The organism is Aeribacillus sp. FSL K6-3256, assembly GCF_037965805.1.
In the GTDB taxonomy this organism is placed as follows: Bacteria; Bacillota; Bacilli; order Bacillales; family Aeribacillaceae; genus Aeribacillus; species Aeribacillus composti.
On record NZ_CP150188.1, the window covers coordinates 2,522,759 to 2,580,006 of the forward strand.

Sequence of the window (57,248 nt, forward strand, 5' to 3'; positions counted from 1 at the left end):
ACAGCATCCATATCAATTTCTTTTTCAACCTTTTGAAAATAGCCGATGGATAATGTCGGCGGATTCCATCCGTAAAAACGAATCGTCGGAGCGATTTTTCCTTCACTGTGCCAGTCCAATAAAGCTTCATCAAGAGCCATATTGTAAAAAGGGGATGAAAAGCCAGAATCAATATAATTCCATATTTCTTTTCCCATATCGCAACCCTCTTTATTTTATATTTGCTTTTTTAGTCTATCAAATGAAGAGGATATTGTTAAATAAAACGCCCGAAAAGAAATGACATTTCCATTCTTGTTTTATATAATAAATGTTGTCCAACATTCGTATGTATGTTCACATGAACTTCAAACAAATAAATTCAAACAAATAAAAAGGAGTCGAACAAGCGTGGAATGGTCATTGCTCATTCTTGCAGCTATTATCATTTATTTTTTGGCCACATTTTTATATCAAAAAAAGATTATGAAAGGATTAACGGAGGAAGAATTTAAAGCCGGCTATCGGAAAGCGCAGCTCATCGATGTGCGGGAGCCGAATGAATTTGAAGGTGGCCACATTTTAGGAGCAAGAAATATTCCCCTTTCCCAATTGAGACAGCGCTATAAAGAAATCCGCCCAGACAAACCGGTTTATTTATATTGCCAGTCAAGTGCAAGAAGCGGGCGAGCCGCACAAATGCTGAAGAAAAAAGGCTATCAGGAGCTCTATTATTTAAAGGGCGGCTTTAAAAAGTGGACTGGAAAAATTAAAAAAGGGAAATAAAATCAAGTATAAAAGATAAGGATTCGCAAAACGCGAATCCTTACTTTTTTTCATATTTTAATATCGGATTTCTTGCTGCGAGTGTTTCATCGAGCCTTTTGACGACTGTTGTATGAGGAGCTTCTTGAACGATTTCCGGTTCTTCCTCCGCTTCTTTAGCAATTTGAATCATCGCTTCGATAAAGGCATCCAATGTTTCCTTCGATTCCGTTTCAGTCGGTTCAATCATCATGCATTCTTCAACATTGAGCGGAAAATAAATTGTCGGCGGATGATACCCGAAATCGAGAAGCCTTTTTGCAATATCAAGCGCACGGACACCGAGCTTCTTTTGCCGTTTCGCAGATAAGACAAATTCGTGTTTACAAATGCGGTCATACGGCATTTCGTAATAAGGCGCTAATTTTTTCAGCATATAATTCGCATTTAATACCGCATTTTCAGAAACCGCCTTTAAACCGTCCGGACCCATGGAGCGGATATATGTGTATGCCCGCACATTGATTCCAAAATTTCCATAAAATGATTTTACTCGTCCGATCGATTGCGGCCTGTCTTCGTCGAAACGAAATCCATTTTCATCCTTGACGAGCACAGGCTTCGGCAAAAAAGGAATTAACTCTTTTTTCACACCGACAGGTCCTGAACCGGGACCCCCTCCCCCGTGGGGGCCTGTAAACGTTTTATGAAGATTTAAATGAACGACATCAAAGCCCATATCCCCTGGTCTCGCTTTGCCTAAAATTGCATTTAAATTCGCTCCGTCATAATACAATTTTCCTCCAACTGAATGAACAATCTCCGCCATCTCTACAATATGCTCTTCAAACAAACCGAGCGTATTTGGGTTTGTTAACATAAGAGCAGCTGTATTTTCTCCTACCACTCTCTTTAAGTCGTCTAAGTCGACAAGTCCGTTTTGATCAGATCGCACCGTGACAGTTTCAAAACCGGCAACGGTCGCTGAAGCAGGATTTGTTCCATGGGCTGAATCAGGTACAATCACTTGTGTTCGATGTTTTTCTCCATTTGCCTCATGGTAGGCGCGAATCATCATGAGCCCCGTCCACTCTCCGTGCGCCCCTGCAGACGGCTGCAATGTAACAGCATCCATACCTGTAATTTCTTTTAAATGTTCTGATAAATCATACATTAATTCCATTGCTCCTTGAACCGTCGCTTCATCCTGTAATGGATGAATATAAGAAAAGCCAGTTAATCTTGCCACATTTTCATTTATTTTCGGATTATATTTCATTGTACAGGAACCAAGCGGATAAAAACCGGAATCCACACCGTGGTTCCGCTTCGACAAAGCAGTATAATGGCGCATAATGTCAAGTTCTGATACTTCCGGCAGCTCGGCATCTTCTGTCCGCAAATAGTCACTAGGAATCAGCTGATCAATATTTTCCTCCGGTACGTCTAAATCAGGCAGGCTGTATCCGATCCGTCCCGGTTTTGATATTTCAAAAATTAACGGTTGATCCTTCATTGCCATCCCTCCAACTCGTTCACAAATAAATCGATTTCTTCTTTCGAACGAAGCTCTGTTACCGCTACAAGCATATGTTTTTCAAGTTCCGGATACGTTCTGCCAAGGTCGTAGCCGCCGATGATTCCCTTTTCGAGCAGCTTTTTATTGGTCAAAGAAACTGGTTTGGACAGCTTCACGACAAACTCATTAAATATTGGACCTTGAAACGGAATGGAAAAACCTTTCTTCTCAAACATCTTTTTCGCATAGTTTGCTTTTTGGATATTTTGATAAGCCATTTCTTTTACACCTGTTTTTCCAAGAGCAGTCATGGCAACAGAAGAGGCAAGAGCATTTAACGCTTGGTTGGAGCAAATGTTTGATGTAGCTTTATCCCTTCTGATATGCTGCTCCCTTGCCTGCAGAGTGAGAACAAAGCCTCGTTTCCCCTCTTCATCTACTGTTTGACCGACGAGTCGCCCAGGAATTTTTCTCATCAGCTCTTTTTTTACGGCGAAATATCCACAAGTTGGACCGCCAAAAGACATTGGAATTCCAAACGGTTGAACATCGCCTACTACGATATCCGCACCAAATGAACCGGGCGGTGAAAGCACACCTAAAGCAAGAGGATTGCTTGAAACGATCAATAAGCTTTTCTCGGAATGGGAGATCTCTTCGATTTGGTGAAGCGGTTCAAGTTGGCCGAAAAAATTTGGATGCTGTACAATGACTGATGCTACTTCGGCGTTCATCATTTCTTTTAATGCCTCTACATCGGTCACTCCGTTTCGGTAAGGGATTTCCACTACCTCAACGTTTTGTCCTTTTGCATAAGTTTTTAGCACATCTCTCGTTTCAGGATGCACCGTTTGCGAAACGAGCACCTTTTTCTTTTTTGTTTGATCTGCAGCTAATAATGCAGCTTCTGCTAAAGCTGTCCCTCCGTCGTACATCGACGAGTTGGCGACATCCATTCCTGTCAATTCACAAATCATTGTTTGAAATTCGAATATTGCTTGGAGCTCGCCTTGAGAAATTTCTGGCTGGTATGGCGTATAAGCCGTATAAAACTCTGATCGGGAAATGACATGATCGACAATTGCCGGAATATAATGGTCATACACTCCAGCTCCCAAAAAGGAAACGTTTGTTTTTACATCCTTATTTTTGGCAGCAAGTTGAGATAGCTCGCGAAACAGCTCGGTTTCCGGTTTCGCAGCCTTTATGTTGTATTTTCCTTTAAACCGTACACTTTCTGGAATGTCGGCAAACAGGTCATCGATCGATTCGACTCCGATCGCCTCCAACATCTCTTTTCGATCAGTTTCTGTCATCGGTAAATAGCGATGCTTCATCGAAAGCTTCTCCTTTCTTTATTTTCCATTTTTTGTTGGTCGTTTATAAAATGGAGTTGGTACTACTCTTGCTTTTAATCGTTTTGTCCGAACTTCCACCTCGATTTCATTCCCGATCTCCGAAAATTCTTTCTTGACGAGAGCGATCCCGATGCTTTTATTCAAAGTAGGAGAGTGCGTCCCTGATGTAACAACTCCAATTTGTTGATTTCCAGAAAACAATTTATAGCCTGAACGGGGAATGCCTTTTTCGATCATTTCCAAGCCGACCGCCAGCCTCGATACCCCTTGTTCTTTTTGTATTTGCAATACATCTTTTCCGATAAAATTCTCTTTTTTCGTAAGCTTCACTGCAAATCCGACTCCTGCTTCTATCGGAGTAATGTCTTCCGAAAGATCTTGACCGTACAACGGCAAAGCTGCTTCCAGCCGCAACGTATCACGAGCGCCCAATCCGCATGGAACAACTTTTTCTTTATCTCCTGCTTGCAAAATCTTCTCCCATAAATAAACGGCGTCCTCACTTTGGCAATAGATTTCAAAGCCGTCTTCCCCGGTATAACCAGTTCGGGCAATGAGCGCTTTTTTACCTGCGATCTCAGCACTTTCAATAAATTCAAAAAATTTCAACTCAGATAAGTATACGTCTGTTAAAGTTTGCAGCACCTTTTCCGCTTTCTGGCCTTGCAATGCAAGGAGAGCACAGCTTTCAGAAATATTTTGCAATTCAACATCTCCGTGTTTTTGAGACATGAGCCATTGAAAATCTTTTTGAATATTCGCTGCATTGACTACTAAAAGATATTTTTCCTCGTTTAGCCGATAAACGATTAAATCGTCTACACAGCCTCCATCTTCATAACACATAATTGTGTATTGAGCCTTTCCATCCCGAAGCTTTGAAACATCATTAGTTAATACCTTTTGCAAAAACTGAAGACTGTCTTTCCCTTTTACAATGATTTCTCCCATATGAGAAACATCAAATAGACCTGCATTGGTGCGGACAGCGTAATGCTCCTCTTTAATGGAAGTAAATTGCACAGGCAATTCCCATCCTCCAAAATTGATCGTCTTTGCTCGATATTGTTTATACACTTCAAAAAGAGGAGTGCGTTTTAATTCATTCATCATTTCCCCTCCTGATCTATTTTTTGCATCTAATTTCTCTCAAAATTTTTCAGCTTAAAAAGCAGAAAAAAGGACAGAAAACGGCCTAGTATCGTCTTGTCTATTCCGATCGACAAGATTTTGCTACACCGTCTCTGTCCTTGCACCTGAAAGTTTACCTTAAAAAGGCTTTCCCCTTTGGTGGTTTGCACAATATGCAAACACTCTCCAGAGCTGCGTCAAACAAGAGTCTTTTTGCCTGAGAGATTCACATATGCTTGCTCCTTCGGCGCCTCACAAAGGAGGTCTCTCCCCTTGCTCTCATCCGCACATATTTTCTTGTAAATTGTGAAAAAATAACAAATGACATATTCGACAAAAAGGAAAAAGATGAGTAGAAAACAAAAGAAAAAGACTTCAAACGTATTTTAATGGTATCATCTTTAAACGGTTTCAGCAATACCTTTCCCAAATAATTTTAAAAAAATCATTGTTAATTGTTCGTGTTTATAAAAATTTATAATCAAAAAACGGGACGGTTTTTGAATTAGCGATAAAAAAAATGAACATTTCACTTTGAATATAAAAATAAAGGATAGGGTGTGGGCAATGAATATAAACATCCGCTATAAAACAACATGGGAAGAAGAATTTTTGCAAAGATTAAAGGAAGACGGTCCGTGGGCAAACTGGGAATTATACAAATTAGCTTATGAAGTTACGAATTATTTGTCCATTCCATCATTTGAAGGTTTAGTAGCTCCTTTGCATCTTGATCATGTAACCCCTCTTCCCCACCAATTGGAGGTCGCACAAACAGTAGTAGAAAAATTAAACGGAAAAGCTATATTAGCTGATGAAGTCGGTCTCGGCAAAACAATTGAAGCCGGATTAATATTAAAAGAATATATGATTCGCGGACTCGTCAAAAAAGTGCTCATCTTAGTTCCAGCTTCACTCGTCTCCCAATGGGTGAGGGAATTAAATGAAAAATTTTACATTCCTGCCGTTGAGCAAAAGAAAAGCTATGTTTGGGAGCAATGCGATGTTGTCGTATCTTCCCTTGATACAGCAAAAAGAAGCCCCCATAAAGAAATTATTCACGGATTGGATTATGACATGGTCATCATTGATGAAGCGCATAAATTAAAAAATAACAAAACAAAAAACTATGAGTTTGTTCAAAATTTAAAGAAAAAATTTTGTTTATTATTGACGGCAACGCCTATTCAAAATCGCATTGAAGAAATTTTCAACCTTGTTTCTCTTTTAAAACCTGGACATCTCGGCAATGAACAGCTCTTTCACGATATGTTTAAGAAAAAAGGACGGAATATTCGTGACGATGAGCATTTACGAGAACTTGTCAATAAAGTTATGATACGAAACCGCCGCATTGATACAGGAATTGAATGGTCAAAAAGACATGTGGAAACGATTTGGATTCAATTTTCGGAAGCTGAACAGGCTTTATATGATGCCATCAGCCAAATTCGGTCGTCATTCTCTATTCCGACAAGCAGTTTCTCCATTTTAACGCTTCAGCGTGAAGCATGTTCGAGCAGAGAAGCAGTGTACATAACATTAAAAAAAATGCTTGATAAAAAGGATGAAGCTCCACAATTGCCTGAAAAGATCATTCGCAATCTAATGGGCTATATCGATCAAGTAACAAAAAATTCGAAAGCAGAAAAAACGGTCGAACTCATTCAAAACATTAACGATAAAGTGATTATTTTTACCGAATACCGGGCAACACAATTATATTTACAATGGTTTTTAAAACAGCACGGCATAACATCTGTTCCGTTCCGCGGCGGATTTAAACGCGGCAAAAAGGATTGGATGAAGGATTTATTTAAAAATAGGGCGCAAGTACTGATCGCGACAGAGGCAGGAGGGGAAGGGATAAATTTGCAGTTTTGCAATCATATCATTAATTATGATCTGCCTTGGAACCCGATGCGTTTGGAGCAGCGAATCGGGCGCATCCACCGTCTCGGACAAGAACGGGATGTGTTCATTTATAACATGGCGACAAAAAATACGGTAGAGGAGCATATCTTAAAGCTATTATATGAAAAAATAAATCTGTTTGAACGTGTTATTGGGGAATTGGACAGTATTTTAGCAAAACTTGACCTCCGCAATATTCATGAACATATAGAAGATATTATGATTCAGTCGAGTTCGGAAGGAGAAATGAAAATTAAAATGGAAAATTTAGCGGCTATTCTTAACTTTGGTGAACAATTACAACAGGCCGAGAATAACTGATTTCTTTATTTTCATAGCTGCTTGCAAAATTTTTAAATAGGAGGCGGAACGATGCAGCAGGCTCAAATTTCCACATTTTTAAAACGCTTTTTTCAGGCGACCAATTGTCCAATTATTGAAGAAAAAAACGGATATTTTACCGTTCAATTAACTGTTGAAATGGATAAAGAATTAATGAATCGGCCTTTTTACTGGCATTATTTAGAAAAAACCGGCGGAACTCCAAATCCGATGAAACTTACTTTCATCACGGATTCAAAGGAGGCTCCGGAAGATGTAAAAGGTGAATGGATTCATTTCGGATCGCCGAGACTGCACCAAATTTTTGCGGCAACGAAGAAAATGTCTTCTTATATTCGGTTATATGAACAGACAGCAGCTTCCAAAGCAAACGTGCCGCTGCACCCTTGGATTGGGATGAATGTAACGATTTCGTATATTTGTGACAAAAAGAAGGATCAAACTTATTCATTAGGACTGCATTTAATCAACGGAAGGATTGTTGAAAATTTTCAGGAGCAGCTAGAAAAAATTCATTTGACACCGAAAATTCCTGATTTTTGTTTTACCATTACGCCATTAATTACACCAAAAAGCGGATTAACTCGATTGAAGCATTACGTGATAAAAAAAATTGAAGAAGATGACCATCGGTGGGCGGAAGAAGCGAAAGAACGAATGAATGCCGATTTAGCATTGTTGGAGCATTTTTATGAAGATCTAGATGAAAAACCTTCTGTTTATTGGACAGAAAAGAAGGCGATTCAAGAGCTGTATGAACCGCGCATTGAAATAGAAGTCCACAATGGAGGAATTTTTTATTTATCATCGGATTCTATAATTCATTAAAATAAAATCAAGACGCAGAAAATACGCTCGAAATTGAATGATCTCATCACTTTTCAATAAAAAAGGAGCTGGTGAACGGCTCCTTTTCCTTTATTTCTTTTTCTTGATCAAAATTAAAAACGCCATCGGCAAAAATCCAAACCATCTCATTGATAATGGAAGACGATCTTTTTTCCGTTCCTCACGCCTTTGTTTCCTTGTTTCTTTTGGGGTGTCGATAAACTTTACAAACTGTTCGGTTACATATTTCACATAATCATTACCAGACATAAGCGGGCACCTCGAAATAAAATTTTTTTATATTATTTCCTAAACTCTGTTCATTTAAACAGACATTCTGGCAAATAAACGATTGGTTGAAGCTTTGATAAGGCGCTGAACGATGAAAGCTATGAATATTCATTCCAGCTCATAATCTGTTGATTGTTCAAATCATAATGAAAGTTTGCCGTATACTCGGTTCCTTTTATCGTCTTGCATGTAATGGAAATATTGACGATTCCGTTTTCTTTTTTCGTTCGTTTATACGAAATGGTTCCATTTGGGAGTTCAAGTATTTCCTGGGTATCAGAATAGTCAGCTTTTTTCAGCGAATATTGAACACCGGCAAGCATTAACGTTTCCTGCAAATAAAACTCTTTCGCATCATGCCGAAATCTTTGCTCTTGAATATATGAGGAAGCATATGCGGTAAGAATCATTATGCAAAGCAGAAATATGCCGATCGTCATTGGAAAAATATGACCATCTTCATTTTTCAATCAGGAATCACTCCTTTCACATCGCGAATGGTTCCTTCAAACCGCTTACCTTCTAAGCTTGTGATTTCAATTTTCACACCATGTGTTATTGGAATAAAATGAGCGGCTTGAACACCGCGCAGCACAATAACATGTCCTTTTCCGTCAACCTGATAGCGCAGCAAATCATTATATTGACTGAGTGTGACTACTTCTCCTTTTTGATTTTTATATTGTAAAACATTTTGCTTCACCATTATTTGTTGAGATGTTTTGATTTCACGATGAAGCTCAATTAGAAATAAATTCCACTCGCTTGGATGTAAATCTTGCTGCCTCGTATTCAATTTGAGAAAAAATGAGAGCATGGGTGCAAAGGAAGAGATGATGATGGTTGTCGCTAGAAAGGCTATCAGCATGTTTGCTGCCGTATATCCTTTATTGTTCATAAATGTAGCCGCAAACCTTTTGTTCTGCATTTTCATCCGAAAGAACACATAATTCAGCAAATTGCCCCTCCTTTCCCCACACCAGTTCGAACATCATCCCTTGCCGCTCAACTTGGCCATTTGTTTTTTTCTTTTCAAATACAAAACGTTCAAGTTCTTCTTTGAGCAGTTGATAAGCCAGCACAGATGCTGCTGCTTCTTTTTGCTGTTTCAATAAGGCTGTTGACACAGGGACCAGCGTCAGCGAAAGCAAACACCATATGGAAAATGCTATTAATATTTCTGTGATCGTATATCCGCTATAATTTTTCCACACGGAACCTTCCTCTCCCTAAATTAAAAATGATTTTGTACGTTTTTTTATCATACGAAATGAAGATTGTTCCAGCTTGATAAAAATAGCCGGAAGGAGAGTACTCGATTGGAAATTTTATGTTTCCTGATTCGACTTTTATGTTTTGATCGTATGCTCTTTCAAACAGTTCCCCTTTAAAGCCGGATCGTTCAGCTTCGTAGTAATGTTTGTCAGGATACCAAAACAAATAAATTTTTTCTTTATTAACGAATGCGTGCTGTTGTACATATAGCAAATCTTTTTCCAGTTGAACGAAAAATTGATCGATGACTTTTTCTCTGTAAATATTTGCTGCTCCAATCCATATAAAAGAGCTGATCAATAAAAAGATCGAAAGAACAAGAAGCATCTCCAGAACAGTAAAACCACTTTGCCTAGTTGCTCTTAATGACGTTTCCATTTGCATCAATTTCAATCTCATCACCATTTGGACATTTTCCAGAATTATTCGGCAAGTACCCTTTAGTGATTAAATCATTAATTGTTGGTGTTTGATGAAACTCCATTTCATATGCGACGACTTGACCCTGCACCATATCAATTAAACCTTCGCACCCTTTATTTTGAATATTTTTATTATGAGCCATAACATTCGGAATCGTTATAATAAGCAAAATCGAGATCACTAACAGTACAACCAGCATTTCCACCAATGTAAATCCATGTTCATTTTTCACTATTTTCATCCTCCTATACTTGACCCATCATTTGGTACATTGGAAGCAAAATCGATAAATAAATGATCAATACGAAGACCCCGATCATCAGAAAAACGACCGGCTGAATATAACTAATGATTCTCATTATTTTTTGTTCCATCCGCTCCAATACGAACCGGCTGTACATATACAACTCTTTAGACAATTGACCGACGGCTTGTCCATGTTGAACAACAGAGGAAAGTTCCTGTTCAAAAAATGGACTTTCAGCAAATATTATCTCTAGCGATTCTCCTTTCTTTAATTTCTCGATAAACAGATTGGCCTCTTCCCTATAAAAATGGAGAAAATGTTGTTCTTGAAACAGAGTAAAGCATTCAAAAACGGACAATCCTCCCTTCAACAAATTGCTCATTTGCAAAGAAAAATAGTAGCTGTGAAATAACCGCAAACCTTTTGACACGATCGGAATTTTCAAAAGCAGCTTCTGTTTTTCAAGCGGAGGCTTTTTTCGGAAAGAGACCCAATAATAGAAAAAAAGGAGCAATAAGAAACTAAACAAAATGAAAAAAAACGTTTTGATCCCTTGAATGGTAAACATGACAAATGTCAGAAAGAAGGAAGCGTTCAAATCAACTGCTTCATACATATACGAAAATTGCGGGGTAACAACTGCTTGGATGACAAATAAAATAATTAAAAGAAGAGCAATTAAAAAGAGCGGATAGCGGAGAACTTGAATAAATTTTTCCAAATGGAGGAGTTGTTTTTCCAGCATTACTGAGCTTTCTTTTAAAGCAAAATGTATATCACCATGCTTTTCAGCAAAGAAAAGATAGCTTAGTACATCTCGATGAAATCCAAGCTTCTCAAAAGCCGTGTATAGCGAATTTCCTTTCGTCAACATCTGTATACAAGTCTCAATATCTTGTCGGTATTTTTCTTTTACATGAAAACTCATAAAGCGAATAGCTTCATTTAATGCATACCCTTCTGAAAGCAGCTCACTCACTTTCTTCAAAAATTGTGCCTGCATCTTTTTGTTCCATCGATGCTTATTCATATTCAAACACCCAACGATCATATATGTCCGGATATAAATACCCAAGAGCGATTCCTTTTTTAATTACATCTTTTAACTTCATATAATCTAACTCACTCTGCTCCTCTCCTTTTGCTTCCCGAATAGCGGCGGTTAAATTTTTGCCGTAAAGAAGTTCATAGACCCCAATTCTCCTAATTTCCTTTAATTTTTTGCAATAAGGCGGGCAATTCCCTTTGCAAAACGGGCATATTAAATGAACGAGACGCTGCGCAGCAACAGCGATCAAAGTTTGCTCAATTTCGGAAAAGGTTACACCAAATTCTAATAATCGATAAATAGCCCCCTTTGCATCCCGCGTATGCATGGTGGTCAGTACTAAATGTCCGCTAAGCCCAGCCCGGACCGCAATCCTTGCTGTCTCATGATCCCGAATTTCACCGACCATAATGACATCAGGATCATGTCTTAATATTGCTTTTAACCCATTTGCATACGTAATTCCAGCTTTTTCATTGATCTGCACTTGAAGCATTTCATCGCTTTTCGTTTCCACAGGATCTTCAAGTGTGATGATGTTTCTTTTAAAATGTTTTTTTGCATAATGGAGAAGCGAATAAAGAGTGGTCGTTTTTCCCGAACCGGTCGGACCGGTAAGGATCAGGAGACCGTGAGAATGCTTTAAAAATGAAAGCATTTTTTTGGATTCTGACGGGAACAATGAAAGTTTTTCAGGCGATTGAATCGATTGCTCTAGCAATATTCGGATGACTAGACTTTCATCGAATACTGTAGGCAATGTCGATAAACGAAGATGCACCTCTCCGTAAATCGTATGGAAGGAGTAAGCACCGTTTTGCGGACGCCTTTTTTCGCCAATATCCATTTGGGCCATAAATTTAAAATGAGAAATTAAGCGTTCACAAATAGCTTTTGGCAGATGAAATATTTCTTTGATGTCATCGTCAATTCGAAATTGAATAACTGCTTTTTTCTTTTTCGGAACAATATGGATGTCTGAGGCACTAAATGAACACGCCAGTTCAATCAGTTTTTCGCTAAGCTTTTCAATTTCAATCATTCCATATCCCCCCTTTCTTTTCTTAGGATTCATCTTAACGAATTGAAGAGAAAAATGCGAACGTAGATAATGGATTTTTCTTTTCCCTTTCCTTTTGCAAAATTTAATTGAACATAACCGAAAAATAACAATTGTTTGCAAAGACTGTTTAGAAAACAATTTTTTGCTATAAACTCATAATTTTTGAACATTTTTTTACAACATGTTTGAAAACAAAGTGGATACAATAACAATTGGAAACGGTATATTTACAATGTATCAAGCTGTACATTATAATATAAAAAGCGACCGATTGAGGGAAAAGGAGGGAAACACAATGGATCGCATGTTCCGTGTACTCGGTTTTTGGACAGGTATTTTTGCTATTATGTTTTATTTAGGCGATATGAAGACGACGTCTTTACTTTTCTTTGGTCAAACTGGATTTTTTGTTTTACTATCTTATTTAAAATTAACTGAACGTATGTATATTTATATTTTCGGAGCATATTTGACCATTTTCTTCGTCGGGTTTACATATTGGACGACGTTTATGATGGTCCCTGGACAAGGCGGCCATTAATAAAAACAGGCAATTCCGCAATGGAATTGCCTGTTTTTTGACCTTCTTCAATTTTTACGAAAGCGAAAATCCATTTAAAAAAGGATTTGTTTCCATTTCTTCTATAATGGTTGTTTCTGAACCGTGGCCAGGCAACACAATGGTTTCTTCCGGCAGCACTAGCAGTTTTTCATGAATGCTTTTCAGCAGTTCTTCATGATTCCCTCCAAGCAAATCCGTACGGCCAATGCTTCCTTTAAATAATACGTCGCCTGAAAAAACAGCATTTGCTTCTTCTAAATAGTAGGAGATGCTTCCAGGAGAATGCCCCGGTGTTTCAAATAAAGAGAACTGGAAAGAACCAATTGTCAAGCTTCCTTCTTCCCGAATGATTTCGTCCGCTTCCTCTACCGTTACATTTTTTCCATTCATAAAATGACCAGATCCATTTAAAGAAGGATCGCCAAGCCATTTTTGTTCTTTTTCGTGGACATATACTGGAATATTCCAAACTTTTCGAACATCATCAATCGCTCCAATGTGATCAAAATGTGCATGTGTCAACAAAATGGCAAGGGGAGTCAACTGATGTTTGCGCAATACTTCAATTAGCTTTTCTCCTTCATCGCCTGGATCAAATAAAATACACTCATTTTTGTCATTTGTTAAAATATACGTATTTGTTTGCAGCAATCCGAGCGGGATTCTCATCCATTTCATGCTCTCACCTCAGGTCATTTTCTTTTCATTTCCATCATACAAAACATTCTTTTTTGGCGCAAAAGGAATAGTTAGAAAATTTTTGGCCAAACCTAAAATGTGCAGGACATACCGTTCATAAAATTGACATAGTCATTTTATGCAAACGTACCGTTCCTACCTCGACAAATCTAGTAAAAGAGATTAAAATATGAAGGGGAAGATATTTGCCGCACTTCAACGTATAAAAGATTGGGGGCTATACAATGGGTACTGTCATTATCTTTACTTTAGTAACTTTGCTTGGTATCTATGCTATTTTCCGTTCTTTAAAACAAAAAAACATATTGGGAATTTTGTTTGCGCTTGGAACAGTCGCTGTTTTTGGATGGTTTACCTATAAAACGATTGTTCACCACGGTATACCAGTGCCACACTAAAAAAGAAAGAATGGCGGGGCCATTCTTTTTTTTATGAATAAATAAACATTCAGTTGTCACACACCCGTCTTTTAACCTCCGCTTCATATTGCCAAAAAAGATGCTTTCACTCCTGTTTATTTTACAATCTCCTGAATCTTTTCCTTACTTAAATCCATGATTTTTTCCAATCTCGGCCCATACAAAGCATAATGACCGGATGGCGAAATGAGGATAGGATCGTTTGTCACGTTTTTGAAGATGGTTTCTTTTTTCTTAGTGATAAGGTTAAATCTCTGCAGTTCAAAGGAACCGTCCTGGGATTTGGCAACGGGCACAAATGTATAAAACTGCTGATTTTGAGCATTGAAGTCATAGTAGGGAAAAATCCATTGAGAGTAATCGGAAGCCAAAGGGACACGAAATGTAGACAACACTTTTTTTGATGAAGAATTTATAAAAACATATTGACCGAATCCTTTTTCCTGTTGATTTTCCTGCAAATACATGACAATCGATGAAAAATTTCCATTTCCGATGACATGATCAGCGATTTTTTTTTCGTGATGTTTCATTAAGTTCGCTTCATAAAGCGGAGCGCTTAACTCAGGCTCATCGTTATTCCATTTTACATATGTAATGCGATCTTCATCTGTCCATTGAAAAAAAGGTATTTGATAGGGACTATCCACAACTTTTTTCTCTTTCAAATCAAGCAAATAAGTCTTATATGACCAATCTTCAGCAAATGCTGTAACCATCAGCTCGTTTTCATTATAGGGATTCCATGTATATTGAAGTTCAAACGCATTGATTTCCCAATGAAATAATTCCTCTCCTTCGGTGTTTACAAATGTCAGGATGGCTTGATTGGTTTCAGTGCTTGAATGAATGAGAAAAATTGTTCGGCGATCATTGGGCACTGTTTGAATAATCGGATGCTTTGTCTGAAAAAATAGTTCATCTTTTCCGCTTTGAAGATCGTGACAAATAACTTCCGAACGGTCTTCAAGATTTTTAATGTAAAGCACAGCCGTTTCATGAAACCATCCAGTAATATTTTGAAAGGTATTTTCCTCTGCTTCAATCGGTTGAATGTTCTCTAAAAGATTCTGTTCTGCTTTAAAGTTTTCAAACTCATTTTCCATTTTTTTCTCTTTTGTCACTTGTTTCTTTTCATTCGTAAGCTGATGAAATTCACAAGACGACAAAAGGAGAATCGGAAAGCACATGACGAAAAAAAAGGCTGCCCTCATCACCCTCATCCTTCTCATCCAATTTTCACTTATAATTTACGAATTTTTCAAAAAAAATGTTTCAAAAAATTTATTTGCACAGCAAATAAAGCGACGCCCAAAATATTCCCTTTGCTTTCCGATAAATTTCATCAAATTGGTCAAGCGGCAAAGGGTTCCTTCCTCTGCCTAATTCAACGGTAAATCCCGGCTTTCTGTATTCTTTAATAAACCAATCGCGAAAACCGGCATGACTATCAATCATTCGGATTCCTTTATATCCGCTTAACAACTCATACTCTTTTACGATTTCTTCCGACTTCTCTGGTTCATAGTTTAAATACCCCCAATATATTTCTTCTCCTTGTGTGTGGAAGGCTACGATGAGTTCAAATTGAGACTGCTTGACTAGTTCACTCATAGCAATTGCTTCCGGCTCTGAGAGAGGATAATCACCTGGATAATCACGAGGAGCCGGGGATTTGGGGCTTTTTCTTTCTTTTTCAATTTCCCAAAAGGCAGGAAATTGATTGTTCAGATCAACGCCGCGAATATTTGCTTTCCAATCGGAAAAATCTTCACAGTTATTATTTAACTTGACGGCCTGTTCTTTCACTTGAGGATCGAACGATTCAGCTGCTAAAACAAGATTCACTCCATCCGGATTCACCATCGGGACAAACGATAAAGTAATCTGCTCATAAAGCTGTCTTACAGAAATTCCATTAATCGATTCGTTTAAAATAAGCTTCCGAACATACTCATTGAGCCATTTCATCATAATGGCTGTCGTAATCCACTCATTTGCATGAAACGAACCGTTCATATGAACTTTTTTCGTTCCAGAACCGATAAGAAGTTCAACTAAAGGATTCCCTAGAACACTGCGGCCGATAATCCTCTCTTTAATAAATGGGTAATTTTTTTTTAACACCTTAATATCGCTTGTCAAAGCAAAAAAATGATAGGGCCGTTTTGGATCAATTACAGGCCATGAAATTGGGACAGCATTGTATGTATTTTTAGTCAAGCTTGGTGAAGGATGAAACGGATTATTTTGTACGAAACCCCATCCGGGAATGACGATTTTTTCCCCTTTAAAGATTTTTTCGTTTTCGAAGAAGGGATTTGAATCCAACAACAATCGTTTCGAAAGTTGATATTTTTTTTCCAAGTACTCCAAATCCGCTGTTTCATTCATACAGATTTCCATAAAAAAACCCCTCTCCCCTTTTTATTCAGTACATAACATATTATATGAACGACATCATGTTTCATTAATAAAACGTATAAAAAAGCTCTGACCTAATGGCCAGAGCCTTTTACTGTTTTTTTGCAGCTTGCTGCTCGGTTGAATTCGGAGATGATTCATCCTCTTTGTCAAAAAACCGCAGCAGGTCACCATAAATAATTTCATCCGAATAATCAAGCTCATTTTTCGCTTTTTCCATATATGGTTCACATGCATTTTTATCCTCAACAGCTTCACCTGTTGATTTGTCATAGCATATTCCTCTTGTATACACATATTGATCCGTAATAAAGCTGCCGTCCCTTAACACAGCAAACGGAATACGGTCTTTTGAAAAAATATCTGTACCAAATTCGATATCGTTTTTCGTATCAATGCCTAGCAGGTTTAAAATAGTTGGCTTCAAGTCAATTTGCCCGGCGACTTGATGGAACACTTTCGGATTTTTATCGGTAACCCCTGGAATATGGATAATTAACGGAACTTTTTGCAGCTGAATCGTATCAAGCGGCGTAATTTCCTCTTTTCCTAAAAATTGTGCCATCGCTTTGTTATGGTTTTCGGAAATACCGTAATGGTCGCCGTACAATATAATAATTGAATTTTCATATAGTCCAGCTTTTTTTAGATCTTCGATGAACACTTTCAAGGCTTTATCTGTATAACGAACCGTCGTAAAATAGCGATTCACGACTCCATCTTCGGAATCAAATTCATCAATCAATTTATCTTCTTCACCCAACTCAAACGGAAAATGGTTCGTTAATGTAATATATTTCGTATAAAAAGGCTGAGGAACATTTTTCAATAATTGTACCGACTGCTTAAAGAAGTCAATATCCTTCAATCCCCATCCTACCGAATTTTCTTCCGTCACATTATAATCTCTGACATCAAAGAAACGGTCGTATCCAAGAGAATTATACATCACATCGCGATTCCAGAATGTGCGGTTATTTGCATGAAATACAGCTGTGTAATAACCGTAATCCTTTAAAATTTCCGGAGTTGCATTGTACTCATTGTTCGCATTTGTAAAGAAGACTGAGCCTCTTCCCAACGGATACAAAGAATTTTCCAATAAAAATTCTGAATCTGACGTTTTGCCTTGTCCTGTTTGATGGTAAAAATTATCAAAATAGTAGCTTTGTTTAATAAAATCATTTAAAAACGGGGTAATTTCTTGTCCGTTCAATTTCTGATTGATAACAAAGTTTTGGAACGACTCCATAGAGACGATAATGACATTTCTACCTTTTGCAATTCCATTCATTTCTTTACTAGGTTCTTTTTTGTTCGCATTTAAATAATTTTGAATTTCGACCAAGTTATTGCTGTCAGCTAACGCACGTTGTGCAGACGTTTTGGACTGCAGCAAAGAATCGTAAATATGAAAATTGTATACACCGATATTTTTGACGAGCATCTCCCTGTCAAACGTTCTTGTTAAAAGCTGCGGACGCTCTGTTTCAGCCAATCCAAGATTAAAGAAAAACACAGCTGCAACCATTAAATAATATGCTGTTTTTTCTTTGCGCATTAATTTTTCCTGTTTGCGGAAAACAGGTCTCCGTGAAAGCCAAATTAAAATGGCTATATCAACAAACATTAATATATCGACAGGTTGAATCAGCTCGGTTATGCTGCTTCCCAAATCTCCCATATTGCTAGCTTGGAAGAGCACGGGAATAGTCAAAAAGTCGTTATAAAACCGATAAAAAACAACATTAGCTAATAAGAGAAAGGTCATCACAATGCTGGCACCGATCACCCAGCGATTCCGGTTTTTGTCTTTCATAAATAATCCAATACCAAAAACAAACAGCAAAAAGCTCAGCGGATTGATGAATAAAATAATCTCTTGCTTGAAATTTTCTATTTTTATATCAAAGCTAGTTTTGTAGACAATGTACGTTTTAATCCACATAAAAAATGTCGCTAATAACAAAAAAGAAATTTTTGAAAATGTGCTTTTACGCATTTTTTTACCTCCTCAAACGGTGGACCTGCGCATTTCTACACTTAAGTGTTTTTTTCCATTTTTTAGGCATCTTAGTGAATAACTAAAGATTATCTTAATACTTCTTCCAAAAAAAATCAATGTTTTTTTACAATATATTTACAATAAGATGCTAGCTTTTTATATATTATTTTATCTCAGTACCTATTATGTTTAGACGGACAAAAATTAAAAAAGTTTCATATAAACAGAATTTGTTATAATCCAAATTTGGCTGCCAAAAAAATAGCGCCTTTTTTAAAAGCGCTATCAGGTTTTCTTTGCTGGACCTCGACAAGGTACATGTCGAGTTTGTGATTGTGGCTTTAGCGCACACATACTGAAAGTAGCCGGCATCCGCCAGCTACTTTCAGATGAAAATCGAACAAATATAAAAGCAAGTGGAGAGAAACACATTGTTTTTCTCCACTTACTTCATTTTAGGGGCTTATCGGACAATTCCTTTTTAGTCTTTCTCAATTTTCAAGTATGTACGTTTTAACCAGCCATGCACCGCCAATTACACCTGCATCATTGCCAAGCGTTGCAAGAGCAATATCTGCTGCGGAAGCTTCATGAAAAACGAACTGTTGAAAAACATTTTTAACTCTTTTTATTAAAAATTCCCCAGCCTTTGATACTCCACCGCCAATGATAATTTTGGCAGGATTTAAAGCAGTAGCCAAGTTGGCAAGAGCAAGACCAAGATGCATCGTCATGTCGTCGACAACCTGCAATGCCATCTCATCGCCGTTTTTCGCAGCATCAAACACATCTTTTGCAGTGATCGATCCTTTTCTTTCCAATTCTCGATTCAGCGTTGATCTCCCATTAAACTCTTCCATTTTGGCTATAGCCATTCGAACTATTCCAGTTGCAGAGGCGACCGTTTCCAGGCAGCCCGTTTTTCCGCAGTTGCACGGAAAACCTCCATGCAAAACGGAAGTTATATGGCCGATTTCTCCGCCTGCGCTATTTTTCCCATGGATTATTTCTCCATTTGCAATGATTCCTCCGCCGACTCCCGTTCCGAGTGTGACGCATATTAAATCCCTTTCTCCATTCCCCGCTCCTTTCCACATTTCACCAAGAGCTGCAAGGTTGGCATCATTATCAACGATTACTTGCAAACCAGTTTCTTTTTCAAGATTTTTCTTAAGCGGATAATTATTTTCCCATCCAATATTGACAGTTCTAGAAATGATTCCCTCTGTTAAATCGACAGGGCCAGGCGCCCCCATGCCGATTCCAATCAGCTTTTGCTTCGATTCACCAAGTTCTTTCAACTTTTCGTATATAGATTGAGAAATATCACTAACAATATTTTTTCCTGATTTATCGGTAGGGATTTCCCATTTTTCAATAATATCTCCATTTATATTGATAAATGCAATTTTTATCGTAGTTCCCCCTAAGTCCACACCAACTAGCCAATTATCGATCATATTTTTCATCCTTTACCCTTTTTCTCTTATCTTTTTCTATCATTATTTCTCGTCTTAACAATAGAATGTCCATTTCAAATTCTTTTGCGTCAATCAGCTGCGACTCAAACAGCTGCTTCACCTCCTCCTCCATTAATTCAAGATCAGCCACACGATCCCCGATGTATATGATAGTACCGAAACGTTTTAAAAGCTGTTGTATGTCGTAAATCGTTTTCAAAAACATCACCTTCTAAATAAAAATGCGGATAAGCTGCACATATTGCTAAAGTTCTTTTTTTGAAAACTTCCGAACAAGTCATCGAGCTATAGATTGTCAAGCTGTTGTTTTAGCTGCTGATATTCCGCTTTTCCCGGATCAAGCTTCAATGCCTTATCAATCGCTTCTTGTGCTTTCACAACATCATTCTGTTCCGCATATATTAGGCTAAGTACATAATAAGCTTGATGAAATGTCGGATCTTTTTCCAATACATTGTTTAAATATTCAATTGAGCTTGCCACATTGTTCAAACGATATTCCGTATAAGCAAGTAAATAGATGATTTCAACTTTTGCATCATCAAGCTCCTTCGCTTCCGAAAGCACTTCGGAAGCCTTTTGGAACTCCTTGTTCTCAATTAGTGCCTGCGCCCTTGCTAAAGCCATTTCCGAATTGCGCTTAGGGGCTATTTCATATCCATAATACCCAAGACCGAAAACGAAGATGATCGATAAAATAAGCCCCACTGCTCTCGTGAAAAATTTGGACATCCTTGGAATCTGCAGAACAAAAGCTGCCAGAAATCCGCCAATTAAACCGCCTATATGACCAGCGTTGTCCACATTCGGAATCGCCCAGCCAAGCATTAAGTTAATTAAAACTACAATCAAGATGTTGGGTCCTATTGTACGGAAAAACAATTTAGGGTTTAACACTCCTAAAAACAAGAGCGCACCGAACAAGCCGAATATCGCACCTGATGCACCTGCGGACAAAAAGGGGCTGAAAGCAAAGCTTGCAAGCGAACCAGTAAATCCGGCAAACAAGTATATAAGCAAAAATCGAATCGAACCATACATTTTTTCAACAGTCATTCCAATATAATAAAGGGCTAAAGAGTTCATAATCAAATGCAAAAAACCGATATGCAATAAAATTGGTGAAAAAAATCTCCACCATTCGCCATCGTAAATGGCAGGATTGTATTTCGCTCCAAATTTTATAAGAGTATCAGAATTTGTGCTTCCCCCGTACCATTCAAGAAGAAAAAACATCACAATTTGTGCTGTTAAAAAAACATATGTAAAGAAAGGCCTGCCATTTTCAAAAAAGGAGCGTTCCAGCCTTTCCTGCCTTTTTATATAAGAAAATATTTCTTCTTTTATTCGTTCAACTGATTCAAAATTTGATTCTTCTGCTGCATAATCAAGTTTTTTCAACGAAGCCGAAAGAGCATCTTCCAAATCACCTGTTTTTTCCATTATATGCTCTTGATCCAGCAGCATTGTTTTGACGACTGTTTTCCCATGCGCAAAAGGTTCTTTAATCCGAAATTCCCAATCATCAACAGGAGGAAATGTGGTCACATAAATGTTAAGAATATTTAAGTCCCTTCTCATAGATTGTTTTCGGATCGTTTCAAAAATATGCGCCGTATGTTCAATGTCTTGAGAGATCCAATTTCCCCAGTCAATATCTTTTCTGACAAATCGTACAAGCTGAAAATATTTGTTGCGAAACGGCTCAAGCCAAACCTCCGAATGATCGCCGGATATATTGATTAGCCTGTAATTATGCTCCACCACAAGACTTCGCAAAATTTTCCAAAAAATAAAATCTAGCTGAGTCCCCATTTAAAATCTCTCCGCATGTTTTTCCTTTATTATACCAATGTGGAAGGGCAGTTTGAAGAAAAAAGCTGAATCAAAAACGATTCAGCTTTCCATTTCCGCCTATTTAAAAGCACCTTGGAGAAATTTCCTGCCAATTAGCGGTATCTGCATTGTCAGTTGAATAAATTTCTCACGCATCCATTTGCTTTTTAGGCATACGTTCATAATTTTGTATCGATTTGAATATATGAAGAAAATGCCGAATACTAGAAGAATTCTTTTTAATCGCTTCATATTTAATCCCTCCATTAATTAAAATAAACTTTTTGCTCAATTTTTATCCAAAATAAAATACGCAATTACTGTTGAAATGAAAATTGATAAAAAATTAACTGCGTCATTATTCATCCAGACAAAACCTTTCGTCTTTACCGTATATTCCCCGCAATGTATTCTTTTTTCCGTTTCAGCATGGCAGACGAGACATTTATTTTTTCGTTGAAAAAAGCATCCGAACAGCGTGTCAATCAAAGCTCCAATAAATCCAAATAATATAATGAAAGGTAAAATTTGAGCATCATTTTTTATAAAAAAAGAACTCCCCAGCGCAACAAACGAAGAACCGAGGATGGAAGCAAAAGTTCCGAGAACGGTAACAGCACCTGATGTTCCTTTTTCGACAAATTTTGGAGGAAATAAAAGAATCGGTTTTATTCGGCTTAAGCTGCCAATTTCGGAAGCCCATGTGTCCGCGTTGGCGCAAGCGAATGAAATGGTTAAAAGAATGAACCAAAAATTGCGGTCATCATGATCCACTATATTGAAAATGCTGATCAATACTGGAATCCCACCATTTGCCAGCACTTGAACATAGTCGCGTCTTTCCCCTTTTTCAAGAATTGATGCCATTTGCGCTTTTCGTTCCTTCTTCCATTTACTGATCATGCTTGATGACGCAAAAAATAATCCAAGGGGGACCAGCCCTGGAAAACCAAAACTAAAATAGATGCTGGCGCCGACAAATACGGAGCTTATTGCTCCAGAAATCGACAAAGCTTTTGACTTATAGGAAATATAAGCGATAGTCGCAATAAAAATAATGAACAATAAAGGAATGATCATTTCCTGCACTCCACCAATTCTTTTTCAGTAATGATGATATCAACCGGAATATCATGGGATTCAATCGGCACTTCCTCAACTATTTGAAAGGAAAAAGCAAGCGCAATAGTTACATTTGCGTATTTATGTAAATAACGATCAAAATAACCCCCGCCATATCCGATCCTGTGCCCACGCCGGTCGAAGCAGATGCCAGGGACGATGAGCAAGTCAATTTCTTTTGGCGTTATGAGTGTTGTTTGCTCAAAGATCGGCTCCTGTAAATCTAAATAAACATTCTCTAATTGATCAAACGATTTTATTTCCCTGAACTCCATTTCTTTTATATTTGGGTCGCATTTAGGCACAGCTGTTTTTTTCTTTTCCTGCCAGCAGCGAAAAAATAAACTTTTTGTATCGACCTCGAAGCCTTTGGATACTGTAAGGCCAATGGTATTCGCCTCCTGCCAATAGTCTGTTTCAAAAAGAGTTTCAGCAATTTTGTTTGACCATTCCGCATGCAATTCATGCCCCATGTTTTTTAACATCCGTTTCACTTCATTTCTGATTTCAAATTTTTTTTCCAACTTAAAAATTCCTCCCATTTACCTTTTTTATAATAAAAAAACAGCAGGAAATATCTTCCCACTGCTTTTACTTCGTTTCACGATGCAAAGCATGACTTTTGCATCTTGGACAATATTTTTTCAATTCGATGCGTTCTGTGTTTGTACGTTTATTTTTTGTAGAGATATAATTTCTATCGCCGCATTCTGTGCAAGCAAGAGTAATATTTACGCGCATATCTTTCCCTCCAAACTATTTCATGTTCAAATTCAGACTTTTATATAATATCATTTTTGCATTGTAAAATCTACATTATGTTTATTTTTGAACACAAAGTTTCAAGTCGTTTCAAATTACATTTTTTTTAAGTTAACATGAAATTTCGTTAAAAGCCGTTTTGTTCTATTAAAATATATGATATAACAATAAAGGGAAACTAATGGAAGGTGAGATGCATGGAAATTGTGATTATTATTCTTTTCCTTGTCAGCATTGCTTTATTAGGAATTGCTTATACTCAGCGTGACGATATAAAAGAGTTGGAACAAGAAGTTGAGCATTTATCCGTTTCTGCGATGCAAGAAATATACAAAATGAAAAAGAAAATGAGGGTATTGGAAGAAGAATTGCTGCAAGGAACAAACACAAAGCCTGTTTCGCAAGACACACAGTCCGTTATACACTTTGATTATTACACGAAAAACAAAATTTTATCAAAATATCAGCAAGGCATGTCAATTGCTGAAATTGCAAAATCGGAAAATGCCACAACCGATGAAGTAAAGCTAATAATCGAACAAAATAAGAGGGAACTATCATGAATAAACGAATTTTACAAGCATTCTCAGCAGGGATGATCGTTTCCACCTCAATTTTGACCCTCACTTTTTATTTAGGGAACTATGATCAAAAGGTTGTGGCTGAAAAAGAGTTGACGGACAAATCAGTTAACGAGTATTTAGCTCAAAATAATAAAATTGCTGTATCCAATAAAGAATATGAAGAATTTCTTTCTTACAAAGATACAAAAGTAAAAAATCTGAATAAAACACCTCAACAAAATGAACAGCAGCAGAAGCAGCAAAATCAAAATGCACAAAACCAAAATGCACAAAATCAAAACCAAGAACAAAAGAACAATAACCAACAAACTGAGGTAAAACCTGTAAAAGTAAATATTAAAGAAGGCATGACGACAAGCGACGTATCAAAAATACTTGAACAATCGGGCATTATTGATTCCGCCTCCAAATTTAATCAATACTTAATTAAACACGATTATCATAAGCGTGTACAAATTGGAACTTTTGAAGTAAAAAAAGGGATGAGCTACTACGAGATCGCAGAAGCCCTTACAAGATAAAAGGGGCTGCGATCCGTTTTTTTATAAATAAGGTTTGAAACCAGCCGTTTGTAAAAAAAGGAAGTTTTTCAAAACTCAAAATGGTGAAGTTCAGAACCACAAAAAGATTGCCCTTATCATTTTTCTCCCATTCCCGACCGTGTTGATTATTGTCATTCCAAGATCATTGTCCCAGCCTCAATTTTGTGCTTTTCTCGGCTTTTAAATTGTCTTTTTTAATCAATAGTACTTATAAAAGCCCACCAAAATTCCATGCCTTTTCTTTCACAAAATTGCCCTATGCTCTGCCCGAAATTTTTCCATAACACTTGTCTCTTATATTTCAGACATAGACACGATATAATACTTACAATTCCATTTTATATGCGATAAACTATTTAAATCGAAAGACATAAAAAGTTCCCTTCCTATTTAGATAAATTTGGGCGGCGAACCAAAATTTATTTTAGCACTAGGAGGGGCTTTTTAGTATCGCGGAACCATTTACGAATAACATAGCGATTTTATTTATATAAAAAAGGTTTGCCTGAAAACGGCAAACCTTTAATCATTTAAAGCATAATGGCGGCCTTTAACTAAATATAAAACATTTTCCGCGATATTCGTTGCATGGTCAGCAGTACGTTCAATAAATCTTGCTACAAGAGAGAGCTGGGTAATTTGATTCATATACTCTAAGTTCTCAGGAATAATTTGCAAAAGCTCCTTAATTGCTTCACCATATAAATCATCTACTTCATCGTCTATTTCGGCTATTTTTCTTGCTAATGCAACATCTTCCTCATGGTAAGCTTTCAGCGATAAAGACAGCATTTCTGATGCCAGCTTGTGCATTTTTGTGATTTGTTCAAGCGGTTTTATAAGCGGTTCATTTCCAATTCGAATTGCTGATTTTGCGATGTTGACTGCGTTATCTGCCATTCGTTCGATATCAGCAGCTATTTTAATGGAAACAATGATTCTTCTTAGATCAATCGCAACGGGCTGCTGCTTTGCAATTAAAAGAATTGCAAAGTCATTAATTTCCTCTTCGAGCTGATCGACATTCACATCTTGCTCTAATACTTCAATAGCCAAATCGATATCCTGCTTTTCTAATGCGCGGATTGATTTGCCTAATGCAACTTCCGTCAAACTGCCGATTTCAATTAACTTGGTGTGTAACGTGTTCAAGTCAAGTTCGAATTTTTCTCTCATTTTTTTTCCTCCAACATGAACCGTGTTATTCAAAACAATTATTATCCGAAGCGTCCTGTAATATAATCTTCCGTCCGCTTATCTGACGGATTAGAAAAGATTTGGTCGGTTTCGCCAAATTCGATAACTTCTCCGTTTAAGAAAAAGGCAGTTTTATCAGATATACGTGCAGCTTGCTGCATGTTATGCGTTACAATAATAATGCTGTAATCTTTCTTTAATTCTTGAACCAATTCCTCAATTTTCAACGTAGAAATCGGATCAAGCGCTGACGTTGGTTCGTCCATCAAAATCACATCAGGTTCAATTGCTAAACAACGCGCAATACATAAACGCTGCTGTTGTCCTCCTGACAAGCCATACGCGTTTTCCTTCAACCGATCTTTTACTTCATCCCATATAGCCGCGCCTCTTAAACTTTTTTCGACGATTTCATCCAATATTTTTTTATCACGGATGCCGTGTATTCTCGGTCCATACGCAATATTGTCATAAATAGATTTCGGAAACGGGTTCGGCTTTTGGAAAACCATGCCGACTTGAGTGCGCAGTTCTTCAACACGATAAGATTTATCAAATATATTTTTTCCGCGATATAATATTTCACCGTTGATTCGAACGGATGGAATCAGCTCGACCATTCGATTCAATGTTTTGATATAAGTCGACTTTCCGCACCCAGAAGGACCGATGATTGCAGTTACTTCATTTTCATAAATGTCTAAATCAATGTTTTTTAGAGCTTGATCATCACCGTACCATAAATTTAAGCCGTTCGTTTTATAGACGATTTTCTTTTCATTCTTGTCTTCGCTATTTTGTTCATAAACAATTTCTTGTTCTTTTTTCAGTTCAGTTTTTTTCAATTCAGTAATTGCCAAAATAAAAACCTCCTTCATCCTTTTAGGAAAACCCATTTAATAACGCTTTTGAAATTTGTTTCGAATCAACACCGCAATCGAATTCATTACTATTAAGAAAATAAACAACACAATGATTCCGGCAGCTGCTACATTTTGAAATTCTGCTTGAGGTCGCGAAGCCCAATTGTAAATTTGAATCGGCATAACCGTATAGGAGCTTAATAAATTCTCTGGTAAATAGTTAACAAATACAAATGCACCCGCCACAAGAAGAGGGGCTGTTTCTCCAATAGCTCGTGAAAAAGCTAAAATGCTTCCGGTAAGAATTCCAGGAATTGCAGCTGGAAGAACAATTCGATAAATTGTTTGCCATTTCGTTGCTCCCATTCCATAAGAAGCTTCACGTAACTCTTTCGGAACCGAACGGATCGCTTCTTGTGCCGCCACGACAATAACTGGCAATATTAATAAACTCATCGTTAAACCGCCTGCCAAAATGCTTCTGCCTAAATCCATTCCCCGAACAAATACTGTAAGCCCCAACAAACCAAAAACAATAGATGGGACACCCGCCAAATTCGAAATATTCGCCTGAATAAAATTTGTAAGTTTATTTTTTTTCGCATATTCCTCTAAATAGATAGCTGTTCCTACACCAAGCAGGAGGGAAATTGGAATGACCACTCCCATAACCCAAATTGAGCCGACCAGGGCTGCTTTTATTCCTGATGCAGAAGCTCTCCTAGAGGCAAAATTTTGGAAAAACTCCGGTGTTACATAACTAATTCCTTGAGTGAATATCCGGTATAACAGAATAGCAAGGACTACTAAAGCGAAGATGGTAGATACAAAAAACAGTGTTTGAAAAAAACGATTTTTCATAGTCCTTTTGCCCATCATTTTTCGAACAACCGTTTGATCAATGTACTTCATGTTAATATTCCTCCCTGAATCGGCGCGAGATAAATTGAGCTAATAAATTCATCAGCATTGTAAAGACAAAAAGCGTGGCACCGACAGCATAAATGCTGTAATAGATTGTTGTTCCGTATCCCGCATCGCCCGTGCTGACTTGAACGATATAAGCCGTCATCGTTTGAATAGATTCAGTTGGATCAAACGTTAATTTTGGAGTGGCTCCTCCAGCCAATGTGACAATCATTGTTTCGCCAATCGCACGGGAAATTCCTAGTACGAACGAGGCAACGACTCCCGATGTGGCAGCAGGAAGTACTACTTTTAAAGCCACCTCAAATTTTGTCGCACCTAAAGCAAGTGCGCCTTCTCGAATGGAATTCGGAACAGAGCTCATCGCATCTTCTGAAAGGGAAGCAATCATCGGAATAATCATAATTCCAACAACAATGCCCGGGCTTAATGCATTGAAAAAGCCAATATCAGGGATCAATTTTTGCAAGAGAGGAGTAACAAACGTCAGAGCAAAAAAACCATATACAATAGTTGGAATTCCTGCCAAAACCTCTAAAATCGGTTTGATAATCCTTCTTGTCCGATCTGACGCATACTCACTCAAAAAAATAGCAGATGCAAGACCGACTGGAAGCGCAACAATCATGGCAATAACCGTTACTAAAAGCGTGCCAGAAACAAGAGCCATGATTCCATATGAGGCATCATCTTTTAAAAACGGATACCATTCTTTTTCAGTGATAAATTCAAAAAAAGAAACTCGTGAAAAAAACATGATTGTTTCTGTAGCAAGAGTAGCAATGATTCCGATAGTTGTTAAGATGGAAATAGCTGCTGCAACAAATAAAACGGCTGGGACCATTTTTTCCATAAAATCGCGCGTGGATTTTTTTGTTTTTTTCTCTTTGATCATTTCCCGAACCGATTTTCCTGCAGATAAAGCCATCATGAAAACCCCTTTCATGCCCATAGGAAGATGAGAAGCAAGGATGCTTCTCATCCAACCAGTCTATTTATTTTTATTTTAAACCTTCAAGCGTTTTTAACTGTTCATCATATTGCTCTTGCGGAAGTTTTACATAGCCAACTTCCTCTGCCAATTGCCCAGCGTTTTCCAAGGCAAACTTCACGTATTCATACACTTGCGGCTTTTCTTTTAATGATTTGTTGTTCACATAAAAGAATAGCGGACGGGAAAGCGGTTCATAAGTTCCTTTTTCAATCGTTTCATTTGTCGGCTCGACTGCTTCCCCTTTAGAGTTTACAATCGGTACAACTTTCAACTGGTCTTTATTTTCTAAATAGTATGCATAGCCGAAATAACCTATTGCATTTTTATCGTTAGCGACTCCTTTTACAAGTACGTTATCGTCTTCGGACAATGTCGCATCTTTTACAATCGGCTCACCGCCTAAAACAACTTCATCAAAATAATCATACGTACCGGAATCTGTACCAGGCGAGAAGTATTTAATTTTTTCATCCGGCCACTCAGGGTTGATGTCAGACCATTTTTTCGGCTCGCCTTTCCAAATTTTTGCTAAATCTTCGATCGTAAGTTTATCGACCCAGTCATTTTCTTTGTTTACAACAACGGATAAACCGTCAAAAGCAATTTTGAATTCTGTATATTCAATACCATTTTCTTCAGCAACTTTTTTCTCTTCGTCTTTAATTGGGCGAGATGCGTTAGAAATATCAGTTTCACCAGCTGTAAATTTTTCAAAGCCCCCGCCTGTTCCTGAAATTCCAATTGGAGCTTTTACATCAGGATGTTCTGCAGCAAATTCTTCAGAAACAGCTTCCATTATCGGACCAACAGTTGATGATCCATCAATAGCGATTTCACCTTCTAATTTTTGCTCGCTTGATCCGCTTTCTGAAGATGATTGCTGTCCGGAGTTTGAACCATTTGTGTTTGCATCATCCGAATTACCGCAGGCTGCTGCAAAAGCTAATACAGAACTGATCATAATGGATGACGCCAAAAATTTAAAATTTTTCATTCGGTTACTTCCCCCTATTATTTCGTGATCTCATCTTACGTATATAAGATTAACTTTCAAGTATTAAACAAGTTTTAATAGAATGTAAAGCTTTTGTAAAGCTTGTTTTTTGTGTGTATAAAAAACAGATGATGCTGCGTAAACGGCATTCCGCATTTATTTTATCCCTTCTCTCCATCCGCTAGATTTGGCCTGTGTATGCGCTTTTCTTGTTTTAACGGGCGGTTGCTTTCTTTCAGCCTAATTTGTTTAACAAACAGATATATGAACGCATGGCCTGAACCTATTAAGAGCAATAAAAAAGGAATGGTTTTTGTTTCATTTGTCAAAGCAACTGTAAAAATAAAAAAGAGGATCGATAGGATTCTTCCTGCATTTAGAAAAATTTCTCGAACAACAATATATTCGATCCTTGCTTGCGCAATATTCCACCCTTTTCCAATCACATCATACGTGATCGAAGAGTACGGAACAAGCAAAATTGGATAGGCAATTCCGATTGCAATAGTATATATTAACAATCTTTCATAGGAAATTTGAAATAAAATGAGAAACAAGGAAAAGTATAGCATAAGCCCGCCGGCTAGAATAGCTTTTTTCCTCATTTTTTTCGTAATCCACCGAGAAGCCACAATATAAGTGAAAAAGGCTACGAAAGAATTTAGAAAACTAAATGTACCTAAAGCCATCTCACTTTTGGTCACGATGTATACAAACACATTAATGAAAAATGTAAATGTTCCTTCACGCAATCCTTGAAACACATGAGCGTTTGTAATTAATCTCCAATTTTTGTTTCTTTTTCTTTCTTGAATGATTTTCAATAAAATGTAATCTCCGTGAGCTTTTCTAGACGTAAAAAAGAAGCTCAACATGACAGCAACAGTAAATAACATTAACGAAACTGCAAAAATCACTTTATACCCAATAGTATTTGTAAGTCTTGAAATAATCAGACCGGCTAACATCGGTCCAATCATCCCTGAAAGGGAAGTTAATATCCCAAGAAAGCCATTAAAAAAGTCCCGTGTTTCCGGTTCAGTAATTTCAAATGTCAACACATTAAAGGCTAGCCAATAAAAACCGTAGCCGATGCCAATGATTGCACCTAACAAATACATGTAGTTGACAGCTTGATCTTTTAAAACTAAAACGGTTAGAAAAAATGCGGCTAAAAAGGACACTCCTAGGCGAAGTACAACGACTCGATCAATTTTTTTGGATACTTTCCCAGCAATAATGAAAGCAAGCGGCTGAAAAATGACAATAAATAAATTGTATAATCCTAAATCAATCAATTCCCCTGACTGTTTCCATAAATAAACATTTACGAACGTATTCGAAAGTGCAATGCTTAATGAATAAAAACCGCCGATCATCAACAGCAGCATTAAATCATGGTCTGTTTTTCTTGATCCAATCCATTTTTTGACGTTTATCATATAAAACTCCCCTTTACTTGCTACTACTATTTTTCCTAGCTAAAGGGGAGTTATGTATAAAGAAAGGTGTTTTCGTTACCTTTCAGTGATCAACCTCAAAAAAATGCACAGAAACCGCTGAAACGCAAATTATGTCAGTCATTTCCAAAAAAATAGTAGAGTAGAAAACTGATTTCAAGGGGCTGTCCAGAAAGTCAAATCCGTTTGTGTCGTCCCATAGGCTGACCAGTTTGGATTTTTCTTTGTTGATTTCAAGGTCTAGTTTCTCCACCAGTTGCCTGTCAGCTACCGAGCGTCCTGGCATTTACTCGAGTTGGACTTGCACTAACTAGCAGATATCAGCTTAGCTGGGCGCGCCAAATAAAAAAAGGCTGAGATTCGAATATCTCAGCCTCTTATAACAGTTTATTTTGCAGCGCTGTAGCGTTTTGCCACTTCGTCCCAATTCACAACATTCCAAAACGCTGCAATATATTCAGGACGACGGTTTTGGTATTTTAAGTAATAAGCATGCTCCCAAACATCAAGGCCTAAAATTGGAGTTTTCCCTTCCATAAGAGGATTGTCTTGGTTTGGAGTGCTTGTAATTTCAAGCTCGCCGTTGTTTACAACCAACCATGCCCAGCCGGAGCCAAAACGACCAGCAGCAGCTTTAGCAAATTCTTCTTTAAAAGCTTCAAAACTTCCAAATTTTTTGTTAATTGCTTCTGCTAATTCTCCAGTTGGCTCGCCGCCTCCATTCGGTGAGAGGATGGTCCAGAACAAGCTGTGATTTGCATGTCCTCCTCCATTATTTCGAACAGCTGTACGAACAGATTCAGGAACAGCGTCTAAATTAGAGATTAAGTCTTCTACACTTTTAGATAAAAGTTCAGTCTGACCTTCCAAAGCAGCGTTCAAGTTCGTCACATATGTGTTATGATGTTTTGTGTGGTGAATCGTCATTGTTTCTTTGTCAATATGAGGTTCCAATGCATCATAGTCGTATGGCAATTTAGGTAATTCATAAGCCATAATGAATCTCCTCCTTAATGATTAATATGTACTAAATGCTTTCTGCCTTGAAGCTTTCATATTCAGATTACCAAACTTATTAAAATGATGCAATTAATGTGCAATTAAAAAAGCGGTTACATTATTCGACTAATTTTATGGACCCTGCAGGATTCGAACCTGCGACCGGACGGTTATGAGCCGTCTGCTCTAACCAGCTGAGCTAAGGGTCCTTTTTCAAACACATAAGTAAATTATCACTAAATAGCTGTTGAAGTCAATGGCTAATTTAGAATATTGTATAAAGAAAATGAATGATCATCAACAGCTGAATCAGCCCTTTTGCTACTGTGCTCGCCAACAACCCCAATAAAGAACCGACTCCAACCTTTACAGCCTCGCTAAATGTTTTGCGGTGTACGAGAAGCTCTGCCGCAACAGCCCCTAAAAAAGGTCCTAAAATAATGCCAACAAACGGGATGATAAATGGCCCGGCAATTAAACCAATCGTACTTCCCCATCCGGCTGCTTTACTTCCACCAAACCGTTTAACTCCTACCATATTTGCCAAATAATCCGATAGGAATAAAAGAATGATGAACATACTTTCAACAACCCAAAATGAAATGGTTAACTGGCTGAAGCTAAAACAAATTCCATAGATAAAAAAGGCTGCTACAATCAATAACGCTGACGGTAAAATGGGGAAAAGCAGCCCGACAAAAGATAAGATAAAAAGAGCAATGATCAAAATCCAAATGATTACATCCATTTGCTTATCCTCCTAGAAATTAGAAATCAATGAACAATTTAATCCACTTGAAACGATTATTGACGGTATCCTAAAACAGCTTCCGCAATATTCACCGAGTGGTCGCCAATTCGTTCTAAGTTGCTGATAATATCTACATATACTATTCCGCCTTGTCCGGTACAAATCCCTTCATTAATGCGGATAATATGTTTTTTGCGTAAAGTGCGTTCCATTCTATCGATTTTTTCTTCAGATTTCAATACTTTTTTTGCTAATACAACATCGTTATCATCTAAAGCGTCGATCGCATCCTTCACATTTTGCAAGGTAATTTCAAACATTTCCAATAAATCTTCCAATGCCTGCTCAGTAATGGTGACTTTATTATTATTTTTATAATCAATAAGCTCCACTATATTTTCAAAATGGTCGCCGATTCGTTCAATATCTCGAACAGTATCCATTAAAATGGAATGTCGGCGTGAATCATTTTGCGACATATCTTTTCCAGAAATCAATACGAGATAATCTGTTATTTTCCTATCTAAATTATTGATCGCCTCTTCAAGCTGCATCGCCATTTGTGCGTGCTTCTGCTGATTTGTCATCAAAAATTGTCTCGTTTCCTCTAGCCCTAATGATGCATATTGACCCATCCGAAGCACTTCTTCCTTCGCTTGCCCTAAAGCAATGGTTGGTGACTGTTCAATAAAAATTGGATCCAAATGCTTCGCTTTATACTCTATCGCTAAATCTTCACCAGGTATAACTTTTGTGACAAGCAGTGCAAGTGCACCGATGAACGGCGCTTGAACGATCGTATTGACAACATTAAATATTCCATGAGCAAAGGCAATGGTCATTTCAGGATTTAAATACAAATGGGCTTGCAATGATTCGATAAAATATTTGAAAATTGGTAAAATAATTAGAAAAATTGCCGTTCCGATTAAATTAAACATTACATGCGTCAAAGCAGCCCGTTTAGCAGCAATCGATGCTCCAATTGATGCCAAAACTGCTGTGATGGTTGTTCCGATATTATCACCGAATAATAAAGGCAGCGCAGCGTTGAGATCAATTAACCCTTGTGAAAACATCATTTGCAAAATCCCAATCGTCGCACTTGAACTTTGAACGATGATTGTAAAAACGGTTCCAATTACAACGCCAAGCAGCGGATTTGCACTTATGCTGACAGTCAAGTCATGAAAAATTTCTAATGATCTTAACGGCTTCATGCCGTCTCCCATCAATTCAAGCCCAAAAAACAAAGCGCCAAATCCAAAGATCACCTGCCCGATGCTGTTTATTTTTTTGTTTTTAGAAAAAAATAAAAGAACAGAACCTATAAATAAAATTGGCAAGGCATAAGCTTCGATATCGAATCCGATAATAAATGCCGTAACAGTCGTTCCGATATTTGCTCCCATGATCACGCCTATTGCTTGCTTTAAGCTCATGAAGCCGGCAGAAACGAGACCAACCGTTAAAACAGTTGTACCGCTGCTTGATTGAATTAACATTGTCACAAACATCCCAGCAAAAATACCCATAATAGGGTTTGTCGTAAACTTATCCAAAATATCTCGTAATTTATCTCCGGAGAATTTTTGCATACCTTCTCCCATACTTTTAATCGCAAATAAAAAAATTCCAATCCCGCCAAGAAATTCAAATAATATTTTTTGAACATCTACATCCACTCGTTTCACCTCCTTATTTTTCCAAATGTATTAACAGTTGAATCATTTTTGAAAAAGAAACGTTTATATTTCCCATTACCAAATTCCTTCAAATCCACTTTTTTTATTTTGCAATCGGTGCAGGCTCCTGCAGCTTCTATCTATAATAATGGATGAAGCCGATATGCCCCGCAAACAAAATTAATTTTTAACATGTTCCTCCCACACATGTTACTTTTATATTTTAAATTTAACAAAAAAATTTTACATTTTGTTCACAATTGTTATTCTTATTGCCGAATCGCCTATATAACTTATTTTCATTATTTTTGTTTCATTGGTACAATCAAATAGAAATGTTATAAAAGGAAGTGTTTCGATCAATGAATTTATTTGTCCTCCTTTTTAAAAGCATATACTCTCCAAAAACAATCGCTCTTACTAGATTTCAAAAAATCGGCAAACCCATTCTTTATGGATTTTTATTGGCCTTTCTTGCCGCCCTGCCCAATTGCATATATTTAAACTTAGCTATTGTAAATGCTATAAACGGGCTTGACCAAACGATAAATGAAAAAATCCCTGAATTCACCATTCATAACGGAACTTTAAAATCCGAGGAAAATGCGGTTGTGAAAGCAAAGCATGATCAATATACAATTATTTTTGACCCAAAAGGAACTTTCACAAGGGATGACTTGAAATGGCAGGAAAACGTCATCGGCATCTTATCGAATGAATTTGTTTTCGTTTCCAATGGCACAATGCAGCAGCTCGAGTATAACTTTTTTCAGGAAACAGAGATAACAAAAGAGGATTTGACAGCTGCCATCAAACAGCTGTCTGAAGTTGCTCCGATTATCATTCCCGTGATATCTGTCACACTATTTGCGATGTCAGCCACTTCTAAATTTGTGGAAATTACGTTTTTAGCTATTGTCGGGCTGTTGTTTAAAAAGAGGATGGGAAAAAGATTAAATTTTAAACAGCTTTGGACTATTTCAGCCTACAGCGTCACGCTTGCAACCGTGTTTTTTGCCATTATGAACTTTTTTCTCATCGATATATCCTTTGCTCTTTATATAAACTGGTTTGTACATATAACTGTTTTATATCTTGTATTAAAAGAAATCCCGAGCCCGAAACAACCAATAAAAGCTGCATAAAAAACCCCTTAAGGCAGAATTTCCAACTCTGCCTTAAGGGGTTATTAACACTATGATTTAAACTGAAATTTGTTTGTAGTGGACTTTAGAGATTCGGACAGTTCCATTAAAGTTAGTCCAATAGCATGGGTTTCGCGAATTTGTTCCATCTGTACTTTTGCGACAGATTGCATTTGCTCTGCACTGGCGAACGTTTCTTGAGAGACTGATAAAAAATTTTCAGCAGATTGCTCCATTTTAGGGAGCCAATCATCTAAAGTATGTAAGCTGTGTCTTGTTTCAGACAATATTTCATTCACTTTTCCAATCTCATCTACTAGTTGATCAAATGAAAGCCGCGATTTACCTGCAACTTCTAAATGGTTTTGCACAAGCTCCAAAATTAGCTTAAACTGCTGATAAGCGCTCTGAGAAATATCATCCATCATTTTTACAGACTGTGCTATGTCTTCCGTCGCTTTGGATGACTGTTCAGCCAATTTTCGGACTTCCTCAGCAACGATAGCAAATCCTTTGCCTTCTTCTCCAGCTCTTGCTGCTTCAATTGTTGCATTTAATGACAATAGCTTTGTTTTCTCAGATATTGCATATATCATTTCCACAACCTTTTCAATCGCCGTCGAATGATCTCGAACACTTTGGATCGTTTTAGACATAGTTTTGCATTCTTTTTCAAAGCGATTTAACGATTCGATCATCTGTCTCATATTTTGTTCTCCCGTGTTGGCTGATCGGTTCATGCCCTGTGCGCTTGAGAAAAGGCGCTCTATTCTCTCCAGCACAGTTTGAACTGTATTTTTCATGGAATGAAATACTTTTGCGCTTTCTTCAGAGCTTGAAGCTGTTTGCTGCGCACCGTTTTTCACCATTTCAATCGCTTCAACAAGATTCGTATGTAATGTTAATACGTCATCAGAAGATTGTTTAAGCTTCCGGCCTGTCGAAAACAAATTTTCTGTTGTGGTATTAATCCTTTGAATCATCATCCCCAAATAGCCTGCCAATTGCTTAAAGCTTTTGATGAGCGAAAGGATTTCTGGAAGATTTGTATTTATGTTTAAATCAAGCTGAATATCTCCTTCACGCATTTTTCTCATTTTTTCCCTCAAAATCGTCAACGGTTTTGTCATACTTCTGACAGCTAAAAACAAAATTCCCATCATAAAAAGGACGCTGATTATTCCAATCCAGATTGTATTATAAGCTAGTTCATGCACAGGCTTTATAAAGCTTTCTGTCGGAACGGCAAGCAAAAAAATTCCTTTCAATTCCTGCATTTCTTTAAAGGCCAACGTATAATCTTGTCCATTGAAAGATTTATGAATAATTCCGCTATTTTTTTTCGTTATTTCCTTTACAATTGCAGCTGGGATTTGAGTTTTTGTATTAACGCTAACCGAAAATGGTGTGGCCTTTTCATTTCGAACGAAAAAAAAGTCAGCATTTAAACCGTCCTGAATCAGCTGGGAGGATTGCCTTTGAACGACTTCTTTATCAAATCTTTCGAAAAAATCATCAGAGCTATTTACATAAGCATACAGAAGATTGCTGGCAGCAATCTCTGTCATATATACTTCCCTTTTTAATCGATCCTCTATCAAATTAAAAGTTGTTTCACTTGCTTTTTGGTAAGCAGTATAACCGACAACAGTTATCGAACTAATAAGAAGTATGAGCGCAAACAAAATCAATCTTACAAATAGAGGTATTCGCTCTCCTATCGACATGTTCTTTCTCTTCTTTTTCACTATTATGATTTCCCCCTTTATAAGCTTAACAGCATTATGACAAAAGATTATTAAGGGAATTTAAAGTTTTTTTATTTTTATTGTAAATTCCTCCACATTTTGCTACATACTACTTTCCAATTATTTTTAAATACGTATAGGAGTAAACATTGAACGAGCGACAACATAAAAAATAAAAGCTTAAACAACAACTGTTCATTGCCAATCCACAAGCTAAAAACAACCGGTCCGAGCGCAACCCCTAAAAAACGCGCCATCCCGTATAAGCTAACTACAATCCCTCTTTCTGCATCATCAACACTTGATATGATCAACGAATTAATAACCGGCAGCACAAAACCTAAGCCGCCAAATGAAATAGTGATAAAAAACAAAAATAGCGAAAACTGTTGAAAAATCAAAAAACTGAAAAATGATAAAAACGTCATGAACATCCCTACCAATAAAAAAAGAAAACGGTTTTTTACATAGTCCAATCGCTTTCCTGTCCAATAAGACGATATAGATAATGCGCCTAACGGAAAAGAGTATACAAATCCTTTAAAGAATCCATCGATATGATATAACTCTTCAATTAAATAGGCTAAATAATACAGCAGCCCAAAAAGCAAAAACATACTTGTACCGCCATACAGGTAAAGAGATAACAATCGCGCTTTTTGCACCTTTAACACATCAGCTATTCTTTGCACATATTCGTGAAGCGATATTTTTTCCTCGCCTGATGGAGAAGTCTTTATAAAAAAAAGAATGAAAAAAAGCAAGAGAGTTCCAATAATAGGGAAAAGAATGAATGGAAAATACCATGCTACAAGGGCTAACAAAGCTCCTAAAATGGGAGCGGCTACTTTTGCAGTTCCGTTGAACACTTCTAAAACGGCAAGAGCTCGATCCCGTTTTTCGTCCGTAAACATGTCTCCTGCTAATGACATGGCTAGAGACGATATTCCTCCTGTGCCAAGCCCTTGCACCAAACGTCCAGCTAACAATGTCCAAAAAGCAATAGATTTGTTGACAAAACCGCTGAAAAAACAGATAGCCCCCCCTATGATCAGCAATAAAAGCGACCATAAAATAAATGTTTTTCGGCCGTAACGGTCGGAAAGGAAACCTACGATTGGGATGATGATCGCTGCAGGTATATTAAATATGCTTAAAATAAAGCTCGTCTGTGCAGCTGTAATTTCAAGCGCTTGTCCAAACTCCGGCAATATCGGGATCAGCATCGAATTGCCTAGCACCATCATAAACGGAAGCATCCCTAATAACATAATGATGATATGCTCTCTCATATTTATCTCCCTTCGTTTACTCGAATTTCGAATTGATGCATGAATTCATTGTTTGACAGCAGGGAATGCGTTAAACCGAAGAATATCTTGGACGTTTTCAAAATGCTCTTCGATCGTAAAGCAGCCTCTTCTATCCTTTAGGTTTAACTGAGCTTCCCTCTCGCATTAATTCAGGCACTGGCTTCAGCTTGAACAATATTTTCGGAAAGAATAGCTGGAAAGGATCTGAATTCATAAATTTGAGCCCTCATTGCCTGAAAACTTCAATCTATATAAATTTTCCATTCGAGAAGGCAGAAAGATCGAAAAAAGCGTCGAACTCGCTTTGCAACAGCTTCAGCAGCTTGTCTCAAGCGAGAAAAGAGATGTTGATTTCTCCCCAGGTCCTCCGAACTTGCTAACTTTTCACTTGTGTATGCCAGCAAAGACATAATTGGTATGTTTGTACATAAAAAAACATATATGTTAATAAAGAACAAAACGGGGGAACATAGAGATGAAACGTTTATTTTCCGCTTTACTAGTTATCTTTTTCAGTTTTGTTATTTATTATGATTTAAAAAACGGTACATTACCTGTATCTTCCATACAAAATGAACAGCATGCTGAAGAACAATTTATGGAGGTAAAAGTGAAGGAAGGAGATACGGTTCTTTCCATTGTTGAAAAAATACACAATAAGCCTGTTCCAGCAAGCATTGAAGAGATTATTAAAGATTTTGGGGAATTAAATTCAAATGAAGATGTGTACAGTATACAAGCAGGAAAAACATACAAATTCCCCTTATATAACAATTAGTTAAAGTTTTTAATTCTTGTCATTGCTTGGCTATGATTGGTACAATATCATAGGATGGCGAATGTTCCATCAAACGTATTTATATTTAAGGAGCGATAAACGTGGGCGAAATCACACATCGTACGAAAACACGTCCAGTCAAAGTAGGCAACATTCAAATTGGCGGAAATAATGAAGTAGTCATTCAAAGCATGACCACAACGAAAACGCATGATGTTGAAGCCACAGTAAAAGAAATTCACAGACTGGAAGAAGCAGGTTGTCAAATCGTTCGTGTTGCTTGTCCTGATGAACGGGCTGCAAATGCAATTCCAGAAATCAAAAAACGCATTAACATTCCTCTAGTTGTCGATATACATTTTGATTACCGGCTCGCTTTAAAAGCGATTGAAGGCGGAGCAGATAAAATACGGATTAACCCGGGGAACATCGGGCGAAGGGAAAAAGTAGAAGCTGTTGTGAAGGCTGCGAAAGAAAGAAACATTCCAATCAGAATTGGAGTAAACGCCGGTTCACTTGAAAAAAGGATTTTAGAAAAGTACGGCTATCCTACTGCTGACGGAATGGTTGAAAGTGCATTGCATCACATAAAAATTTTAGAGGATCTTGATTTTCACGATATTATCGTTTCTTTAAAAGCGTCTGATGTACGGCTTTCAATCGAAGCATATGAAAAAGCTGCAAAAGCGTTTGATTATCCGCTCCATTTAGGGATTACCGAATCTGGCACTTTGTTTGCGGGAACAATCAAAAGCGCTGCCGGCCTTGGAGCCATTTTAAGCAAAGGCATCGGCAATACTTTGCGTATATCATTAAGCGCTGATCCCGTCGAAGAGGTGAAGGTTGCCCGGGAATTGCTGAAATCATTCGGCCTGGCTGCCAATGCAGCAACACTTATTTCATGCCCTACATGCGGAAGAATTGAAATAGATCTCATTAAAATCGCGAATGAAGTCGAAGAATATATTTCAAAAATTCGTGCGCCAATCAAAGTAGCTGTTTTAGGATGCGCAGTAAACGGTCCAGGCGAAGCGAGAGAAGCCGATATTGGAATTGCTGGTGCACGAGGCGAAGGATTGCTTTTTAGAAAAGGAAAAATTGTTCGGAAAGTTCCGGAAGAAACAATGGTCGAAGAATTAAAAAAAGAAGTGGATTTAATCGCTGAAGAATATTTCAAAAAACAAGAAAAGGAAAAAGTTTAAAGCTTGGAGCAGATGCCCCAAGCTTTTTGTTTTTGTTAAAAGGTTCTATACTAAATGTTGGGGTAAAGAATTTCATAAAATAAAAAAGCATTTACGAAGTGCTCTCTTTTATAATGAAAGTGACCAAACCTCATTTAAAAGGAGACTTCGTAAATGCAAGACTATTGTATCACAAAACTGATTGGATTAGAAAATGTCATTGTGTCAAATATTGTAGAAACGGATACGCACCTAGAAATTTTTATCGAAACCAAACCTTGTCATCAAAGTTGTCCTCAGTGCGGGGAAAGGACAAGATCTATTCATGATTATCGCCTGCAGAAGATTCGAGATGTCAAATTTCGCGAAATGTATACGTATCTCATTCTAAAAAAGCGTCGCTATAAATGTACATCCTGTGGAAAGCGTTTCTATGAACGATATCCCTTCTTAGAGCGCTATCAACGTCATACGATACGTGTCCTTCAAGCCCTTCTTATCAAAGTGAGAACGGCCAATTTTAAGGAAGTGGCGAAAGAGCTTGGATTGGGACACTCAACGGTGATTCGATGGTTTGACCGTTATTATACTTATGAGAACCACTCATTACCACAAATTTTAGCCATTGATGAGTTTAAGGGGACAACCGAAAAAGGAAAATATCAATGTGTCATCGGAGACCCTCGAGGCTTCAAGGTATTTGATGTGATTCAAGACCGTAAGTTGTCCACGCTAAAAGATTATTTTCGTTCTTTACCGACTCATCGTGTTCAAATGGTGGTCATGGATATGTGGCAGCCGTATAAAATATTGGCTCAACAACTCTTTCAAAATCCAATTATCATCGTGGACAAATTCCATTATGCTCGTCATAACTTCTGGGCACTTGAACGAGTACGAAAGAGAGTACAAAAGTCGTTCCAAGACAAAGATCGAAAATCGATGAAAAAGTTACGTTTTCTCTTACATAAACCGAAAGAGAAGTTAACCACAAGAGAACAGGAGCTCCTGCAATATTATTTAGAGTTGTCCCCCCGATTTAAAGAAAGCTTACCAAGTGAAAGAAGTCTTTAAAAAATGGATGACACAAAGCAATGAACGCAATGTAAGGTTGAACTTAGAACAACTGTATCAAGCGATTGACGAATCAGGACTGGACGAATATCAGTACATGAAACGAACCTTTAAAAGCTGGGAGAAAGAAATCATCAATTCGTTTATGTATCCCTACACTAACGGTTATTTAGAAGGGATTAACAATAAAATTAAAGTCATTAAACGAATGTCTTATGGTATTCGCAACTTTCAACGACTTAGAAATAAGGTATTATGCTCACTTATTTAACTTTCATACATATAAAAGAGGTGCACTTCACATCAAGTGCACCCCAACAATTGACATAGAACCTGTTAAAAAAACGGCAATACGAAAATTCCAAGCAGCAAGGAAACGATACCTATTCCGATCGCCCATGCTCCCAGATTTTCCGCACCGCGCCGACGGGCGATAAACCCAATAATGATACCCGTTGCTCCTAATAAAACGGGCAAAACAAATAAAGAAATAATCGATAGTGCCAGCGCCAGCCATCCTAAATTGCGGCCGCCAGCTTCATCGGCGTCATTATTATAATTATATGTTTCATTTGTATTTCTAGATTCAACTGCTCCAGCTTCTGCCGCAGTTTCTTCTAGATAATCTCGGTTTTCATTATTCCGGTTTTCAAAATTTCGGTTTTCCTGAATGGCATTTATTTCAGTTGATTTGCCGGCATGTGGGAAATTTTTGTTTGCCATTGCCATATCCCTCGCTTTCAAAAGATAGGAGCATTTATAGTATAAGCAAATCAATTCCCATTATTATGGAAATGTTTTCAAATAGGATCTAATGTTGGATCAGAGGACGGGAAGCAATATGTTGATCCTTTATTTTTTTACTATTTGTGAAATTTTATTCTTTTTTTAAGAAATGATAAAACTCGAGTTCATCCCTTCTTATCATGAATTCCCATAAAAAAACAAACCTTGTGATCAAATTTCACAAGGTTTGTTCATGGCAATTCGGGCATAACCCATAAATTTCAAATTTATGTCCATTAATTTTATATCCGTCCAAATACTCCTCTATCGTATTCATTGGGCATGATTCGATCTCTTTCGTTTTTCCGCATTTCATGCAAATAAAATGGTGGTGATGATGTCCTAAGTCACAATGAAAGCGAAAGTGCTTTTCACCTGAAAGCTCTGTCGTTTCCAATATACCCAACTCTGCAAACAATGATAAATTCCGGTAAATCGTATCAAAACTTAAACCGGGATAGCGCTTATTCATTTTTTCCAAAACATCTTTAGCTGTCAAATATTTATCAGAATCGGCAATTAGTTGAAGCATTTCTTTCCTTTTGGATGTATATTTATATCCCTTTTCTTTTAAATATTGTAAAGCTTGTTCGACATTCATATTTTGCCCCTCCTAGCTTTTGACAAAATAATGGAAAAAATCAAAGCCAATACCTCTAAAATGACAATTGTTCCTCCCGGAGCAATATCTAAATAATAAGATAATACTAAACCGATTAAAACGGAAGCTTCTCCTATTATAACGGAAAGAAAAATTGTCTTTTTAAAACCGGTTGCTATTCTAATGCTTGCAGCAACAGGAAGGGTCATAAGCGAGGAAACCAACAAAATTCCAACAACTCTCATGGAAACGCTTATCACTAGGGCAACTGTTAAAATAAACAAAAGATGCAAGCCTTTTGCCGGCAGCCCTAATGCAGATGCATATTCTTCATCAAACGACAGTAAAAACAATTCCTTATAAAACAATACGATCAACAAAATAACCAATGCTGCAACACCAGTAATAATATATAAATCCGTCCTAGAAACCGCACTAACACTTCCAAATAAGTAATTAAAAAGATCTGTATTAAACCCGTCTGCCAAAGAGATAAATACAACGCTAAAACCGATCCCAGCCGACATAATTATCGGAATGGCCAATTCCGCATAAAATTTATAAAAAGCTCGCAGCTTTTCAATCACAAGTGAGCCTAAAACAGAAAAACCCATTCCTACATAAATTGGATTCAATGAAGAAAAGAAGGATATTTTTGAAGATAAAAAAAGACCGCCCGCAATTCCAGCCAAGGTCACATGACTCAGTGCATCTGCAATTAGTGATAATCGTCTGACCACCACAAAAACACCTAAAAGAGGTGCGATAAAACCGATTAAAATACCTGAAAGAAATGCATTTTGCAAAAACTCAAATTGTAAAATACTGCTAAACATCTTCATTTCCTCCATCTACTCATGATCATGCGTTATTAACTGAACTGGATGCCCGTACAATGAGGTCAATTCCGTTTCTTTCAGGCGTTCAAATTCGTCTTTATTTCCATGGAAATAAAGTTGTTTGTTCAAGCAAGCAACATGCGTAACTTTATCTGTAATAGCTCCAATATCATGGGTAACAAGTATTAATGTGATTTCCAATTCTTTATTCAAATGATGCAAAAGCTGATAAAAATGATTGACTGTCTGACTATCTACACCTACAGTTGGTTCATCTAAAATCAATAATTTAGGTTCACTGACAAGTGCGCGAGCAATAAATACCCTTTGCTGCTGTCCTCCTGAAAGCTCACCGATATTTTGGTGAACTGCCTTTTCCATTCCAACTGCCCGGATCGCTTCCATTACCTTTTCCCGATCAGCTTTTTTCATTTTTTTAAACAAACCGAGTTTGGGAGTCAAGCCGCTCGCTACTACTTCAAAAACAGTAGCTGGGAACGAAGAGTTAAAGCTGTTTGCCTTTTGAGAAACGTAGCCAATTTTATGCCAATCGTTAAATTGATGAATATCTTCACCAAATAAATGAATCGTCCCTTTCTGAGGCTTTAAAAGCCCAAGCAGACATTTCAATAATGTCGATTTTCCGGAGCCGTTCGGCCCAACTAAACCTAAAAATGCTCCTTTTTCAATGGAAATATTGATATTTTCGAGCACATATTTTCTCTCATATTGAAAAAAAAGGTTCTTTACTTCTACTATTTTTTCCCCCATGCTTCTCACCTATTTAATTAGGAATCATTACGATTTATTTTTATCATTAAAGTATACAGGAGAAGAGCACATTTGTAAAGAAAAATGTGTTCTCCCTCTACTTCAATGTGTTGATTAATGGATGGCAGATTTAAATTTTCCGCCTTTCGTTTCTTGTGTATTCATAATGGTAATAAACGCGTTCGGGTCAATCTCATGTACAATCGATTTTAATTTTGCCACTTCAAGCCTTGTAACAACTGCATAAATGACGTCTTTTTCCGTATCCGTGTATCCGCCTTTTCCCTTTAATTTTGTCGTTCCGCGTCCTAAGCGTGACAATATAGCATCAGACACTTCATCGTAATGATCAGATATAATGATGGCGGCCTTTGTTTCATCAAGACCTTGAACAACCGCATCAATTGTTTTAAAGGCAATATAATATGTAAAGATGGAATACATGGCTTGTTCTATCCCGAAGACAAACGCAGCGCTTCCAAAAATGAAAATATTCAAAAACATCACGATTTCACCAACGGAAAAGGGAATTTTTTTCGTTAAAAGAATTCCTAAAATTTCTGTCCCGTCCAGAGATCCTCCGTGTCGGATGACAAGTCCCACTCCTGCACCGAGCAAAAAACCACCAAATACAGTGGCTAGCAAAGGCTCTGTAGTAAAGGCCTCAAAATCATGGGCCAGCCTTTCCGCAATGGCCAAACAAATGATGCCAAATATGGACGAAAACATAAATGTCTTCCCAATCTGCTTATAACCGGAATACATAAAAGGAAGGTTTAACACAATAACTAATGTAGCGAAATTGATGATTTTAATATGATTCGAAAATATGTGGTCTAAAATAAGCGAAATGCCGATGATACCGCCATCAATCATATGATTTGGGACTAAAAACAGCTCGATGCTTACGGCTGCCAGAACAGCTCCGATCACAATCATTAACAATCGATAAATGATGTGTCTTAAGCTTTCTTTTTTATGATGTTTTTTACTCATCTCGTCCTCCTAGTTTTTTTTTAATCATATTGTATTATAAAAATTTTGCTGAGACGATATTTATGTCATTTTCTCCACCCATTTTTTTTAAAAAAAGGCAACTATCTCCCCCTCTGTTCATACGAATAAGAGGGGAGGCGAGATCTTTGATTTTATTTGAAAAAATTATTCAACAAAAAATTAACAGTTTAAAACCTGAAGAACTTGTGTCATATGCAAAGCAATATGATATATCCATTTCGATTAACGAAGCAAAACAGCTGCTTCAACTCGTACAGGGAAAAAAAATCAACGTGTTTCATGAAGAAGAAAGAATTGCTTTGTTAAAACAAATTGCCAAAATCACTTCGCCGGAAACAGCCAAAAAAGCAAATCAATTATTTTTGCAATTCTTCAATGGCAATTGGAAATAAAAAAGGCAAGTTCCCTAAAAAAGGGAGCTTGTTCTTTTTTATTGATTCGCTATTTTTTCCAAAACATTTTCATCAAACGTCTTATTCTTCAGCATGTCAATTTCAAATTTATAAGGCGGCTTTTTATTTTTTTTGTCGTCACCGACATACGGAGTTTCTAAAATTTTTGGCAAGTCTTTTAATTGCGGATGGTGGACGATATAATTGATTGCTTTAAATCCTATGTGGCCGAATCCGATATTTTCATGACGGTCTTTTTGGGCCCCGCGCGGATTTTTGCTGTCGTTTATATGAACAACTTTTAAACGGTCGATGCCGATGATTTTATCAAATTGATTTAAAACCCCATCAAAATCATTGACAATATCATAACCGGCATCATGAGTATGGCAAGTGTCGAAACAAACGGACAAATGTTCATTGTAGGTAACACCATCAATGATCATCGCAAGCTCCTCAAACGTTCTTCCGCATTCTGAACCTTTGCCGGCCATCGTTTCAAGGGCGATTTGCACTTTTTGCCCCCTCTCCAGCACTTCATTTAAACCTTCAATAATTTTTTTGATTCCGGCTTCTGCACCGGCTCCAACGTGAGCTCCCGGATGGAGCACGATTTGTTTTGCACCGATTGCTTCCGTGCGTTCAATTTCCGATTTTAAAAAATCAACGCCAAGCTGGAAGGTCGCTAAATTTGTTGTATTGCCAATGTTAATAATATATGGTGCGTGAACGACAATTTCTTCGATGCCATGCTCTTTCATATGCGCCAAACCTGCTTCGATATTTAAATCTTCAATTTTTTTTCTTCTCGTGTTTTGCGGGGCTCCTGTATAAATCATAAACGTATTAGCGCCGTATGAAACTGCCTCTTCACTTGCCGCAAGCAACATTTTCTTGCCGCTCATCGATACATGCGAGCCAATTTTTAACATGTTTTTCCTCTCCTTACAACCTTTTATTTATTTTTTCTTGCTTGCTTTTTCTTTAGCTTTTCAATTTGTTCTTTCATCTTTTTTTTGTATCCTGGTTTTACCGATTTTGGCTTTTTGATGATTCCGATAATCGCGTTTGTTTCCATTGGTTGTTTTTTTCTTTTTTGTCTGCGATTTCGGTCATCGAGCGCTTTCCATATTCCGTTTTCAATATCTCGATTTTCAAAGATTATCCCCATTTTTTCAAGCTTTTGCAGCATTTGTTCGTTATCGTCTTCATAGATTGTATAGGCAAATCCTGAAAAGCCAGCCCGAGCCGTTCTTCCGGTTCGGTGAATATAAAAATCTAAATCAGTCGGCAGCTCGGCATTGATTACATGGGAAACACCTTCAATATCAATTCCTCTTGCAGCTAAATCAGTTGCTACTACAACTTGATAGGCAAGATCCTTTATTTGACGCATTTCTTTTTTCCGTTCACGCGGGGTAAGACCGCCGTGGATTTGCCCAACCTTTAATCCCTTTTCGGCAAGACCGTATGCCACATCTTGGGCATTCGCTTTTGTATTCACAAAAATTAACGCTAAATAAGGGTTTAAGGAAACTACCATATTGTATAAAAGATCTATTTTGTTTCGATGCCGCAGCGGAACAAGAACATGCGTGATGTTTTTGGCATGTACTTGTTTTGGAGATACATGAACATACTCAGGATTTTCCATATATTTTTTTAAAAAAGGCTTTAATTTTTCAGGAATGGTGGCAGAAAACACAAGCATTTGCAGTTCTTTTTTCATGCGGCTAGCTATTTGGTCGACCTCATAAATAAAGCCTAAATCAAGCATTAAATCGGCTTCATCCACAACTATGCTTTTGGTCGAATATAAATCTAGCGCCCCTTCCTTGACAAGATCAAGAATTCTGCCAGGTGTTCCGATCACAAGATGGGGCTGAGTTTTTAGCTTTTCGATCGCCCGCATTTTATCTGTACCGCCAATAAAAAGTTTTGCATGTAATTCTTTTTCCGGCGGGGCGAATTTTATGATTTTTAACGCTTCTTCGTAAATTTGAGTCGCGAGCTCTCTCGTCGGTGCTAAAACAACAACTTGAACACGCTTTTCCTCTCCGCAAATACTGTTGATTAACGGTAGCAAATAAGCATGTGTTTTGCCTGTACCTGTTTGTGATTGGCCGATGGCACTTGCTCCTCTTAATATGATTGGGATCATTTGTGCTTGAATTTCAGTCGGTTCTTTAAAACCTAACGACTGAACGGCATCTATAATAAAATCTTGAAATGGAAAATCTTTAAAGTCAGCTGCCATTGCAAAACAACTCCTTCATAATCAATCAACCCATTTTTTGATTATAAACAATATAATGGAAAAACTCCAATTTTAATAAAACATTTTCCTAAAACGCCGCATAGTTTAATGTAGGTAAAACAGCAAAAGAAAGGGGAAAAGTTTATGCATCCTTATCGAGCTTTTCCTCCCTTCCGGCAGCAGCCATTGATCCGCCCTTTTTTTGGCGGAGGCTACCATCCTTTTTGGGGGCAGCCACCTGTTCAGCAATGGCCGGTTCCGCCTAGGGGAGGATTACAATCGCTTTTTTCGCGTTTTCTTCCATCGAGCACAATGCATGCAGGAAGTATACCGTCAAGCGGTGCTGTTCAAAGTTTAACAAACCCTGCCAATCTTTCAAACATGTTGACGAATGTCCAAAAAGTTCTCGGTGTCGCTCAGCAAGTCACACCGATGGTTCAGCAATACGGTCCTCTGATTCGTAATCTCCCGGCAATGTTCAAAATTTATAGAGAATTGAAAAATGCTGATACAGACAGTAGCGAAGAAGATGATATAAAAGAAAATTCGTCATCTAAAAGATTGAAGGAACAGACAGCCGATGACAGCCCTTCAGATGAAAATACGTCGGGCGAATCAAAACCTAAGCTTTATATTTAATTGTGTTTTGTTTTCTTCCTCCATGTTAGGTATAATGATGTTAGATAGTCAAGCCGCTTGACGGCTTTTTTATTTTCCTTTACTAAATATCAGGAGGAAAAAACATGGAGGTTATTAAAATTTCCCCTCGAGGATACTGCTATGGTGTTGTTGATGCAATGGTGATAGCCAAAAATGCAGCAATGGATAAATCACTGCCTAGACCGATCTATATTTTAGGAATGATCGTTCATAATAAACATGTAACAGATGCCTTTGAAAAAGAAGGGATTATTACGTTAGACGGAAAAAATCGACTTGAGATTTTGAAAAAAGTCGATAAAGGAACCGTTATTTTCACTGCTCACGGCGTTTCGCCAGAAGTGCGCAAAATAGCGAAGGAAAAAGGGCTTGTCACGATCGATGCTACATGCCCTGACGTCACAAAAACTCATGAACTTATTAAGCAAAAAAAAGAAGAAGGGTATGACGTCATTTATATTGGAAAAAAAGGGCATCCGGAACCGGAAGGAGCAGTAGGTGTAGCGCCGGATATCGTTCATTTAGTCGAGACTGTCAACGATGTTGAAGAGCTCGATATTTCCAACGACAAAATCATTGTTACGAACCAAACAACAATGAGCCAATGGGACGTAGCTGATATAATGGAAAAAGTGAAGGAAAAATATCCGCATGTCGAGTTTCATAAAGAAATTTGCCTCGCAACACAAGTTCGCCAGGAAGCTGTGGCCGAACAGGCAAAAGAAGCTGATTTAACCATTGTCGTCGGCGATCCGCGCAGCAACAATTCAAACCGGCTTGCGCAAGTATCTGAAGAGATTGCGGGCACGAAAGCTTATCGCGTGGCGAATGTAAGTGAAATCAAACTGGAATGGCTTAAAGACGTTAAAAAAGTTGCCGTTACAGCCGGTGCATCAACCCCAACGCCGATTGTCAAAGAGGTCATTCGATTTTTGGAGAATTATGATCCAGAAAATCCAGAAACATGGGATTTAACTTCAAATGTCCCTCTTGAAAAAATATTGCCAAAGGTAAAAGTCAAAAAATCATAGACAAAACCTTTTTAATGATTAAAGGGGATCGGTCCACTAAAAAGGACTGATCCCCCTTTTAATTATAGAAACTTGAACGGATCTGTATGGACGCGGGAAGGAATAATTTCTACTTCCAGATTTTCTTCAGCACACAGCTTTGTTAGTTTTTCCGCCACTCCCTCTTTCATCACCTTTTCAATGTTGTGACCTGGATCAACTACATGTAAGCCGAGCATCATAGCATCGTGAGCTGTGTGGTAATATACATCACCAGTTACATAAACATCTGCGCCTCTCATTTTTGCCTGATAAATGTATTTATTTCCGTCTCCGCCTAAAACGGCTACTTTTTTTATAGTTGCCTGTAAATCCCCTACTACTCTTACTTTTTCCACTTCTAAAGCTTTCTTAACATGCTCTGCAAATTCCTTCAATGTCATTTCTTTTTCAAGCTCTCCAATTTTCCCTAATCCAAGCTGTTTCCCTTCGTTTTCTAATGGATAGATGTCATAAGCAACTTCTTCATAAGGATGCGCCTTCAACATCGCTTGAATGACTTTCTTTTGGATTGACTGCGGGAAGATCGTTTCAATTTTGACTTCTTCAACCATTTCAAGCTTTCCAGTATCTCCGATAAAGGGATTTGCATTTTCCAAAGGTAAAAATGTTCCTGTTCCTGCCGAGGAAAAAGTGCAATAACTGTAGTTGCCGATAAATCCAGCACCCGCTTTGCCAAGCGCCTCCCGAACGTCCCCCTCATAGTCTTTTGGTACAAATACAGCAAGCTTTTTTAATGGGTCTTGATAAGTTGGGACAAGTATTTTTTGATTCACCAGTTGTAAGCGGTCGGCCAAAAGATCATTCACTCCGCCTGGAGCCACATCCAAATTTGTATGGGCTGCATAAACGGCAATTTCATGCTTGATGCATTTTTCTATAATACGCCCTGCCGGATCATCTGTTCTAATATGCTTTAAAGGATGAAAAATGGGAGGATGATGAGCGATAATTAAATCAACCTTTTGATTGATTGCTTCATCAACGACTTCCTCCAAAACATCCAGAGCGACCATAATTTTTCGGACAGGCTTGTTTAATGTGCCGATTTGCAGCCCGATCTTGTCTCCTTCCAATGCATAATGCTTTGGAGAAAACCGTTCAAATAATTGAATAATATGTTGGCCGTTAGCGATTTTCTTCATTTATTTTATGACCTCCTCAATGATCTCGATCACCTTTTTTATTTCTTCTTTTTTTTGCATAAGCTGTTCATTTCCGTTGGATTGCTCCAGCTGCCGTAGAATGTCCTTCCGATGAGAAAGCTCGTGTTTCCATTTTTTAAAAAAAACGTTGTTCTTTTCTTTTAACAAAAATGGACCCATTAACAAAGCTGCTTCAAATGGCAAATCTTCGTACGGTTTCATTGCATTTCCACGCTTAGCGGACAGCACCTCATATATTTTTCCGCTCTCTTCTAGAATTGTTTCTCCTTCGAGCTCCCAACCATTGTCAATCAGCCATTTTCGAACTTCAATTGCATGAATATTCGGCTGAAGTACAAGCCGTTCAACCTTCCCGAGCTTCTCTTTTCCTTCCTCCAAAATCGTTTTAATAAGCGAGCCGCCCATTCCAGCGATCGTGATGCATGTTGCCTCATCCTTTTGTAATACGGACAATCCGTCCCCTTTCCGAACGGAAATTACATGCTGGAGCCCGTTTTTTTCCACTTGTTTTTTTGCCGCTTGAAAAGGGCCTTCATTGATTTCACCGGCAATCGCTTTCACTGTTTTTTTGGCAAGCACTAAATAACATGGCAAATATGCATGATCTGATCCAATATCTGCTGTCACCTGATTATTCGGAACAAATTCTGCCACAGCCGACAGTCTTTTTGAAAGTTGGACACTGTTCAATTTATTTCACCCTTTATTCCAATTTGGTAAACATGAAAATACGAAAAAAGTCCCCCAAAAGGAAGACTTTTCAACCAATATGTTTTTTATTATTTAATTTTAGAAACCCATTCGGCCATTTCATCAAGCTTTTCTTCAGGTACTAGCCCGCCAGGCATCGCACCGCGGCCGTTTTTAATTGTTTCTTTAATTTCATCAACAGACAATTTGTCGCCAACACCTTTTAATGAAGGACCTGCTCCGCCTTCAAAGTTTTGACCGTGGCAGCTTGCACAGCTTTGCTTGAATATATCCTCCGGCTTTGCATTAGCGACGTCTTCCGTTTTTTGTCCGCCCCCCTCTTTTTCTTCAGCCATCTCTTTCATATTATCCAGTCCGATGAAAGAAAATGCAACCATTAGTCCAATTCCAAACACAATGATTAATGCAAATGGAATAAGCGGATTACGATTCATTTTGTAACCTCCCTTATGTATAACCGTACATTTGCTTTTTTCGCTCAACATGGACGAGCTGAAACTAACCTAAACAATCTCTATTGTACTTTAATTTTCTTTGAAGGAAAAGTCTTTCTATATAAGTTCCTTGTGATGTTCACGAATTAGACAAAAAAACAATTTAAAAAGATCTTATGTTTTTTAACAAATGTCATTTGCAAAATGAAAGAAGATTCAGTAAAATATAGTACAAATAGTTATTGTTGTTAGCGTTTACATATATTGAAGGGAAGGCAGACGAATAAGTCTGCCCAAGGAAAGAAAAAAACATTTTTATTTTTATTCCAAAAAGTCTTTCAGCCGCTTGCTTCGGCTTGGATGGCGCAATTTTCGCAGAGCCTTCGCTTCAATTTGCCGAATGCGTTCTCGAGTGACACCGAAAACTTTTCCTACTTCTTCCAGAGTCCGAGTTCTTCCATCGTCCAGTCCAAAACGAAGGCGCAGAACGTTTTCCTCCCTGTCTGTAAGGGTATCGAGAACATCTTCAAGCTGCTCCTTTAATAATTCATATGCAGCATGCTCTGATGGAGAAGTAGCCTCTTGGTCTTCAATAAAATCACCTAAGTGCGAATCGTCTTCTTCGCCAATCGGTGTTTCTAATGATACAGGTTCTTGGGCAATTTTTAAGATTTCTCTAACTTTTTCTGGAGTCAAATCCATATCTTCAGCGATCTCTTCTGGTGTCGGTTCACGACCCAAATCTTGAAGCAATTGGCGTTGGACTCGAATTAACTTATTGATTGTCTCAACCATATGGACAGGGATGCGGATCGTTCTCGCCTGATCTGCAATTGCCCGTGTAATTGCCTGGCGAATCCACCATGTTGCATATGTGCTGAATTTGTATCCTTTTCGATAATCAAATTTTTCAACAGCTTTCATCAGCCCCATGTTGCCTTCCTGTATGAGATCGAGGAAGAGCATTCCGCGGCCGACGTAGCGTTTTGCAATGCTGACGACTAGGCGCAGGTTGGCTTCTGCAAGCCTTCTTTTCGCTTCTTCGTCCCCTTGTTCAATACGCTTGGCAAGTTCGATTTCTTCATCAGCCGATAAGAGATCAACCCGGCCGATTTCTTTTAAATACATTCGGACCGGATCATTTATTTTCACACCCGGCGGTACACTAAGATCATTTAGATCAAATTCTTCTTCATCTTCTTTGTCTAAATCCGGCAAATTGGAATCAACATCTTCGTTTTCGCTAATTAATTCGATTCCTTGCTCATTAACGTATTCATAAAACTCATCCATTTGATCTGAATCAATATCGAAATTTGCCATTTTCTCAGCAATTTCTTCATATGTTAATACTCCGCGTTTCTTTCCTAATTGAATAAGCTGATTTTTCACTTCCTCAACAGTTCCATCAGCTTCTAAATCTTTTGAATGGGCTTGTTTTTCAGCCATTGGATCCCCTCCTTCCAGAGTTATACAAGCTTTCACATTAATCCTTTTTTCAGCTGAATTACTTCCATTGCAATTTCGGCAGCTTTTACATAATCTTTTCGTTTTTCAGCCTCTTTCTTCTCAGCTTCCTTTTCCTTTAGGATGAGCATTTTTTGATGGTTCAAGATATGTTTTACATAGTCTTGAAGCTCTTGCTCAGTCAATTGTTCGCCAATTGTCATCATGGCAATTTCCGATACAATTCGGCTTAATGAAGGATCTTTGAGCTTCGTCAAAAAGTGGCTTATGTCCGGATCGTTCCCTTCCTCATAATAAGCGTATAAATAGGATGAAATAGCCCGATGCTCCTCCACGTTAAAATTTCCACCAATCGCATGAAGAACCTTTTCTGCCACTTCCCTGCTTTTCAACATATGAGCAATTAGAAGGCGTTCTGCCTTTTGATAAGCAGGCATCAGTGCATTCCGTTGTAATGCATCAGTCTTGAGACTCGTTTTTTCTGGTCTTCTTCTTTTCCGCTTATTTATATTCCGAAGCTCTGCCATTAACGTTTCTTTTGATACGGAAAATTCTTCAGAAAGCTGCGTGATATACAGCTCTTGTTCGATCCCGCTCGGAAGGCCGCTTAATTCGTTAAGCACTTCTTGAATGTATCTCGCTCGGTCCCCTTCATCCTGGAGATTTTTCCCCTTTCGAAAATATTCCATCTTAAATGCCATTAATGAGAGACTTGCCCCTATTACATCGTTTTTGAATTTTTCCTTTCCGTATGTCCGAATGTAGTCATCAGGGTCTAACCCTTCAGGCATTTTAGCAATCCTTACATTACATCCTGCTTCAACAAGCAATTTAGAAGCTCTGAAGGCAGCTTCAATTCCAGCGGAATCGGAATCGTAGCAAATGACAACTGTTCCTCCGCTTCTGGCTAAGAGCTTGACCTGTTCTTCCGTCAGCGCTGTTCCCATTGTTGCTACACTATGCTCGATTCCTGCATGAACGGACGATATAACATCCGCAAACCCTTCAAACAACACCGCTTCCTGTTTTCGTCTAATGAAAGGTCTTGCTTGGTGGAAATTATAAAGAATCCGTCCTTTGTTAAATATTTTTGTCTCAGGGCTGTTTAAATATTTTGGCTGTTTGTTTCCTAGCGACCTTCCGGAAAAAGCGACTGTACGGCCTTGTGCATCTTTAACCGGAAACATGATCCGATTGCGAAACCGATCAAAAAAAGAACCGTTAGATTCGCTTCGGATAATTAATCCTGTTTTTTCTAATAACGGAAGTTCAAAACCTTTTTTCAGCAAATATTTTAAAGAAAAGTCCCAAGAATCTAAAGCGTAGCCAATCTCAAATTGATCGATTAATTCTTTCGTAAAACCCCGATGAAGCAAATAATTTAACGCGTTTTGCCCTTCTTTTGTATTTAGTAATAAATGATGGTACATTTTTTTCAGCAGTTCATGCACTTTTATCATTTTCTCTGCTTCGCTGTTGTTTGGGTATGTCGATTCTTGAGAAAGTGCCGAGCCCCCTGGAATGTCCAAACCAGCTTTTTTTGCTGTCATTTGTACAGCTTCTGTAAAGCTGCATCCTTCAATTTGCATGAGAAAGGTAAAAACATTTCCGCCAGAACCGCAGCCAAAGCAGTGGAAAATTTGTTTTTCAGGTGAAACAGAAAATGAAGGTGTATTTTCGCCGTGAAAAGGACATAGTCCAAAAAAGTTTCGACCCTGCTTCTTTAATTGAACATATTCACTCACAACATCTACTATATCTACAGCATGTTGTACTTTTTCTATAAATTCCTCGGGAAGCATTTTCCCCATATGAACAACTCCGTGCCTTAAAATTTATTCAATATGAATTTTAAAATTTCCTGCATAATTCGACAATATTTTTTCAAATGCTGTGATAAAATGATGACGATCTTTATCTTGGAATTTTTTTGGCCCTTTGATATAATTGCCGTTTCTTCTTTCCCTTGCCGAAATATACCGGAGATGGAGAACAGAGTCGATTGTATCTTCTGTAAACAGCATTCCTCTTGGAGAGAGAACATGTGTGCATTTTTTAAGCAGCATACCGGCTAGTCCGATATCTTGTGTAATGATGATGTCATGTTTTTTTGAGTTGTTAAAAATGTATAAGTCGACAGATTCCTTTTCTTGATCGACAAATACCCAGCTATTCCCGTCATCCTTTTTACCTACATGAGCATATGATGCAATGAAACAAACCGGGACTTTATATTTTTTTGCGACTGATGCAATTTCTTCTTTGACGGGGCATGCATCAGCATCGACAAAAATAGTGATATTTTTCCCATCATATTTCTCTATTCTTCATCACCTCAAAGAATCCTGCCTGCAATTTAAACTTTTTACAAAAAGTGATTTGTCGAATTTTCTTTCTCCAACCCCCTTGACATCTTCCTGTAAATAGTTTATTCGTATTTTTTTTAGTCTAAACCTAAAAAGCATAATTTTATCACAATTTTTTATTATAATACAATACACTGCATTATTCCATCATTTTATCTTTCACCATGAAAAAAACCTACTATATTCTTAAGATCGGAATAAGCAGGTTTTATCACATGTTATTTTTTTAAGAATAAATTTTGGATATGATTGGCTGTTTCTTCAACTGCTTTGTTCGATACATCTATAACTGGACAGCCGATTTTTTGAACAATTTTTTCAAAATAAGCTAATTCTTCTTTAATTCTGTCTATATTGGCATATATAGCCTGATCATTAAGCCCGAGCTGCTTTAATCTTTCCTTTCGGATATAATTCAGCTTTTCCGGACTGATTTTTAGACCGACGCATTTCTCTTTGGAAACTTTAAAAAGTTCTTCAGGGGGTTCTACTTCGGGAACAATAGGAACATTAGCTACTTTTAATCGTTTTAGCGCCAAATATTGCGACAAAGGCGTTTTGGAAGTCCGCGATACACCGATCAAAACAATATCGGCTTTCAAAATTCCTCTCGGATCGCGGCCGTCATCATATTTAACAGCAAACTCAATTGCTTCTACTTTTTTGAAATAGTCTTCATCAAGCTTCCGAACTCTTCCGGGCTCATACTTCGCTTTTATTCCATATGACGTTTCCATTTTATCAATTAAAGGACCAATGATATCGTGGTAGATCACACCTTCTTTTTCCGCTTCTTGAATAAGAAGATTCCTAAGTTCGGGGACAACGATTGTGAAGCAAATGATCGCATTATCCATTTTCGCCAATGCGACAACTTCTTTGATTGTATTTGCATCCTCCACATAAGGCACCCTTTTCACATTCGTTTCATATTGAGAGCCGTTAAATTGACTGATAGCTGCTTTTACAACGAGATCTGCCGT

61 protein-coding genes, 1 tRNA gene, 1 pseudogene and 1 riboswitch (2 of these 64 running past the window's edge) are annotated in these 57,248 nt (G+C 37.7%); of the genes and pseudogenes, 15 read left to right on the forward strand and 48 right to left on the reverse strand.

All coding sequences use genetic code 11. The annotated features are described in order from the left end of the window. Window positions 1-197, reverse strand: partial view of a biotin/lipoate A/B protein ligase family protein gene (locus NSQ84_RS12110; RefSeq protein ID WP_063388107.1) — the 5' end (the start) only. It extends 640 nt beyond the left edge of the window; only the first 197 of its 837 coding nucleotides appear in the window; it begins with the start codon at window positions 195-197; its stop codon lies beyond the left edge, outside the window. A gap of 193 nt (window positions 198-390) precedes the next feature. Between NSQ84_RS12110 and NSQ84_RS12115 the strand changes: the two genes are divergently transcribed. Beyond that, window positions 391-765 (forward strand): rhodanese-like domain-containing protein, encoded by a 375-nt coding sequence (locus NSQ84_RS12115; RefSeq protein ID WP_063388106.1) that lies wholly within the window; start codon window positions 391-393, stop codon window positions 763-765. A 40-nt stretch (window positions 766-805) separates the two neighbouring features. Here NSQ84_RS12115 and gcvPB read toward each other — a convergent pair whose 3' ends face one another. From gcvPB to gcvT, 3 genes are read right to left on the reverse strand one after another with little or no spacing between them, the layout of a single operon-like run. Then, a complete protein-coding gene (gcvPB, locus tag NSQ84_RS12120; protein ID WP_130156377.1) occupies window positions 806-2,266 on the reverse strand; it encodes an aminomethyl-transferring glycine dehydrogenase subunit GcvPB in 1,461 nt (486 codons plus the stop codon). Beyond that, entirely contained in the window at window positions 2,257-3,600 is a 1,344-nt protein-coding gene (gene gcvPA / locus NSQ84_RS12125; protein ID WP_327873843.1) for an aminomethyl-transferring glycine dehydrogenase subunit GcvPA, read from the reverse strand. Before gcvPA ends, gcvPB begins: the two co-directional genes overlap by 10 nt. Window positions 3,601-3,618: 18 nt before the next feature. Next, a complete protein-coding gene (gene gcvT, locus NSQ84_RS12130) occupies window positions 3,619-4,734 on the reverse strand; it encodes a glycine cleavage system aminomethyltransferase GcvT (RefSeq protein ID WP_327863171.1) in 1,116 nt (371 codons plus the stop codon). A 213-nt stretch (window positions 4,735-4,947) separates the two neighbouring features. Further along, window positions 4,948-5,035: riboswitch (glycine riboswitch) on the reverse strand. A 284-nt stretch (window positions 5,036-5,319) separates the two neighbouring features. Between gcvT and NSQ84_RS12135 the strand changes: the two genes are divergently transcribed. Further along, a complete protein-coding gene (locus NSQ84_RS12135) occupies window positions 5,320-6,987 on the forward strand; it encodes an SNF2-related protein (RefSeq protein ID WP_327863172.1) in 1,668 nt (555 codons plus the stop codon). A 51-nt stretch (window positions 6,988-7,038) separates the two neighbouring features. After that, a complete protein-coding gene (locus NSQ84_RS12140; RefSeq protein WP_327874155.1) occupies window positions 7,039-7,836 on the forward strand; it encodes a YqhG family protein in 798 nt (265 codons plus the stop codon). A 90-nt stretch (window positions 7,837-7,926) separates the two neighbouring features. On the opposite strand, the gene NSQ84_RS12145 is transcribed toward NSQ84_RS12140, so the two are convergent. From NSQ84_RS12145 to comGA, 8 genes are all read right to left on the reverse strand, one after another. Next, the gene (locus NSQ84_RS12145) at window positions 7,927-8,106 is read right to left on the reverse strand and encodes a YqzE family protein (RefSeq protein WP_130156369.1); all 180 of its coding nucleotides are present in this window, start codon (window positions 8,104-8,106) and stop codon (window positions 7,927-7,929) included. 119 nt (window positions 8,107-8,225) lie between these two features. Beyond that, window positions 8,226-8,597, reverse strand: coding sequence for a competence type IV pilus minor pilin ComGG (comGG, locus tag NSQ84_RS12150; protein WP_327874156.1), 372 nt, complete (start codon window positions 8,595-8,597; stop codon window positions 8,226-8,228). Next, window positions 8,594-9,085 carry a competence type IV pilus minor pilin ComGF gene (gene comGF, locus NSQ84_RS12155; RefSeq protein WP_133309105.1) on the reverse strand — a complete coding sequence of 164 codons (492 nt, stop codon included), beginning with the start codon at window positions 9,083-9,085 and terminating at the stop codon, window positions 8,594-8,596. The genes comGG and comGF overlap by 4 nt, the downstream gene beginning before the upstream one ends. Beyond that, entirely contained in the window at window positions 9,015-9,341 is a 327-nt protein-coding gene (locus NSQ84_RS12160) for a hypothetical protein (protein WP_063388097.1), read from the reverse strand. Before NSQ84_RS12160 ends, comGF begins: the two co-directional genes overlap by 71 nt. Continuing rightward, entirely contained in the window at window positions 9,325-9,786 is a 462-nt protein-coding gene (comGD, locus tag NSQ84_RS12165; RefSeq protein WP_066247587.1) for a competence type IV pilus minor pilin ComGD, read from the reverse strand. The genes NSQ84_RS12160 and comGD overlap by 17 nt, the downstream gene beginning before the upstream one ends. Next, the gene (gene comGC / locus NSQ84_RS12170) at window positions 9,755-10,066 is read right to left on the reverse strand and encodes a competence type IV pilus major pilin ComGC (protein WP_063388095.1); all 312 of its coding nucleotides are present in this window, start codon (window positions 10,064-10,066) and stop codon (window positions 9,755-9,757) included. Before comGC ends, comGD begins: the two co-directional genes overlap by 32 nt. A 4-nt stretch (window positions 10,067-10,070) precedes the next feature. Beyond that, entirely contained in the window at window positions 10,071-11,102 is a 1,032-nt protein-coding gene (gene comGB / locus NSQ84_RS12175) for a competence type IV pilus assembly protein ComGB (RefSeq protein WP_339211940.1), read from the reverse strand. Beyond that, on the reverse strand, window positions 11,095-12,162 hold the full coding sequence (gene comGA, locus NSQ84_RS12180) for a competence type IV pilus ATPase ComGA (RefSeq protein WP_066247583.1): 1,068 nt from the start codon (window positions 12,160-12,162) through the stop codon (window positions 11,095-11,097). Before comGA ends, comGB begins: the two co-directional genes overlap by 8 nt. A 316-nt stretch (window positions 12,163-12,478) precedes the next feature. On the opposite strand from comGA, the gene NSQ84_RS12185 reads away from it, so the two are divergent. After that, window positions 12,479-12,724, forward strand: coding sequence for a DUF2626 domain-containing protein (locus NSQ84_RS12185; protein ID WP_063388092.1), 246 nt, complete (start codon window positions 12,479-12,481; stop codon window positions 12,722-12,724). Window positions 12,725-12,778: 54 nt separating this feature from the next. Here the strand turns inward: NSQ84_RS12185 and NSQ84_RS12190 are convergent, their stop codons facing one another. Then, window positions 12,779-13,423 carry an MBL fold metallo-hydrolase gene (locus NSQ84_RS12190; protein WP_327874108.1) on the reverse strand — a complete coding sequence of 215 codons (645 nt, stop codon included), beginning with the start codon at window positions 13,421-13,423 and terminating at the stop codon, window positions 12,779-12,781. 245 nt (window positions 13,424-13,668) lie between these two features. Here NSQ84_RS12190 and NSQ84_RS12195 point away from each other — a divergent pair, with 245 nt between their 5' ends. Further along, window positions 13,669-13,842, forward strand: coding sequence for a DUF2759 domain-containing protein (locus tag NSQ84_RS12195; RefSeq protein WP_065095533.1), 174 nt, complete (start codon window positions 13,669-13,671; stop codon window positions 13,840-13,842). Between the two features lie 116 nt (window positions 13,843-13,958). On the opposite strand, the gene NSQ84_RS12200 is transcribed toward NSQ84_RS12195, so the two are convergent. From NSQ84_RS12200 to rpmG, 9 genes are all read right to left on the reverse strand, one after another. Continuing rightward, window positions 13,959-15,077 carry a hypothetical protein gene (locus tag NSQ84_RS12200; protein ID WP_327873821.1) on the reverse strand — a complete coding sequence of 373 codons (1,119 nt, stop codon included), beginning with the start codon at window positions 15,075-15,077 and terminating at the stop codon, window positions 13,959-13,961. Between the two features lie 70 nt (window positions 15,078-15,147). Continuing rightward, window positions 15,148-16,269: a M14 family metallocarboxypeptidase gene (locus tag NSQ84_RS12205; RefSeq protein WP_094246210.1), complete on the reverse strand. Its 1,122-nt coding sequence runs from the start codon at window positions 16,267-16,269 to the stop codon at window positions 15,148-15,150. 109 nt (window positions 16,270-16,378) lie between these two features. Then, window positions 16,379-18,289: an LTA synthase family protein gene (locus NSQ84_RS12210; RefSeq protein ID WP_327873822.1), complete on the reverse strand. Its 1,911-nt coding sequence runs from the start codon at window positions 18,287-18,289 to the stop codon at window positions 16,379-16,381. A gap of 494 nt (window positions 18,290-18,783) precedes the next feature. Then, window positions 18,784-19,752, reverse strand: coding sequence for an ROK family glucokinase (locus tag NSQ84_RS12215; RefSeq protein ID WP_063388087.1), 969 nt, complete (start codon window positions 19,750-19,752; stop codon window positions 18,784-18,786). Then, complete coding sequence (locus tag NSQ84_RS12220) at window positions 19,742-19,972, reverse strand: YqgQ family protein (protein WP_339211943.1); 231 nt, start codon at window positions 19,970-19,972, stop codon at window positions 19,742-19,744. The genes NSQ84_RS12215 and NSQ84_RS12220 overlap by 11 nt, the downstream gene beginning before the upstream one ends. 86 nt (window positions 19,973-20,058) lie before the next feature. Continuing rightward, entirely contained in the window at window positions 20,059-21,588 is a 1,530-nt protein-coding gene (locus NSQ84_RS12225; RefSeq protein WP_063388085.1) for a rhomboid family intramembrane serine protease, read from the reverse strand. A gap of 309 nt (window positions 21,589-21,897) precedes the next feature. Next, entirely contained in the window at window positions 21,898-22,689 is a 792-nt protein-coding gene (locus tag NSQ84_RS12230) for a DUF92 domain-containing protein (RefSeq protein WP_066247569.1), read from the reverse strand. Further along, window positions 22,686-23,255, reverse strand: coding sequence for a 5-formyltetrahydrofolate cyclo-ligase (locus tag NSQ84_RS12235; protein WP_240326721.1), 570 nt, complete (start codon window positions 23,253-23,255; stop codon window positions 22,686-22,688). Before NSQ84_RS12235 ends, NSQ84_RS12230 begins: the two co-directional genes overlap by 4 nt. 67 nt (window positions 23,256-23,322) lie before the next feature. Next, a complete protein-coding gene (gene rpmG, locus NSQ84_RS12240; RefSeq protein WP_063388082.1) occupies window positions 23,323-23,472 on the reverse strand; it encodes a 50S ribosomal protein L33 in 150 nt (49 codons plus the stop codon). A gap of 218 nt (window positions 23,473-23,690) precedes the next feature. Here rpmG and NSQ84_RS12245 point away from each other — a divergent pair, with 218 nt between their 5' ends. Both NSQ84_RS12245 and NSQ84_RS12250 read left to right on the forward strand, forming a co-directional pair. Then, on the forward strand, window positions 23,691-24,056 hold the full coding sequence (locus NSQ84_RS12245; protein ID WP_063388081.1) for a hypothetical protein: 366 nt from the start codon (window positions 23,691-23,693) through the stop codon (window positions 24,054-24,056). After that, window positions 24,053-24,598 (forward strand): endolytic transglycosylase MltG, encoded by a 546-nt coding sequence (locus tag NSQ84_RS12250; RefSeq protein WP_066247568.1) that lies wholly within the window; start codon window positions 24,053-24,055, stop codon window positions 24,596-24,598. Before NSQ84_RS12245 ends, NSQ84_RS12250 begins: the two co-directional genes overlap by 4 nt. Window positions 24,599-25,141: 543 nt before the next feature. Here the strand turns inward: NSQ84_RS12250 and phoU are convergent. From phoU to NSQ84_RS12300, 10 genes are all read right to left on the reverse strand, one after another. After that, window positions 25,142-25,795, reverse strand: coding sequence for a phosphate signaling complex protein PhoU (phoU, locus tag NSQ84_RS12255; RefSeq protein ID WP_063388079.1), 654 nt, complete (start codon window positions 25,793-25,795; stop codon window positions 25,142-25,144). Window positions 25,796-25,836: 41 nt separating this feature from the next. After that, window positions 25,837-26,646, reverse strand: coding sequence for a phosphate ABC transporter ATP-binding protein PstB (gene pstB, locus NSQ84_RS12260; protein ID WP_063388174.1), 810 nt, complete (start codon window positions 26,644-26,646; stop codon window positions 25,837-25,839). 66 nt (window positions 26,647-26,712) lie between these two features. Beyond that, entirely contained in the window at window positions 26,713-27,591 is an 879-nt protein-coding gene (gene pstA, locus NSQ84_RS12265) for a phosphate ABC transporter permease PstA (RefSeq protein WP_327856459.1), read from the reverse strand. A gap of 1 nt (window position 27,592) precedes the next feature. Then, complete coding sequence (gene pstC / locus NSQ84_RS12270; RefSeq protein ID WP_063388077.1) at window positions 27,593-28,534, reverse strand: phosphate ABC transporter permease subunit PstC; 942 nt, start codon at window positions 28,532-28,534, stop codon at window positions 27,593-27,595. Window positions 28,535-28,607: 73 nt separating this feature from the next. Beyond that, window positions 28,608-29,594, reverse strand: coding sequence for a PstS family phosphate ABC transporter substrate-binding protein (locus NSQ84_RS12275; protein WP_063388076.1), 987 nt, complete (start codon window positions 29,592-29,594; stop codon window positions 28,608-28,610). A 161-nt stretch (window positions 29,595-29,755) separates the two neighbouring features. Continuing rightward, window positions 29,756-31,036 (reverse strand): MFS transporter, encoded by a 1,281-nt coding sequence (locus tag NSQ84_RS12280; protein WP_144596785.1) that lies wholly within the window; start codon window positions 31,034-31,036, stop codon window positions 29,756-29,758. A gap of 405 nt (window positions 31,037-31,441) precedes the next feature. Beyond that, window positions 31,442-32,050, reverse strand: coding sequence for a superoxide dismutase SodA (gene sodA, locus NSQ84_RS12285; protein ID WP_063388074.1), 609 nt, complete (start codon window positions 32,048-32,050; stop codon window positions 31,442-31,444). A 138-nt stretch (window positions 32,051-32,188) separates the two neighbouring features. Continuing rightward, window positions 32,189-32,262 (reverse strand) — tRNA-Ile (locus tag NSQ84_RS12290). 56 nt (window positions 32,263-32,318) lie between these two features. Further along, window positions 32,319-32,801 carry a DUF456 domain-containing protein gene (locus tag NSQ84_RS12295; RefSeq protein WP_063388073.1) on the reverse strand — a complete coding sequence of 161 codons (483 nt, stop codon included), beginning with the start codon at window positions 32,799-32,801 and terminating at the stop codon, window positions 32,319-32,321. Between the two features lie 56 nt (window positions 32,802-32,857). Next, entirely contained in the window at window positions 32,858-34,489 is a 1,632-nt protein-coding gene (locus tag NSQ84_RS12300; protein WP_063388072.1) for a Na/Pi cotransporter family protein, read from the reverse strand. A gap of 362 nt (window positions 34,490-34,851) precedes the next feature. Here NSQ84_RS12300 and NSQ84_RS12305 point away from each other — a divergent pair, with 362 nt between their 5' ends. Continuing rightward, the gene (locus tag NSQ84_RS12305) at window positions 34,852-35,634 is read left to right on the forward strand and encodes a DUF1189 domain-containing protein (protein ID WP_144596783.1); all 783 of its coding nucleotides are present in this window, start codon (window positions 34,852-34,854) and stop codon (window positions 35,632-35,634) included. Window positions 35,635-35,684: 50 nt separating this feature from the next. Here the strand turns inward: NSQ84_RS12305 and NSQ84_RS12310 are convergent, their stop codons facing one another. Together NSQ84_RS12310 and NSQ84_RS12315 are read right to left on the reverse strand one after the other, a co-directional pair. Beyond that, window positions 35,685-37,382 carry a methyl-accepting chemotaxis protein gene (locus NSQ84_RS12310; RefSeq protein WP_327873397.1) on the reverse strand — a complete coding sequence of 566 codons (1,698 nt, stop codon included), beginning with the start codon at window positions 37,380-37,382 and terminating at the stop codon, window positions 35,685-35,687. A 77-nt stretch (window positions 37,383-37,459) separates the two neighbouring features. Further along, entirely contained in the window at window positions 37,460-38,674 is a 1,215-nt protein-coding gene (locus NSQ84_RS12315) for an MFS transporter (RefSeq protein WP_327873396.1), read from the reverse strand. Between the two features lie 496 nt (window positions 38,675-39,170). On the opposite strand from NSQ84_RS12315, the gene NSQ84_RS12320 reads away from it, so the two are divergent. From NSQ84_RS12320 to NSQ84_RS12335, 4 genes are all read left to right on the forward strand, one after another. Further along, a complete protein-coding gene (locus NSQ84_RS12320) occupies window positions 39,171-39,473 on the forward strand; it encodes a hypothetical protein (protein WP_063388069.1) in 303 nt (100 codons plus the stop codon). A 95-nt stretch (window positions 39,474-39,568) separates the two neighbouring features. After that, window positions 39,569-40,675: a flavodoxin-dependent (E)-4-hydroxy-3-methylbut-2-enyl-diphosphate synthase gene (gene ispG, locus NSQ84_RS12325; RefSeq protein ID WP_094246222.1), complete on the forward strand. Its 1,107-nt coding sequence runs from the start codon at window positions 39,569-39,571 to the stop codon at window positions 40,673-40,675. A 153-nt stretch (window positions 40,676-40,828) separates the two neighbouring features. Then, window positions 40,829-41,728, forward strand: coding sequence for an ISL3 family transposase (locus tag NSQ84_RS12330; protein WP_327873395.1), 900 nt, complete (start codon window positions 40,829-40,831; stop codon window positions 41,726-41,728). Window positions 41,729-41,735: 7 nt separating this feature from the next. Then, window positions 41,736-41,999 carry a transposase gene (locus NSQ84_RS12335; protein ID WP_327873400.1) on the forward strand — a complete coding sequence of 88 codons (264 nt, stop codon included), beginning with the start codon at window positions 41,736-41,738 and terminating at the stop codon, window positions 41,997-41,999. 65 nt (window positions 42,000-42,064) lie between these two features. On the opposite strand, the gene NSQ84_RS12340 is transcribed toward NSQ84_RS12335, so the two are convergent. The 5 genes from NSQ84_RS12340 to NSQ84_RS12360 all read right to left on the reverse strand — a co-directional run bounded on the left by NSQ84_RS12340 (window position 42,065) and on the right by NSQ84_RS12360 (window position 45,721). Then, window positions 42,065-42,451 (reverse strand): DUF4190 domain-containing protein, encoded by a 387-nt coding sequence (locus NSQ84_RS12340; protein ID WP_311066327.1) that lies wholly within the window; start codon window positions 42,449-42,451, stop codon window positions 42,065-42,067. Window positions 42,452-42,692: 241 nt separating this feature from the next. Continuing rightward, window positions 42,693-43,115 carry a Fur family transcriptional regulator gene (locus tag NSQ84_RS12345; protein WP_339211948.1) on the reverse strand — a complete coding sequence of 141 codons (423 nt, stop codon included), beginning with the start codon at window positions 43,113-43,115 and terminating at the stop codon, window positions 42,693-42,695. Beyond that, complete coding sequence (locus NSQ84_RS12350) at window positions 43,112-43,951, reverse strand: metal ABC transporter permease (protein WP_063388065.1); 840 nt, start codon at window positions 43,949-43,951, stop codon at window positions 43,112-43,114. The genes NSQ84_RS12345 and NSQ84_RS12350 overlap by 4 nt, the downstream gene beginning before the upstream one ends. A 15-nt stretch (window positions 43,952-43,966) precedes the next feature. Then, complete coding sequence (locus tag NSQ84_RS12355) at window positions 43,967-44,725, reverse strand: metal ABC transporter ATP-binding protein (protein ID WP_066247563.1); 759 nt, start codon at window positions 44,723-44,725, stop codon at window positions 43,967-43,969. A gap of 114 nt (window positions 44,726-44,839) precedes the next feature. Continuing rightward, window positions 44,840-45,721, reverse strand: a complete 882-nt coding sequence (locus tag NSQ84_RS12360; protein WP_063388063.1) for a YitT family protein — start codon at window positions 45,719-45,721, stop codon at window positions 44,840-44,842. A gap of 146 nt (window positions 45,722-45,867) precedes the next feature. Here NSQ84_RS12360 and NSQ84_RS12365 point away from each other — a divergent pair, with 146 nt between their 5' ends. After that, complete coding sequence (locus NSQ84_RS12365; protein ID WP_063388062.1) at window positions 45,868-46,134, forward strand: DUF2624 domain-containing protein; 267 nt, start codon at window positions 45,868-45,870, stop codon at window positions 46,132-46,134. A gap of 38 nt (window positions 46,135-46,172) precedes the next feature. Here NSQ84_RS12365 and NSQ84_RS12370 read toward each other — a convergent pair whose 3' ends face one another. Beyond that, entirely contained in the window at window positions 46,173-47,066 is an 894-nt protein-coding gene (locus NSQ84_RS12370; protein ID WP_066247561.1) for a deoxyribonuclease IV, read from the reverse strand. 23 nt (window positions 47,067-47,089) lie between these two features. Further along, window positions 47,090-48,391 carry a DEAD/DEAH box helicase gene (locus NSQ84_RS12375; RefSeq protein WP_144596775.1) on the reverse strand — a complete coding sequence of 434 codons (1,302 nt, stop codon included), beginning with the start codon at window positions 48,389-48,391 and terminating at the stop codon, window positions 47,090-47,092. A gap of 267 nt (window positions 48,392-48,658) precedes the next feature. Between NSQ84_RS12375 and vrrA the strand changes: the two are divergent. Both vrrA and NSQ84_RS12385 read left to right on the forward strand, forming a co-directional pair. Next, window positions 48,659-49,030: pseudogene (vrrA, locus tag NSQ84_RS12380) on the forward strand (VrrA/YqfQ family protein); the annotation flags it as partial. A gap of 104 nt (window positions 49,031-49,134) precedes the next feature. Then, window positions 49,135-50,082 carry a 4-hydroxy-3-methylbut-2-enyl diphosphate reductase gene (locus NSQ84_RS12385; RefSeq protein ID WP_130156326.1) on the forward strand — a complete coding sequence of 316 codons (948 nt, stop codon included), beginning with the start codon at window positions 49,135-49,137 and terminating at the stop codon, window positions 50,080-50,082. Between the two features lie 62 nt (window positions 50,083-50,144). Here the strand turns inward: NSQ84_RS12385 and NSQ84_RS12390 are convergent, their stop codons facing one another. The 7 genes from NSQ84_RS12390 to NSQ84_RS12420 all read right to left on the reverse strand — a co-directional run. Then, window positions 50,145-51,266, reverse strand: coding sequence for a Nif3-like dinuclear metal center hexameric protein (locus NSQ84_RS12390; RefSeq protein ID WP_130156324.1), 1,122 nt, complete (start codon window positions 51,264-51,266; stop codon window positions 50,145-50,147). Then, window positions 51,267-51,977 carry a tRNA (adenine(22)-N(1))-methyltransferase TrmK gene (locus NSQ84_RS12395; RefSeq protein ID WP_327873393.1) on the reverse strand — a complete coding sequence of 237 codons (711 nt, stop codon included), beginning with the start codon at window positions 51,975-51,977 and terminating at the stop codon, window positions 51,267-51,269. 89 nt (window positions 51,978-52,066) lie between these two features. Next, a complete protein-coding gene (gene cccA, locus NSQ84_RS12400; protein WP_063388055.1) occupies window positions 52,067-52,432 on the reverse strand; it encodes a cytochrome c550 in 366 nt (121 codons plus the stop codon). A 321-nt stretch (window positions 52,433-52,753) separates the two neighbouring features. Beyond that, on the reverse strand, window positions 52,754-53,881 hold the full coding sequence (gene rpoD / locus NSQ84_RS12405; protein WP_063388054.1) for an RNA polymerase sigma factor RpoD: 1,128 nt from the start codon (window positions 53,879-53,881) through the stop codon (window positions 52,754-52,756). Window positions 53,882-53,913: 32 nt separating this feature from the next. After that, window positions 53,914-55,710, reverse strand: coding sequence for a DNA primase (gene dnaG, locus NSQ84_RS12410; protein WP_094246229.1), 1,797 nt, complete (start codon window positions 55,708-55,710; stop codon window positions 53,914-53,916). Window positions 55,711-55,734: 24 nt separating this feature from the next. Beyond that, window positions 55,735-56,223, reverse strand: a complete 489-nt coding sequence (locus tag NSQ84_RS12415) for a YaiI/YqxD family protein (protein WP_066247551.1) — start codon at window positions 56,221-56,223, stop codon at window positions 55,735-55,737. A gap of 260 nt (window positions 56,224-56,483) precedes the next feature. Next, window positions 56,484-57,248, reverse strand: partial view of a pyruvate, water dikinase regulatory protein gene (locus tag NSQ84_RS12420; RefSeq protein WP_063388051.1) — the 3' portion only. 45 nt of this gene lie beyond the right edge of the window; only the last 765 of its 810 coding nucleotides appear in the window; the start codon falls outside the window, past its right edge; it ends in the stop codon at window positions 56,484-56,486.

Coding starts and splice junctions, on each gene's coding strand:
- gcvPB (WP_130156377.1), bottom strand. CDS start 2,266: ATGGCAATGAAGGATCAACCGTTAATTTTTGAAATATCAAAACCGGGA.
- gcvPA (WP_327873843.1), bottom strand. CDS start 3,600: ATGAAGCATCGCTATTTACCGATGACAGAAACTGATCGAAAAGAGATG.
- gcvT (WP_327863171.1), bottom strand. CDS start 4,734: ATGATGAATGAATTAAAACGCACTCCTCTTTTTGAAGTGTATAAACAA.
- NSQ84_RS12135 (WP_327863172.1), top strand. CDS start 5,320: ATGAATATAAACATCCGCTATAAAACAACATGGGAAGAAGAATTTTTG.
- NSQ84_RS12140 (WP_327874155.1), top strand. CDS start 7,039: ATGCAGCAGGCTCAAATTTCCACATTTTTAAAACGCTTTTTTCAGGCG.
- NSQ84_RS12145 (WP_130156369.1), bottom strand. CDS start 8,106: ATGTCTGGTAATGATTATGTGAAATATGTAACCGAACAGTTTGTAAAG.
- comGD (WP_066247587.1), bottom strand. CDS start 9,786: ATGCAAATGGAAACGTCATTAAGAGCAACTAGGCAAAGTGGTTTTACT.
- comGC (WP_063388095.1), bottom strand. CDS start 10,066: ATGAAAATAGTGAAAAATGAACATGGATTTACATTGGTGGAAATGCTG.
- comGB (WP_339211940.1), bottom strand. CDS start 11,102: ATGAATAAGCATCGATGGAACAAAAAGATGCAGGCACAATTTTTGAAG.
- comGA (WP_066247583.1), bottom strand. CDS start 12,162: ATGATTGAAATTGAAAAGCTTAGCGAAAAACTGATTGAACTGGCGTGT.
- NSQ84_RS12185 (WP_063388092.1), top strand. CDS start 12,479: ATGGATCGCATGTTCCGTGTACTCGGTTTTTGGACAGGTATTTTTGCT.
- NSQ84_RS12190 (WP_327874108.1), bottom strand. CDS start 13,423: ATGAAATGGATGAGAATCCCGCTCGGATTGCTGCAAACAAATACGTAT.
- NSQ84_RS12195 (WP_065095533.1), top strand. CDS start 13,669: ATGGGTACTGTCATTATCTTTACTTTAGTAACTTTGCTTGGTATCTAT.
- NSQ84_RS12200 (WP_327873821.1), bottom strand. CDS start 15,077: ATGAGGGCAGCCTTTTTTTTCGTCATGTGCTTTCCGATTCTCCTTTTG.
- NSQ84_RS12205 (WP_094246210.1), bottom strand. CDS start 16,269: ATGGAAATCTGTATGAATGAAACAGCGGATTTGGAGTACTTGGAAAAA.
- NSQ84_RS12210 (WP_327873822.1), bottom strand. CDS start 18,289: ATGCGTAAAAGCACATTTTCAAAAATTTCTTTTTTGTTATTAGCGACA.
- NSQ84_RS12215 (WP_063388087.1), bottom strand. CDS start 19,752: ATGATCGATAATTGGCTAGTTGGTGTGGACTTAGGGGGAACTACGATA.
- NSQ84_RS12225 (WP_063388085.1), bottom strand. CDS start 21,588: ATGGGGACTCAGCTAGATTTTATTTTTTGGAAAATTTTGCGAAGTCTT.
- NSQ84_RS12230 (WP_066247569.1), bottom strand. CDS start 22,689: ATGATCATTCCTTTATTGTTCATTATTTTTATTGCGACTATCGCTTAT.
- rpmG (WP_063388082.1), bottom strand. CDS start 23,472: ATGCGCGTAAATATTACTCTTGCTTGCACAGAATGCGGCGATAGAAAT.
- NSQ84_RS12245 (WP_063388081.1), top strand. CDS start 23,691: ATGGAAATTGTGATTATTATTCTTTTCCTTGTCAGCATTGCTTTATTA.
- NSQ84_RS12250 (WP_066247568.1), top strand. CDS start 24,053: ATGAATAAACGAATTTTACAAGCATTCTCAGCAGGGATGATCGTTTCC.
- phoU (WP_063388079.1), bottom strand. CDS start 25,795: ATGAGAGAAAAATTCGAACTTGACTTGAACACGTTACACACCAAGTTA.
- pstA (WP_327856459.1), bottom strand. CDS start 27,591: ATGAAGTACATTGATCAAACGGTTGTTCGAAAAATGATGGGCAAAAGG.
- pstC (WP_063388077.1), bottom strand. CDS start 28,534: ATGGCTTTATCTGCAGGAAAATCGGTTCGGGAAATGATCAAAGAGAAA.
- NSQ84_RS12275 (WP_063388076.1), bottom strand. CDS start 29,594: ATGAAAAATTTTAAATTTTTGGCGTCATCCATTATGATCAGTTCTGTA.
- NSQ84_RS12280 (WP_144596785.1), bottom strand. CDS start 31,036: ATGATAAACGTCAAAAAATGGATTGGATCAAGAAAAACAGACCATGAT.
- sodA (WP_063388074.1), bottom strand. CDS start 32,050: ATGGCTTATGAATTACCTAAATTGCCATACGACTATGATGCATTGGAA.
- NSQ84_RS12295 (WP_063388073.1), bottom strand. CDS start 32,801: ATGGATGTAATCATTTGGATTTTGATCATTGCTCTTTTTATCTTATCT.
- NSQ84_RS12305 (WP_144596783.1), top strand. CDS start 34,852: ATGAATTTATTTGTCCTCCTTTTTAAAAGCATATACTCTCCAAAAACA.
- NSQ84_RS12315 (WP_327873396.1), bottom strand. CDS start 38,674: ATGAGAGAGCATATCATCATTATGTTATTAGGGATGCTTCCGTTTATG.
- NSQ84_RS12320 (WP_063388069.1), top strand. CDS start 39,171: ATGAAACGTTTATTTTCCGCTTTACTAGTTATCTTTTTCAGTTTTGTT.
- NSQ84_RS12330 (WP_327873395.1), top strand. CDS start 40,829: ATGCAAGACTATTGTATCACAAAACTGATTGGATTAGAAAATGTCATT.
- NSQ84_RS12335 (WP_327873400.1), top strand. CDS start 41,736: ATGACACAAAGCAATGAACGCAATGTAAGGTTGAACTTAGAACAACTG.
- NSQ84_RS12340 (WP_311066327.1), bottom strand. CDS start 42,451: ATGGCAAACAAAAATTTCCCACATGCCGGCAAATCAACTGAAATAAAT.
- NSQ84_RS12345 (WP_339211948.1), bottom strand. CDS start 43,115: ATGAATGTCGAACAAGCTTTACAATATTTAAAAGAAAAGGGATATAAA.
- NSQ84_RS12350 (WP_063388065.1), bottom strand. CDS start 43,951: ATGTTTAGCAGTATTTTACAATTTGAGTTTTTGCAAAATGCATTTCTT.
- NSQ84_RS12355 (WP_066247563.1), bottom strand. CDS start 44,725: ATGGGGGAAAAAATAGTAGAAGTAAAGAACCTTTTTTTTCAATATGAG.
- NSQ84_RS12360 (WP_063388063.1), bottom strand. CDS start 45,721: ATGAGTAAAAAACATCATAAAAAAGAAAGCTTAAGACACATCATTTAT.
- NSQ84_RS12370 (WP_066247561.1), bottom strand. CDS start 47,066: ATGTTAAAAATTGGCTCGCATGTATCGATGAGCGGCAAGAAAATGTTG.
- NSQ84_RS12375 (WP_144596775.1), bottom strand. CDS start 48,391: ATGGCAGCTGACTTTAAAGATTTTCCATTTCAAGATTTTATTATAGAT.
- NSQ84_RS12385 (WP_130156326.1), top strand. CDS start 49,135: ATGGAGGTTATTAAAATTTCCCCTCGAGGATACTGCTATGGTGTTGTT.
- NSQ84_RS12390 (WP_130156324.1), bottom strand. CDS start 51,266: ATGAAGAAAATCGCTAACGGCCAACATATTATTCAATTATTTGAACGG.
- cccA (WP_063388055.1), bottom strand. CDS start 52,432: ATGAATCGTAATCCGCTTATTCCATTTGCATTAATCATTGTGTTTGGA.
- rpoD (WP_063388054.1), bottom strand. CDS start 53,881: ATGGCTGAAAAACAAGCCCATTCAAAAGATTTAGAAGCTGATGGAACT.
- dnaG (WP_094246229.1), bottom strand. CDS start 55,710: ATGGGGAAAATGCTTCCCGAGGAATTTATAGAAAAAGTACAACATGCT.